The organism is Aedoeadaptatus urinae, from assembly GCF_900155585.1.
GTDB classification, from domain to species: domain Bacteria; phylum Bacillota; class Clostridia; order Tissierellales; family Peptoniphilaceae; genus Aedoeadaptatus; species Aedoeadaptatus urinae.
The window spans coordinates 1-57,671 of sequence record NZ_LT707418.1; the positions used below are offsets into that span (position 1 = coordinate 1).

At 50.3% G+C, this 57,671-nt stretch carries 54 protein-coding genes and 6 tRNA genes (1 of these 60 running past the window's edge); 53 read left to right on the plus strand and 7 right to left on the minus strand.

All coding sequences use genetic code 11. The annotated features are described in order from the left end of the window. Positions 1–12: 12 nt before the first annotated feature. The 20 genes from BQ7397_RS05105 to BQ7397_RS09000 all read left to right on the plus strand — a co-directional run bounded on the left by BQ7397_RS05105 (position 13) and on the right by BQ7397_RS09000 (position 15,099). Positions 13–88 (plus strand) — tRNA-Glu (locus tag BQ7397_RS05105). A gap of 5 nt (positions 89–93) precedes the next feature. Continuing rightward, positions 94–169 (plus strand) — tRNA-Val (locus BQ7397_RS05110). A gap of 4 nt (positions 170–173) precedes the next feature. Continuing rightward, positions 174–250: transfer RNA gene (locus BQ7397_RS05115), tRNA-Asp, on the plus strand. Positions 251–279: 29 nt separating this feature from the next. Beyond that, positions 280–365: transfer RNA gene (locus tag BQ7397_RS05120), tRNA-Tyr, on the plus strand. 3 nt (positions 366–368) lie between these two features. Next, positions 369–443 (plus strand) — tRNA-Gly (locus tag BQ7397_RS05125). 3 nt (positions 444–446) lie between these two features. Further along, positions 447–523: transfer RNA gene (locus BQ7397_RS05130), tRNA-Arg, on the plus strand. 99 nt (positions 524–622) lie between these two features. After that, positions 623–1,522 (plus strand): hypothetical protein, encoded by a 900-nt coding sequence (locus BQ7397_RS05135; RefSeq protein ID WP_077075047.1) that lies wholly within the window; start codon positions 623–625, stop codon positions 1,520–1,522. A gap of 143 nt (positions 1,523–1,665) precedes the next feature. After that, entirely contained in the window at positions 1,666–2,223 is a 558-nt protein-coding gene (locus tag BQ7397_RS05140; protein ID WP_077075048.1) for a TetR/AcrR family transcriptional regulator, read from the plus strand. Continuing rightward, complete coding sequence (locus BQ7397_RS05145) at positions 2,210–3,235, plus strand: DUF2871 family protein (protein ID WP_077075049.1); 1,026 nt, start codon at positions 2,210–2,212, stop codon at positions 3,233–3,235. Before BQ7397_RS05140 ends, BQ7397_RS05145 begins: the two co-directional genes overlap by 14 nt. A gap of 199 nt (positions 3,236–3,434) precedes the next feature. Next, complete coding sequence (ybaK, locus tag BQ7397_RS05150) at positions 3,435–3,908, plus strand: Cys-tRNA(Pro) deacylase (RefSeq protein WP_077075050.1); 474 nt, start codon at positions 3,435–3,437, stop codon at positions 3,906–3,908. A 4-nt stretch (positions 3,909–3,912) separates the two neighbouring features. Beyond that, on the plus strand, positions 3,913–5,589 hold the full coding sequence (locus tag BQ7397_RS05155; RefSeq protein WP_077075051.1) for a phospho-sugar mutase: 1,677 nt from the start codon (positions 3,913–3,915) through the stop codon (positions 5,587–5,589). After that, positions 5,586–6,491, plus strand: a complete 906-nt coding sequence (locus tag BQ7397_RS05160; protein ID WP_077075052.1) for a PfkB family carbohydrate kinase — start codon at positions 5,586–5,588, stop codon at positions 6,489–6,491. The genes BQ7397_RS05155 and BQ7397_RS05160 overlap by 4 nt, the downstream gene beginning before the upstream one ends. A 1-nt stretch (position 6,492) precedes the next feature. Further along, positions 6,493–7,041, plus strand: coding sequence for an isochorismatase family protein (locus tag BQ7397_RS05165; RefSeq protein ID WP_077075053.1), 549 nt, complete (start codon positions 6,493–6,495; stop codon positions 7,039–7,041). Further along, on the plus strand, positions 7,041–8,090 hold the full coding sequence (locus BQ7397_RS05170) for a metallophosphoesterase family protein (RefSeq protein WP_077075054.1): 1,050 nt from the start codon (positions 7,041–7,043) through the stop codon (positions 8,088–8,090). The genes BQ7397_RS05165 and BQ7397_RS05170 overlap by 1 nt, the downstream gene beginning before the upstream one ends. Continuing rightward, on the plus strand, positions 8,080–9,825 hold the full coding sequence (locus BQ7397_RS05175) for an ATP-binding protein (protein WP_077075055.1): 1,746 nt from the start codon (positions 8,080–8,082) through the stop codon (positions 9,823–9,825). The genes BQ7397_RS05170 and BQ7397_RS05175 overlap by 11 nt, the downstream gene beginning before the upstream one ends. Before the next feature lie 19 nt (positions 9,826–9,844). Next, on the plus strand, positions 9,845–10,546 hold the full coding sequence (locus BQ7397_RS05180; RefSeq protein WP_077075056.1) for a metallophosphoesterase: 702 nt from the start codon (positions 9,845–9,847) through the stop codon (positions 10,544–10,546). A 1-nt stretch (position 10,547) separates the two neighbouring features. Next, positions 10,548–11,081 carry a class IV adenylate cyclase gene (locus BQ7397_RS05185; protein WP_077075057.1) on the plus strand — a complete coding sequence of 178 codons (534 nt, stop codon included), beginning with the start codon at positions 10,548–10,550 and terminating at the stop codon, positions 11,079–11,081. A 48-nt stretch (positions 11,082–11,129) separates the two neighbouring features. After that, the gene (gene ppsA, locus BQ7397_RS05190; RefSeq protein ID WP_077075058.1) at positions 11,130–13,520 is read left to right on the plus strand and encodes a phosphoenolpyruvate synthase; all 2,391 of its coding nucleotides are present in this window, start codon (positions 11,130–11,132) and stop codon (positions 13,518–13,520) included. Positions 13,521–13,672: 152 nt separating this feature from the next. Further along, the gene (locus tag BQ7397_RS09355) at positions 13,673–14,257 is read left to right on the plus strand and encodes a helix-turn-helix domain-containing protein (RefSeq protein WP_077074540.1); all 585 of its coding nucleotides are present in this window, start codon (positions 13,673–13,675) and stop codon (positions 14,255–14,257) included. After that, positions 14,167–15,099, plus strand: a complete 933-nt coding sequence (locus BQ7397_RS09000) for an IS3 family transposase (RefSeq protein ID WP_234970557.1) — start codon at positions 14,167–14,169, stop codon at positions 15,097–15,099. Before BQ7397_RS09355 ends, BQ7397_RS09000 begins: the two co-directional genes overlap by 91 nt. Before the next feature lie 99 nt (positions 15,100–15,198). On the opposite strand, the gene BQ7397_RS05205 is transcribed toward BQ7397_RS09000, so the two are convergent. From BQ7397_RS05205 to BQ7397_RS05225, 5 genes are read right to left on the minus strand one after another with little or no spacing between them, the layout of a single operon-like run. Next, the gene (locus tag BQ7397_RS05205) at positions 15,199–15,543 is read right to left on the minus strand and encodes a DUF6483 family protein (RefSeq protein ID WP_077075059.1); all 345 of its coding nucleotides are present in this window, start codon (positions 15,541–15,543) and stop codon (positions 15,199–15,201) included. Then, entirely contained in the window at positions 15,540–16,505 is a 966-nt protein-coding gene (gene hemB / locus BQ7397_RS05210) for a porphobilinogen synthase (protein WP_077075060.1), read from the minus strand. Before hemB ends, BQ7397_RS05205 begins: the two co-directional genes overlap by 4 nt. After that, on the minus strand, positions 16,477–17,964 hold the full coding sequence (gene cobA, locus BQ7397_RS05215; protein WP_077075061.1) for a uroporphyrinogen-III C-methyltransferase: 1,488 nt from the start codon (positions 17,962–17,964) through the stop codon (positions 16,477–16,479). Before cobA ends, hemB begins: the two co-directional genes overlap by 29 nt. Then, positions 17,957–18,838 (minus strand): hydroxymethylbilane synthase, encoded by an 882-nt coding sequence (gene hemC / locus BQ7397_RS05220; RefSeq protein WP_077075062.1) that lies wholly within the window; start codon positions 18,836–18,838, stop codon positions 17,957–17,959. Before hemC ends, cobA begins: the two co-directional genes overlap by 8 nt. After that, positions 18,807–19,424, minus strand: coding sequence for a precorrin-2 dehydrogenase/sirohydrochlorin ferrochelatase family protein (locus BQ7397_RS05225; protein ID WP_077075063.1), 618 nt, complete (start codon positions 19,422–19,424; stop codon positions 18,807–18,809). The genes hemC and BQ7397_RS05225 overlap by 32 nt, the downstream gene beginning before the upstream one ends. 152 nt (positions 19,425–19,576) lie before the next feature. Here BQ7397_RS05225 and BQ7397_RS05230 point away from each other — a divergent pair, with 152 nt between their 5' ends. The 15 genes from BQ7397_RS05230 to BQ7397_RS05300 all read left to right on the plus strand — a co-directional run bounded on the left by BQ7397_RS05230 (position 19,577) and on the right by BQ7397_RS05300 (position 39,062). Next, positions 19,577–21,565: an S-layer homology domain-containing protein gene (locus tag BQ7397_RS05230; protein ID WP_077075064.1), complete on the plus strand. Its 1,989-nt coding sequence runs from the start codon at positions 19,577–19,579 to the stop codon at positions 21,563–21,565. Positions 21,566–21,660: 95 nt separating this feature from the next. Then, a complete protein-coding gene (locus BQ7397_RS05235) occupies positions 21,661–22,350 on the plus strand; it encodes a tRNA threonylcarbamoyladenosine dehydratase (protein WP_077075065.1) in 690 nt (229 codons plus the stop codon). Positions 22,351–22,360: 10 nt separating this feature from the next. Then, a complete protein-coding gene (locus BQ7397_RS05240; RefSeq protein WP_077075066.1) occupies positions 22,361–24,526 on the plus strand; it encodes an ATP-dependent helicase in 2,166 nt (721 codons plus the stop codon). Position 24,527: 1 nt separating this feature from the next. After that, positions 24,528–26,471, plus strand: a complete 1,944-nt coding sequence (gene ligA / locus BQ7397_RS05245; protein WP_077075067.1) for an NAD-dependent DNA ligase LigA — start codon at positions 24,528–24,530, stop codon at positions 26,469–26,471. Further along, on the plus strand, positions 26,468–26,746 hold the full coding sequence (gatC, locus tag BQ7397_RS05250) for an Asp-tRNA(Asn)/Glu-tRNA(Gln) amidotransferase subunit GatC (RefSeq protein ID WP_077075068.1): 279 nt from the start codon (positions 26,468–26,470) through the stop codon (positions 26,744–26,746). Before ligA ends, gatC begins: the two co-directional genes overlap by 4 nt. A gap of 9 nt (positions 26,747–26,755) precedes the next feature. Next, complete coding sequence (gatA, locus tag BQ7397_RS05255) at positions 26,756–28,186, plus strand: Asp-tRNA(Asn)/Glu-tRNA(Gln) amidotransferase subunit GatA (RefSeq protein ID WP_077075069.1); 1,431 nt, start codon at positions 26,756–26,758, stop codon at positions 28,184–28,186. Then, complete coding sequence (gene gatB / locus BQ7397_RS05260) at positions 28,186–29,613, plus strand: Asp-tRNA(Asn)/Glu-tRNA(Gln) amidotransferase subunit GatB (protein WP_077075070.1); 1,428 nt, start codon at positions 28,186–28,188, stop codon at positions 29,611–29,613. Before gatA ends, gatB begins: the two co-directional genes overlap by 1 nt. Before the next feature lie 15 nt (positions 29,614–29,628). Next, positions 29,629–30,240 (plus strand): DedA family protein, encoded by a 612-nt coding sequence (locus BQ7397_RS05265; RefSeq protein WP_077075071.1) that lies wholly within the window; start codon positions 29,629–29,631, stop codon positions 30,238–30,240. Further along, positions 30,237–31,430, plus strand: coding sequence for a DNA/RNA nuclease SfsA (gene sfsA, locus BQ7397_RS09185; RefSeq protein WP_077075072.1), 1,194 nt, complete (start codon positions 30,237–30,239; stop codon positions 31,428–31,430). Before BQ7397_RS05265 ends, sfsA begins: the two co-directional genes overlap by 4 nt. Further along, positions 31,427–32,749 carry a cobyrinic acid a,c-diamide synthase CobB gene (locus BQ7397_RS05275; protein WP_077075073.1) on the plus strand — a complete coding sequence of 441 codons (1,323 nt, stop codon included), beginning with the start codon at positions 31,427–31,429 and terminating at the stop codon, positions 32,747–32,749. Before sfsA ends, BQ7397_RS05275 begins: the two co-directional genes overlap by 4 nt. After that, positions 32,737–34,209 (plus strand): cobyric acid synthase, encoded by a 1,473-nt coding sequence (locus BQ7397_RS05280; protein WP_200801207.1) that lies wholly within the window; start codon positions 32,737–32,739, stop codon positions 34,207–34,209. Before BQ7397_RS05275 ends, BQ7397_RS05280 begins: the two co-directional genes overlap by 13 nt. A gap of 12 nt (positions 34,210–34,221) precedes the next feature. Next, a complete protein-coding gene (locus BQ7397_RS05285; RefSeq protein ID WP_077075075.1) occupies positions 34,222–34,884 on the plus strand; it encodes a response regulator transcription factor in 663 nt (220 codons plus the stop codon). Further along, on the plus strand, positions 34,877–35,842 hold the full coding sequence (locus tag BQ7397_RS05290) for a sensor histidine kinase (RefSeq protein ID WP_200801208.1): 966 nt from the start codon (positions 34,877–34,879) through the stop codon (positions 35,840–35,842). Before BQ7397_RS05285 ends, BQ7397_RS05290 begins: the two co-directional genes overlap by 8 nt. A 73-nt stretch (positions 35,843–35,915) precedes the next feature. Further along, positions 35,916–36,587, plus strand: coding sequence for an ABC transporter ATP-binding protein (locus BQ7397_RS05295; protein WP_077075077.1), 672 nt, complete (start codon positions 35,916–35,918; stop codon positions 36,585–36,587). 3 nt (positions 36,588–36,590) lie between these two features. Next, positions 36,591–39,062 (plus strand): ABC transporter permease, encoded by a 2,472-nt coding sequence (locus BQ7397_RS05300; RefSeq protein ID WP_077075078.1) that lies wholly within the window; start codon positions 36,591–36,593, stop codon positions 39,060–39,062. A 132-nt stretch (positions 39,063–39,194) separates the two neighbouring features. Here the strand turns inward: BQ7397_RS05300 and BQ7397_RS05305 are convergent, their stop codons facing one another. After that, complete coding sequence (locus BQ7397_RS05305; RefSeq protein WP_077075079.1) at positions 39,195–39,713, minus strand: ClbS/DfsB family four-helix bundle protein; 519 nt, start codon at positions 39,711–39,713, stop codon at positions 39,195–39,197. 143 nt (positions 39,714–39,856) lie between these two features. Beyond that, a complete protein-coding gene (gene glmS, locus BQ7397_RS05310) occupies positions 39,857–41,677 on the minus strand; it encodes a glutamine--fructose-6-phosphate transaminase (isomerizing) (RefSeq protein WP_077075080.1) in 1,821 nt (606 codons plus the stop codon). 303 nt (positions 41,678–41,980) lie between these two features. Here glmS and BQ7397_RS09360 point away from each other — a divergent pair, with 303 nt between their 5' ends. The 18 genes from BQ7397_RS09360 to BQ7397_RS05400 all read left to right on the plus strand — a co-directional run. Next, entirely contained in the window at positions 41,981–42,730 is a 750-nt protein-coding gene (locus BQ7397_RS09360) for a peptidylprolyl isomerase (protein ID WP_077075081.1), read from the plus strand. Positions 42,731–42,794: 64 nt separating this feature from the next. After that, positions 42,795–43,379, plus strand: coding sequence for a helix-turn-helix domain-containing protein (locus BQ7397_RS09365; RefSeq protein WP_077074540.1), 585 nt, complete (start codon positions 42,795–42,797; stop codon positions 43,377–43,379). After that, positions 43,289–44,221 carry an IS3 family transposase gene (locus BQ7397_RS09010; protein WP_234970557.1) on the plus strand — a complete coding sequence of 311 codons (933 nt, stop codon included), beginning with the start codon at positions 43,289–43,291 and terminating at the stop codon, positions 44,219–44,221. Before BQ7397_RS09365 ends, BQ7397_RS09010 begins: the two co-directional genes overlap by 91 nt. Positions 44,222–44,443: 222 nt before the next feature. Beyond that, on the plus strand, positions 44,444–45,781 hold the full coding sequence (locus tag BQ7397_RS05330) for a GTP pyrophosphokinase (protein ID WP_077075082.1): 1,338 nt from the start codon (positions 44,444–44,446) through the stop codon (positions 45,779–45,781). An 8-nt stretch (positions 45,782–45,789) separates the two neighbouring features. Beyond that, positions 45,790–46,284: a peptide-methionine (S)-S-oxide reductase MsrA gene (gene msrA, locus BQ7397_RS05335; RefSeq protein ID WP_077075083.1), complete on the plus strand. Its 495-nt coding sequence runs from the start codon at positions 45,790–45,792 to the stop codon at positions 46,282–46,284. 45 nt (positions 46,285–46,329) lie between these two features. Then, the gene (locus BQ7397_RS05340) at positions 46,330–47,769 is read left to right on the plus strand and encodes an aminoacyl-histidine dipeptidase (RefSeq protein WP_159435159.1); all 1,440 of its coding nucleotides are present in this window, start codon (positions 46,330–46,332) and stop codon (positions 47,767–47,769) included. Between the two features lie 2 nt (positions 47,770–47,771). Then, positions 47,772–48,095: a DUF1292 domain-containing protein gene (locus BQ7397_RS05345; protein WP_077075085.1), complete on the plus strand. Its 324-nt coding sequence runs from the start codon at positions 47,772–47,774 to the stop codon at positions 48,093–48,095. A gap of 1 nt (position 48,096) precedes the next feature. Then, on the plus strand, positions 48,097–49,008 hold the full coding sequence (gene mnmL / locus BQ7397_RS05350; RefSeq protein WP_077075086.1) for a tRNA modification radical SAM protein MnmL/YtqA: 912 nt from the start codon (positions 48,097–48,099) through the stop codon (positions 49,006–49,008). 16 nt (positions 49,009–49,024) lie between these two features. Continuing rightward, positions 49,025–49,450: a hypothetical protein gene (locus BQ7397_RS05355; protein WP_077075087.1), complete on the plus strand. Its 426-nt coding sequence runs from the start codon at positions 49,025–49,027 to the stop codon at positions 49,448–49,450. A gap of 96 nt (positions 49,451–49,546) precedes the next feature. Further along, on the plus strand, positions 49,547–50,122 hold the full coding sequence (locus BQ7397_RS05360; protein ID WP_083703430.1) for a DUF6648 family protein: 576 nt from the start codon (positions 49,547–49,549) through the stop codon (positions 50,120–50,122). Between the two features lie 20 nt (positions 50,123–50,142). Beyond that, positions 50,143–51,375: a serine hydroxymethyltransferase gene (locus BQ7397_RS05365; RefSeq protein ID WP_077075088.1), complete on the plus strand. Its 1,233-nt coding sequence runs from the start codon at positions 50,143–50,145 to the stop codon at positions 51,373–51,375. Between the two features lie 51 nt (positions 51,376–51,426). Beyond that, positions 51,427–52,770 carry a DUF512 domain-containing protein gene (locus tag BQ7397_RS05370; RefSeq protein WP_077075089.1) on the plus strand — a complete coding sequence of 448 codons (1,344 nt, stop codon included), beginning with the start codon at positions 51,427–51,429 and terminating at the stop codon, positions 52,768–52,770. Next, positions 52,763–54,070 (plus strand): ribosome biogenesis GTPase Der, encoded by a 1,308-nt coding sequence (gene der, locus BQ7397_RS05375; RefSeq protein ID WP_144019976.1) that lies wholly within the window; start codon positions 52,763–52,765, stop codon positions 54,068–54,070. The genes BQ7397_RS05370 and der overlap by 8 nt, the downstream gene beginning before the upstream one ends. Next, positions 54,067–54,654 (plus strand): glycerol-3-phosphate 1-O-acyltransferase PlsY, encoded by a 588-nt coding sequence (gene plsY / locus BQ7397_RS05380; RefSeq protein ID WP_077075091.1) that lies wholly within the window; start codon positions 54,067–54,069, stop codon positions 54,652–54,654. The genes der and plsY overlap by 4 nt, the downstream gene beginning before the upstream one ends. Position 54,655: 1 nt before the next feature. Further along, the gene (locus tag BQ7397_RS05385) at positions 54,656–55,660 is read left to right on the plus strand and encodes an NAD(P)H-dependent glycerol-3-phosphate dehydrogenase (RefSeq protein ID WP_144019977.1); all 1,005 of its coding nucleotides are present in this window, start codon (positions 54,656–54,658) and stop codon (positions 55,658–55,660) included. Further along, positions 55,657–56,949, plus strand: a complete 1,293-nt coding sequence (locus tag BQ7397_RS05390) for a biotin/lipoyl attachment domain-containing protein (protein WP_077075093.1) — start codon at positions 55,657–55,659, stop codon at positions 56,947–56,949. Before BQ7397_RS05385 ends, BQ7397_RS05390 begins: the two co-directional genes overlap by 4 nt. 15 nt (positions 56,950–56,964) lie before the next feature. Then, a complete protein-coding gene (locus tag BQ7397_RS05395) occupies positions 56,965–57,654 on the plus strand; it encodes a YggS family pyridoxal phosphate-dependent enzyme (RefSeq protein ID WP_077075094.1) in 690 nt (229 codons plus the stop codon). 10 nt (positions 57,655–57,664) lie between these two features. Beyond that, a protein-coding gene (locus BQ7397_RS05400) for a cell division protein SepF (RefSeq protein WP_077075095.1) crosses the window boundary here: on the plus strand, positions 57,665–57,671 show its 5' end (the start). The gene runs 464 nt beyond the window's last position; the window shows 7 of its 471 coding nt (coding positions 1–7); its start codon is at positions 57,665–57,667; its stop codon lies beyond the right edge, outside the window.

Below are 57,671 nucleotides of genomic sequence, written 5' to 3' on the forward strand. Positions count from 1 at the left end.
CCGCTACCACAAGGCCCCGTGGTCAAGCGGTTTAAGACACCGCCCTTTCACGGCGGTTACCCGGGTTCGAATCCCGGCGGGGTCACCATATAAGGGCGCATAGCTCAGTTGGGAGAGCACCTGCCTTACAAGCAGGGGGTCATAGGTTCGAGCCCTATTGCGCCCACCAACCTGGCCTGGTAGTTCAGTTGGTTAGAATGCCAGCCTGTCACGCTGGAGGTCGTCGGTTCGAGTCCGATCCAGGTCGCCATTTTTTCTTAAATGGATACAATTCCATAGGGAGGAGTTCCCGAGTTGGCCAAAGGGGACGGACTGTAAATCCGTTAGCTCAGCTTTCAGTGGTTCGAATCCACTCTCCTCCACCATTTGCGGAAGTGGCTCAGTGGTAGAGCATCGCCTTGCCAAGGCGAGGGTCGCGAGTTCGAATCTCGTCTTCCGCTCCATGTGTACCGCTAGCTCAGCTGGATAGAGCGTCTGGCTACGGACCAGAAGGTCGAGGGTTCGAATCCTTTGCGGTACGCCAAAGCAAGTTTACTTTTTGTAAGCTTGCTTTTTTATTGTGTTCATAGAATAATATATTTGCATTTATGTAAACACTTTTTTCGATGAGCGGGAGGCGATTATGGACTTGTATTTTTGGTTGTGGATGGGTGCCGGCATCTTCTTCCTTCTTCTTATTATTTTTCTGCGAAAAAAATTTCCTTACGTTCCGCCGGAAAACAATGATGAGAGGGCGGGAGGGAATGCTAAAGGACAGAAAACGAGGCCCAATCCTACGGACAGGGATCAGATCATTCGCTCCTTGGCCCTGGTGGACACGGGTGAGGAGTTGGATCAAACGATTCAATCGGCGCAGAATTTGTACAAGGGTATCTATGAAGGAGCAATTAAATACAACATAAGCGAAGAAGTGGCTTTGTTTTTGGCGCAGCTTTCTATTACCAATCCGTTTTTGATTCGGAAGGGCCAATTTGATTCATTGTTTCGATTGGAATTGCTTATGGAAAAAGGCGTCGTACATAATGAGGACGGATCCCAATGGAATTTGTATTTTTTAAAAACGATTTTAAATAGCCTCGCCGATAATCTATTGAAGCAAGTGGCTCCCGGTTTTTATGCTTCCGGCGATTATGAAAAGAGCACGGATTTCGGCGTAAAGTTTGAAACGCTGGAGTCGTTGGTCAGCAGTGCCGAGGTTACGTATAAAGACGGCATAGACGAAGGTGCCAATGCGGAAGCACTGCGCCTTGAAGAGGAAGAAGCGGATAGAGAATTCGACGAGTTTTTTCAATTGTGGGTCGCTCACTATATTATTCGCGAGGAAGAGCGGCTGCGCAAGGAGCGTGGAAGCCGGAGTATTTTCACCCACAAGGATGGCGACGACGATTCTCACGAGCAGGACATCCTCTATGACGAGGACTACGACGGCGAAGGGGATGAAGAAGAGGTTTACGACGATTACGACAGCTACTGGGACGCCTACGATGCCGGCGATGTGGATGATTTAGATTTAGACGTTTAGGTGATACTAAACAGAATTGAATTAATGATGAAGAAACGCTTCGACGAATGTCGGGGCGTTTTTTAATAGATTTTGTAAGTTGACAAGAAAGGCATATAAGCGTATTCTATAGAAAATGACACAGTGTCATAATGGAGGTAATGATGGCAAAGGCAACATTTGAACGTTTGGAAAAAGATAAGAAAGAGCGGCTGCAGTTTGCCCTGCGAGAGTTTTTTGAAGAGACGCCGGTGGATGAAATCAATGTGTCCAATATCGTCAAGGCTTTAGGCATCGCCCGGGGATCCTTTTACCAGTACTTCGAGGACTTGGACGATTGCTATTTCACGGTTTTAAAAGAAGCTACGGGCCACGTCCACCACGTGTTTTTTGATTTATTCGAAAAAAATCACAACGGCCCCGAAGCCACTCTTTGGGCTTATCAGAAATTTTTGCTGGAGGATCTATACGATCACAATTTAAGGAATTTGTATCGGCCGCAGTTTTTGGCCTTTGAAAAAAGCACCCTTTCCCACGGAAAAAGCTTCGTGAAGAAGCATTACGGAAAGAGTGAGGCCCATATGATTTTATATATGATGGCGGTTTTTCACGAACTGATTAAAGACAGCATGGTCGAGGATTACAGCAAGGAAGAATTTAAAGAGGTTTCGACACAATACATCGAGTATTTACTGGAGGGTATAGGCAATGAAAGACTTTGAGCTGTTTTTTGACAGCATGTATTTGATTTTCGTTTTGCTTCTCGGCATCCGAATTCTGCTTTTTAGAAAGCCAAGCAGCGGGCTTGTCGGCGCCATGACATTGCTCTTGGGGATTGGGGACTCCTTTCACTTGATTCCCCGGATCGTGGCCAATGTCATGACCGACGGCTTTGAAGTAAATGCCGGTGGCTTATTTCTCGGGACGCGCATTTCGGCCATAACCATGTCCTTGTTTTATCTTTTGTTTTACTACTACATTCGTCGGGAGACGAAGAAGACGAATCGCGTGCTTGATATCCTGATGCCCGTTCTATTTTTGATTCGCATGATGACGGTGGGCCTCTCCTTTAATCGAGCCGCATCCATGGATCTCATTTCCAATGCGCCCTTCCTTGTCATGGGCTTCATCAATATCGCCCTCTTGTATAAAGAAAGAGGGAATACAAATTTCGGCAAGCTGTTTATCTACGTCTTTTTCAGTTTCCTCTTTTACCTGCCCGTGGTTCTGTTTAAAAACATCTATCCCACAATCGGCATGTTAATGATGCCGAAGACGGTGATGTACGTGCTCATCGTTTGGAAGCTATACGGCAATTTAAAGGGCAATTTCGACAAAAATGATTTGCTTCAATTCGCCTTGGCCTATTTGTTCTTCGGCATTTTCTCCGGAGCCTTTTACCGGGAAATCGGGAAGATTTACCCCGTGGATGTGAAAATGGCTTTTCTCCACGTCCACTTATTCGTACTGGGCTTTGTCCTCTTGACCCTGGCTTTTCTGCTTATTCGAGATCGGGCCTTTGAAAACGGCCGCTTGAAAAAATTGCTTACGATTTATAATGTCGGCATGTTTTTCTCCTTCAGCGCCATGTTCCTCCACGGCATGATCGACGGCTACGCCCCCGGCGAGGTGGCGCGCATCGGCATGGTAGCCATGTCCGGCGTGGGACATATTTTGCTCACCGTCGCCCTCATATGGGCGGTGAAGTCGGGATTGAAGGCGATGGAAGCATAAGGAAGTATCGACACAGGAAAGCTTGTGTCGTTTTTTTATGTCATGATTGATTCAGCGTGAGCGCTACGTTGAAATGATGGGAAAACCTGTGCCGCCTACGGGGTTTAACTGATATAATAGCTATCAGATAGTAGGGATGGTTTTATAGCTAATGACAGTAAATTATAAATTCGGGTATACTATTAAGCGAGGTGTCATTATGAAGAAAACAAATGCTCTGAGGCATTTAGATGCCGACGGCATCGCCTACGAAACCTTCGAGTACGACGGAGATGTGGAGGTAGACGGCGTTAAAATCGCAGAATTAAATCATTTGCCCGTGGATGCCGTGTTTAAAACATTAGTCGCCGAGGGGAAGGACAAGGCGCATTTTGTTTTTGTCATCCCCGTAGCCGATGAATTGGATTTAAAAAAGGCGGCCAAGGTTTGCGGCGAGAAGAAAATGGAAATGCTGCACGTAAAAGATCTCTTGCCTTTGACAGGCTATGTACGGGGCGGCTGTTCGCCGGTGGGCATGAAAAAGCTATTTCCCACCTATATTCACGAAAGCGCCATTTTATATGACGCCATTTACGTGAGTGCCGGTAAAAAAGGCCTGCAAATGCGCGTCGATCCGGAAGAATTATGTCGCCTGATTAAGGGAGAATTTGCAGATTTAACGAAAGAGGGCTGAAGTAATGATTCACGAACGTTTTAATCATTGGAAAGAGCTAAAAAGCCTTTGCGATGAGGATAAAGAGAAGCTCTTTACCATGTCGGAAGAGGAGATGGCGGACAGCTTTTATCAAGAGCTGGCGTTCGGCACGGCGGGTCTGCGCGGCAAGCTCGGTCCGGGCACGAACCGCATGAACGAACAGGTCATCGCCCGCGCCACGCGAGGTCTTGCCGGCGTTATCGAAAAGCGGGGACAAAAAGCCATGGACCGCGGCGTGGCCATCGCTTGGGATGTGAGAGAGCGTAGCGAACGCTTTATGGAGGTAGCGGCGGCCATGCTGGCCTCCTGCGGCATTCAGGTGCATATTTACAATGGCATTCGGCCGACGCCCATGCTGTCCTTTGCCGTGCGGGAGCTTCGAACACAAGCCGGCATCGTCGTGACGGCGAGCCACAATCCGAAGGAGTACAACGGCTACAAGGTGTATTGGAAAGAGGGCTCCCAAATTCAAGACGCCATGGCCGACGAAATTTCCAGAGAAATCGCCAAGTACGATTACGATGTTTGGCCGGAAAAGTCCTTTGAGGCTTATAAAAAAGAGGGATTTATCCACGTCATCGACAGTGAGGTAGAGGAAAAATACTACGCCCTGACATTGGACAAGGCCGTGGAAGACGATATAAAAAAAGATATTTCCATCGTCTATACGCCCTTAAACGGCACGGGGAATCTGCCCGTTCGTCGTATTTTCAGTGAACGGGGCTTTAACAATATTCATTTGGTCGAGGAGCAGACGGAGCCTGACAGCACCTTCGCTTCCGTGGGCTATCCCAATCCCGAGGATCTCCACGCCTTTGAAAAGGCATTGGCCCTCGGCAAAGAGGTGGATGCCGATCTTTTAATCGCCACCGACCCCGACTGCGACCGGGTGGCAATCATTGCAAAGGATGATGACGGCAACTACATTCCCTTTACGGGCAATCAAACCGGCGCCCTGCTGTTGGAATACATCTTATCCCGACGCCGTATAAAGGGTGACTTGCCTCCCGACGGTGCCGTGGTGAAAAGCATCGTCACCGGCGATATCGGCCGCAGAATTTGTAGACATTACGGCGTCGCCATGTTCGACGCCTTGACCGGCTTTAAAAATATTTGCGCCCCGGCCAATCAATGGGACAAAACGGCGGAATACGAATTTTTATTCGGCTACGAAGAAAGCATCGGCTATGTTTACGGCGATCACGTCCGCGACAAGGATGCCGTCGTCACTTCCATGATGGTGGCGGAAATGGCGGCCTATTATTTAAGCATCGGCAAGCGCCTGCCGGAGGTGTTGGAGGACATCTTCCGTACCTACGACTATCAAGGGGAAAAACTTCTTTCCGTCGTGAAGGAGGGGCAGGAAGGCCAAGCTCAGATTCAAAATATTATGAAGGATCTTCGAAAAAATCCCATTCGTTCCATTGAGAGCCTGAAGGTGGAAAAAGTGGTGGATTATTCCAAAGGCGTCGAAGGCATAGGTAAGAGCAATGTGCTGGAGTACCATTTAGACGACGGCAGCCGCTTTTACGTCCGCCCCTCCGGCACGGAGCCGAAGATCAAGCTCTATATTTACAGCAGCGACAAAGACAAAAATAAAGCAAAGGAGAAAATCGATTGGATCGAAGCAGAAGTGATTCGTCGATTTAACGCACAATGATTTTACTGATTGATACAAATCCCATATTAGAGACGCGGTTAAAAGGGGACAGCTTTCCCAAAGGCGCCACGTCCTCCGTGGGGGAAAAACAGACGGCGCCTGTCGGATACGGCGCCCATATGGCCAGACTCGCGAGAAATATCAATGAAAGCGCCAAGCTCATGACATTTCTCGGAGGCAACGCCGGAGAGCGCTATGAAAAGCTCATGACCCTTTCGGGAACCGATGTCGTCGTAAAAACCATTCGCGACGAAACGAAGGAGCGTTTGATTTTAGAAGAAAAAAACAGGACGTCGACTATCGAAACCGCTGAGCCTCGCCTGACACGGGAGGATATGGTAGATTTTTACGATCGCTTTTTAAACGAAGCCACCGCTTCCGATGTGGTGGTTTTGGCAAAGAGCACCCGTAAGGAAGATCCCGAGGCCATGAAGCTGCCCTTGGTTCGCTATGCCCGCAAGCTGTCGAAGCCGGTGATCATGCTCGCCGAAAGAGCAGACGATCCGGAAGAGACGAGAGAGGCGCGGCCCTTCGGTATCGTCGTCGAGCGGGACGTGTTGGCAGAAATGCTCGATAAGCCCTTGAATTTCATGGGAGACATCGTCCAAGGCCTTGACAAGTTCTATGGCGGAGACATTCCCTTGATTCTCGTCACGGGAAGCGAGCGTGGCTCTATTCTTTGCGCCCGGGGAAGCTATTACTTTGCGAAAAACGTGGTAAAAGGCGGGCACTCCGATCCCCATGCCGCCGCCGTGGCATTGGCGGCGGGAATCGTCAGAAAATACGACGCAACCATGCTTTTAAAACTGGCCCAAGCTGCCGCCGTGACCGAAGCGGGGACGGATTTCGGTGAATTAAAAGGCCTAATGAATAAAATAGATGTACAGCAAATGGAGGTATAAGATGGATTTTCGCTTAGATAGAGAGAATGTACTGTTTTTATTTATCGACATTCAGGGCACACTGGCTGCCGCCGTGGAACGCATTGACCGCGTCAACAAATACGCGGGCATACTGGCCGATGCGGCCGAAATAATGCAAATTCCCGCCGTCTTTACCACCCAATATAAAAAAGGCCTCGGCGGATTTGACGAAGCCATTCGAGGGAAAGTAACCGCTGCAGCGGATTTCGATAAAAAGGCCTTCTCCTGTATGTTGGATGAGGATATCGCCGCTTATTTTGACGAAAAGAAGCCGAAGCAAGTGGTGGTATGCGGCATCGAAGCCCATATCTGCGTCTTAATGACCGTGCGGGATCTCATTGCCAAGGGCTATGATGTTTACGTGGCCCACGACGCCGTCAGCTCCAGGAGCGGCGAAAACGCCCTCTACGCCTTCGAGGAAATGCGTCAAATGGGCGCGGCGATTCGTTCCACGGAGTCGATTTTATTCGACCTAAACAGCGTTTCCGGTACCGCGGAGTTTAAAGCGGTTCAACAATTAATTAAGTAATGCGGTTTCTGCACACGGCGGATCTTCACTTGGGGCGAAGCTTTCCCTACGAAAGGGAAGAGGACCGGAAGATCGGTCGAAAGGACCGCCTTCGCACCTTTGAACGCATTTTAAAGCTGGGCATACAGGAAAAAATCGACTATCTTTTCCTCGTCGGCGATATTTTCGAGCAGGACAAGGTAATGCCGGAAGAAGTGGATTACGTCCTGGCCTGCTTGGACCGGGCGCCCTTTAAGACTCTATTGCTTTTGGGTAATCACGATTACAAGCTTTACGATTACCTTTCATCTCGCCTACCTGAAAATGTAATTTTGTTTTCCAATGAAGCCATGGATCGCTATGTCGATGAAGTGAATAACGTCACCTTTTACGGTACCAGCTGGGCCAGGGCGAGCTACAATAAAATCCTGCAGTTCGACGGCGACGACGAGGTAGATTTCCGGCGAGTGCTCTTGCACCACGGCAATTGGAGCGGCGGCGACGGCTATTTTCCCGTGGACGCCAATCTTCTCTATGCCTTCGACTACATCGCCCTGGGCCATGTTCACAAGCCGACCATGTACGAAAACAAGCTGCAAATGTGCGGCATCCCGGAGCCCTTGGATCGAACGGATCGGGGCAAACTCGGCGTCATCTTAGGCGAGCTGGACGAGCTTCTCACGACGCGCTACGTCCCCGTTGCCGGGCGGATTTTAAGACAGAAAAATTATCTGCGAAGGGACGAAGAGGACGACGATGAAATCGTCGCCGATGCCAAGGCTCTGGCCTCTTCCGATCATTCCATCTATAGCTTTTACCTTTCCGGTGCCTACAGCGGCATATTGGACAGGGAGCTTCGAAGGATTTTCGACGAAAAAGGCCTTCTCTATGAAATTTATTGGGAAAAGAATTTGCCGAAGATCATCGAGCAGTTGGAGAAGGAGCACGAAGGGGATCTTCTCGGCGCTTTTTTAGCGCGGGCAAAGGCCTACGACGCTGACGAAGAGACGCGCCTCGCCCTATGCGATTTAGGTTTGCGGGCCCTGTTGGGGGAAGATTATGATTCATAAACTTTACATGCGCGACTTTGGCTGCTTCCACGACACGACGGTAACCTTCGACGAAGGCTATCAATGCCTCAAGGGGCCTAACGAATCGGGGAAGACCACGACGGCGGCCTGCATCCAGGCGATCCTATACGGCTTCTCCAAAGACAGCCCGGCGCGCAAACTCTATTCCTCGGCCTACGACGACTACTTTCCCATGGAAGGCAGAGATTTTTCCGCTGCCATGGAGCTGGACGTGGACGGGAAGCGCTATTTAATCGAGCGAAATTTTATAAAAGAGAAAGAATCCCTTCAGATTTTCGATATGGAAAGTAATCGGCTTTTGCCGGATTCGGAAAAGCTCTATACTTTTTCCGGAATCCCCCAGCCGGGCGCTCTGTTTTGGAATCTGTCTCAGGGCGACTTTCTGCGCTTTTTTGCCATGGACGATTTGCAGTCCACGGGAGCGGGGGCGATTTTTAAGCGCATTCGGGAAATGAAGAATTTTCTGCGAACGAGCAGTACCGCTTTGGACGTGCAGGGCGCCTTCGATTACCTGGCCAAGGAAAAAAAGGCCTTGGGCACGGCGCGGGCGAAAAAATCCCCCATCGGCGACAATCGTGAAAAGCTGAGGGATTTGGAAGAGACCATGGCGGATTACCGGGCCAAGTCCAGAAGCTACGACGAGGCGCAGGCAGACCGTGAGGATTTACTTCGCCGCCTCCGTAGTTTAAAGCAGCGCCAAAAACAGGCGAGGGACAAGGAGGTGCTCTTGCCACGGCTTGCTTCGGCGACGGAAGAGGTGCGTGCCTGGGACCGCGCCTTGGACGACAACGAGAAAAAGATCGATCGCTACGAGCGCCAGAGCGGCAAAGGCCTCTCTCGCGGTCTCTATTATAAGCTGGCCGGGATAGCGGCTGTTATATTGGCCGCCCTCACTGCCTTTTTCATCTATCGCGACCGCATGGATTTGGCGACGGCCTCGGCCGCGGTTTCGGCATTATTTTTTGCCGTCACCCTTATTTTATTCGTCCTGCGACGCCTGACCCTGCGTAGCTTGAAGCGATACCATCAGGCTTTTTTCGAGCGAGATCAATTGCTGGAAAAGAAGAACGCCTGCTTCCAATGGTTCGACGCCTTGACGGAAGAGGACATTACCATGGAAGGCCTGGCCGATGCTATGCTGCGTCGTGGCCGGGAGCTGGAGCAGCTACCCCTTGAAGCGGGATTGGATGAAAAAATCGAAGCCCTGCAAAGACAAATCGGTCAGGTGGACGCGCGCCACGAGGAAAAAGACGCCCTGGACCTGAAAATGAAGCAGACGGCGAAGGATTACGAAGGACAGCGCGCCCGCCGGGAACGGCTGATGAAAAAGCTCGAGCTCGTGGAAATTTGCGAAGGCATGATACGAGAGCTCGACGATGCCGGAAGCGACGATTTTCAACAGAGCCTGCTAAATGACGGCGCGGAGTATATGCGCGCCCTGTCCGACGGCCGCTACGATAAAATCGCTTTTTCAGATAACGGCTTCGTCCTGTCGAAAGCTGACGGCCACTGGCTAAAGGAAACGCAGCTGAGCCGATCCACGGCGGATCTCTTGGTTTTATCTCTGCGCCTCGCCGCCATCGACAAAATGGATCCGTCGATTCCCATGGTCTTTGACGACGGTTTCGTTTATCTGGACGGAGACAGAAGAGAGCGTTTGAAAGAAGTTTTACAAGAATTAAACCGGCAGGTCATCGAATTTACCACGCCGTAAAAATAGAAAGGAGTGCCGATTGATTTGGGCGATTGGCGATTTACATTTAGATCATAAGAAAGAAAAGCCCATGGGCGTTTTCGGAAAGAAATGGGAGAACCATGAGGAGAAGATTTTTTCTTCGTGGGAAAAGCTTGTCGCCGAGGATGACCGCGTGTTGGTCGTCGGCGATATTTCATGGGCGCTGAAATTAGAAGAAGGGGAGATCGACCTGCGTCGATTAGACGAATTGCCCGGTAAAAAATATTTGATCAAGGGCAATCACGACTACTGGTGGTCTTCCATGAACAAGCTCAACGGCTTGAATCTAAAGACCATCGAGTTCTTGCACAACACCGGCGCCGTCGACGGCAAGGTGGCCTATTGCGGCAGCCGTGGTTGGACGGACATAGAAGCCACCAGCTTCGATGAGCAGGACGAAAAAATCTATAAGCGGGAATTAAACCGCCTGCAATTAAGTATCGACGACATGGAAAAAAAGACGAAAGGCGAAACGATTGAAAAAAAGATCGCCCTTTTGCACTATCCGCCCTTTAATGGCAAGGGCGAGCCAAACGACTTTGCCGAGGTCCTGGTTTCTGCGGGCATCGACATTTGCATTTACGGCCACCTTCACAGCTACGGTCACAAATTCATCGTCGAGGGAAATATCAACGGCATCGAGTATTACTGCGTGTCGTCGGATTACATCGATTTCGAGCTGCGAAAGATCGAGGTGTAGGATGGAAAGAGAAATTGAGGTCAAAGTCCTTCACGTGGACTTAGATGAGATGGAAAGAAGGCTCGTCGAATTAGGCGGGGAAAAAATCGGCGAGGAGCAGCAGACCAACTACCTTATCGACTCCGCCACCCATCCCATTGCCGCAGGACTCGGCTATCTGCGCATTCGTCGCATTCAAAGGGACGGAAGCGAAACCATTCAATGCACCTTTAAGGAGAAGAAGTCCGATGAAGGTGTGCGGGCATACGACGAGCACACGGTGATCATCGACGATGCCCGTGAGATGCTCGCCATCTTTGCCCTCCTAGGCTATGGCCTGGTGGAGGAGGCGAAGAAGCACCGCATCAGCTATGCCTTTAAAGGGTGCCGCATCGACTTGGACCGTTGGGATCCGGAAAGCTTTCCCGAGCCCTATATGGAAATCGAAGGGCCGAGCAAAGAAGCCATCGACGAGGTGATCGCCGCCCTTTCCGTCGACAGGGAGCAGGTGAGCACGAAATCCATCGCCGAGCTGAAAAAATCTTGGAATAAATAGTACAACATAATGGTGATTGTGTTATAATAAATCCCGAGGAGGAATTCTATGACAGGTTTTAAGTACATTCGTTTTTTTCATGAAATTCGCAAGGACGACGTGGACATCGTCGGCGGCAAAGGTGCCAATCTTGGCGAAATGACCAATTTCGGTTTGGACGTACCTCCGGGATTCTGTGTCACATCGAAGGGCTACGATGCCTTTATCGAATACGCAGGTCTCGATGAAAAAGTCCGTTTTTTAATGCAAGACTTAGATGTGGACGACGTGGACATGCTCACGGCGGCTTCCAACGACATTCGCAGAAACATCGAGCAGGGCGAAATCGATCCGGCTCTGGAAGAAGAAATTGTATTAGCTTATAAAGAATTCAGTCGCTCCATCGACTTGAGAGATCCCCAAGTGGCTGTGCGCTCGTCGGCTACGGCGGAAGACTTGCCCGATGCATCCTTTGCCGGTCAACAAGATACTTACTTACACATTGCCGGGGAAGAAGAGCTGGTTCACCACGTACGCAAGTGCTGGGCTTCTCTGTGGACGCCTCGCGCCATTTACTACAGAGAAAAACAAAATTACGATCACTTTGCCGTTTCGTTGGCAGTCGTCGTACAAAAAATGGTCAACTCGGAAAAATCCGGCGTTATGTTTACGGCCAACCCCATTACCAATAGCCGCGACGAAATGATGATCAACGCCAGCTACGGCTTAGGCGAAGCCGTAGTCAGCGGCACCGTCACGCCAGACGAATACGTCATCAAGAAAAGCGACAAGTCGATTATCGAAAAAGTCATCGCAGACAAGAAGAAAATCGTCGTACAAAACGATTCGGGTATCGGCACGCACGAGGCCGACGTGGAAGATATTTTAGGCGCCGGCGCCGTCAAGGAAGAATGTCTGACGAAGGAAGAACTGGGCACCTTAATCGACGCGGGTCTCAAAATCGAAAGCCTTTACGGCAGCGTACAAGACATCGAATGGGGCATGGACAGAGACACCAAGGGCCTCTACATTTTACAATCCAGACCCATTACCACATTAGGTGATGTGAAAAGCGCATCGGAGGGCGAGAAAGAGGAAGGCATGAATCAAGCTCCTGAAAAATTAAATCCCCTGGTTCGCGGCTTGGCGGCATCGCCGGGCATCGGACGAGGCAAAGTTAAAAAGATTAAAGATGTCAGCGAAATTAACCTGGTTAAAGAAGGCGACATCCTCGTCACAGGCATGACCAACCCCGACATGGTACCTGCCATGCGTACCGCAGCCGCCGTCGTTACCGACGAAGGTGGCAGAACCTGTCACGCCGCCATCGTCAGCCGGGAATTAGGCATTCCCTGTATCGTCGGCAGCAACACCGCCACATCCGTCTTGGAAGACGGCCAATTCATCACCGTCGATGCCACCCGCGGCGTCGTTTACGAAGGCGATGTATTGAAGGATAAAGAAAAGAAAAAAGACGAAAACGCCGGCGGAGGCGCAGGCATTGGTATTTCTGCCGAAGAGCTTCGCCAAATCGTCGCACCGACGACGGCCACCAAGATCTACATGAACTTAGGCGAACCGGCGTTGATCGAAAAATACAAGAACCTGCCCTTCGACGGCATCGGCCTTATGCGCACGGAATTTATTTTCACCAATAAAATCGGCGCCCACCCCATGTACCTGGCGAAGACCGATCAAGGAGACATCCTTATCGATCAATTGGCCGAAGGCATTGCAGAAGTAGCCGGTGCCATCTACCCGAAACAAGTCGTCGTTCGCATGAGCGACTTCCGTACCAACGAATTCCGCGGCCTCAAGGGCGGCGACGAAGTGGAACCCCACGAAGAAAACCCCATGATCGGATGGCGTGGCGTCAGCCGCTACATTTCGCCGGAATACGAAAAGGGCTTCCGTCTGGAATGCAAGGCCATGCGCAAAGTTCGCGAAGATTTCGGTTTGACCAATGTGGTCGCTATGCTCCCCTTCGTCCGTACGCCGGAAGAGCTGGTCGTCGTAAAAAATATTATGGCTGAAGAAGGCCTGAAGCAATCCAAGAACTTCAAGATCTGGATTATGGCTGAGGTTCCCTCGGTGGTCTTCCAAGCGGAAGAATTCGCCGAATTAGTCGACGGCTTCTCCATCGGATCCAACGACTTGACTCAGCTTACCATGGGTGCCGACCGCGACAGCGGTATCTTGAACCGTATGGGCTATTTCGACGAACGAAACGAAGCCGTGAAGCGCGCCATTAAGATCTTAGTCGATGCCGCCAACAAGAAAGGCATCACCTGCTCCATTTGCGGTCAAGGCCCGAGCCAATACCCCGAATTTGCAGAATTCCTCGTAGAATGCGGAATCACCTCCATGTCCGTGAACCCGGACACGGTGGATTACACCCGTCGCTTAGTCGCCGGCGTGGAACAAAAAATGATTCTTCGCAAATTAAGAGAACAAAACTAAACGTGTAATCAAAAAATCCGTCGGATGCCGGCGGATTTTTTCATGCCATTCTTTTGAAAGATAACAAAAAAAATAGGCGCAAAAAAAGCTCGAGTCCACTGCACTGACCCCCAAAAGTTGGACCAAGAAATCCAACCTTTGGGGGTCTTTTAATGGCAAAATACAGTTATGAATTGAAGAGGAAAATCGTCGAAGAATACTTGTCAGGGAAGACAAGCTATCTCGTCTTAGAAGATAAATATCAGATTGGCGAATCGCAGATCAGACGCTGGGTCAACAATTACAAACATTTTGGCGATGAAGGCTTAATACGCTCTAGAAATAAACGCTCGTACAGTGTAGAGTTTAAGTTAGAAGCCATTACACGTTACGAAACGAGCGAATGTAGTTACCAACAATTGGCCCTTGAACTCGGTTTGACGAATCCGTCCATGATCGCCAAATGGCACAGTCAGTATCGAAAGGAGGGCATTGAGGGGCTGCAATCACATAAGCGAGGGAGACCTGTGACGAAGAAAGACGCCTGCAATCAACCACCGAAGTCTGCAACTAAGAAGGAGCCTCTTGATGCAAGCTCACGTGAGGCATTGGAAAACCGCATCAAAGAATTAGAAGCGGAGAATCGGAGGCTCACCATTCAAAAGATATATCTGGAGGAGCTAAGGAGTTTGGTGAGGGAAGAAAAAATGAGAAAAAGGCGAGGATCGTCGCCAAACTCCGAGAACAATTCCAACTAACAGAGATACTCGCTGCCATCAACTTTCCCAAATCCACCTTTATGTATTGGCAGAAAAAGTGGAGCGAAGAAGACAAAGACCAAGCGTTAAAAGACGAGATCCTCGCCATTCGGCGCGAACACAAAGACTACGGCTACCGCCGGATCCATCTGGAGCTGAAGAACCGGGGCCAAGTGGTAAACAAAAAGAAAGTTCAACGACTGGTTCAAGACATGGGCCTTCAAGTCCACGCCTACGGTAGGAAATACAAGAAGTACAACTCCTACAAAGGCGTCGTCGGCAAAATTAAGAAGAATCGAATCAATCGACGCTTCAACACCTGTATCCCCTACCAAAAAATTACCACCGACACCACAGAATTCAAATACTACATCGAAGATCAAACCGGGAAACTTCAAACAAAGAAACTCTATCTCGATCCATATATGGACATGTACAATCTGGAAATCATCAGCTACGTCCTCTCCGACCAACCCAACGGCGTCACCATGCTACGAGGCTTAGAAGAAGCCATCGAACGAACCAACGGTTGCCCCTACCGGCGCACCTTCCACTCCGATCGTGGTTGGGGCTACCAAATGACCGCCTATCAAGCCATGCTGAAAAAGCATCACATCTTCCAGAGCATGTCGAGAAAAGGCAACTGCTACGACAACGCACCCATGGAAAACTTCTTTAGTGTGCTGAAAAGAGAAATCTACGACGGTTACGTCTACCGAAGCCGGCAAGAACTCGTGCGGGCGATCGAACGTTTTATCCGCTACTACAACAACGATCGAATCAAAGAAAAGTTGGGTGGCTTGAGTCCGAAGCAATACCGTGAACGAATGAAATCCGCATAGAACGAATGTTATGTAAAACAAAATCGAGCAAGCGAAATGCTTACTCGATTAAGTCCAACTTTATGGGGTCACTCTACACCCTCGAGCTTTTTCAATGCATTAAAGATCCACGTGAAAGAGCTTGGCGTAGTCCCGGAGGCCCGTTTCGATTTCCTTCAGGGAAAAATCCCCTCGCCGCAATTCCTTTTCGTCGATTCGCAGCAGGGATTCGTAGAAGAGAATGCCCGTGGCGAGATCCGCCTCGCCTTCGTCGAAGGCGTCGAAGAGGGCGTCCTCCGCCTCGCCGTACTTTCCTTCCCGGGCAAGGGAATAAAGGGTTTGGGAAAGGGCTGAAGTCTTAGTCGCTTCCTTTTTTTCGTCACTGAAGCCCATGGGATAGGCGAGGCCCAAAAGAAACTGAATCAGCTCCTTGATTTGCTGCATGAGAAAGTCGTTTTTAATCACTCTATGCCTCCCATTTTCTTCGCCAGCTCCTTGGCGTGGTAAGTAATAATCAGCTTGGCGCCGGCGCGCTTCATGGCGATCATGTTTTCGTAAATAATGTCTTCCTTCAAGACGCCGTCGCGAATGGCGTTTTTGATCATGGCGTATTCGCCGCTTACATTGTAGGTGACGAAGTTCGTGTTAAAGGCATCCGATGCCCGTGCCAGTACATCTAAATAGGCGAGGCCGGGCTTTACGATAATGAAATCCGCGTCCTCATCTAAATCCTGGGCGATTTCACGAAGGGCCTCGTCGCCGTTGTGGAAATCCATTTGATAAGATTTTCTATCGCCAAAGGCGGGGCAGCTGTCGGCGGCGTCGCGGAAGGGTCCGTAATAACTCGAGGCGAATTTCGCGGCGTAAGACATAATGGGCAGATCCTTAAAGCTGTTTGCGTCCAAGACCTCGCGAATCTTCGCCACGCGAAAATCCATCATATCCGAGGGTGCAATCACATCGCTTCCCGCTTTGGCGTGGGAGAGGGCGATCTTCGCCATGTACTCGATGGTGGCGTCGTTGTCCACCATGCCCTTATCATCTAAAATGCCGCAGTGGCCGTGGTCCGTGTATTCGCACATACAGACGTCGGTGATGACGACGAGTTTATCGGTTAAAGATTTAATCTTACGGCAGGCTTCCTGCACGATGCCGTTTTCGTCGTAAGCGCCGCTGCCTACGTGGTCCTTGTGATTGACGACGCCGAATAAAATGACGGCGGGGATGTGAAGGGCGACGAGCTCATTGATTTCCTCTTCCAGGCGATCCACGGAGAAGTGGTAAATGCCGGGCATGGAGGGGATCTCCCGCTTAATGTTTCCGCCCTCCACGACGAAGAGGGGGTAGATGAAATCGGAAACGGAGAGGGTGGTCTCCTCGGTCATTTTTCTAAGCAATTTATTGTTTCGAATTCTGCGCATGCGCATGCTGTGACAGCTCCTTTAATATAGTTTCCAGGAGAGACTCGCGTGTGGCTTTTTCTCCCGAATAAATATTTTCCTCTTTTATTCCCAGTTTGACAAGGCTTTGTTTCGTCGTCTCGCCGATGGCGAAGACCACCGGTCCGAAAGCCGAGAGCCCGTAGGCTGCGTAAAAATTTTTCGCCGCTGAAGGGGAGAGAAAGACCGATGCGTCGGAAATTTCGAGCAAGGGCTTTGGACCTGAGAGGGCCACGGTATGATAGATGATGCGATCCGTGGTGCAGGCGATTTCTTTCAGCACGTCGCCTAGATAGGGATCGCTGGCCGCGGCGTGAGGGTAGTAGATGCGATCCGTCTTCTTTACCCGTGTCCTTAAAAACTCCGCCAAATGTCGGCCGTCGTAAATATCGGGCCAGCCGTCGGCGCGCAGGCCGTAGAGGGTCAGAGCCTCGGCGGTTTTTTCTCCTACGACGTAGATAGACACGCCGGCGAGCTTTCGAATATCGTGGGCTTTTAAAAATGCGTCGAAGAAATAGTCCACGGCATTTTTCGACGTAAAGACCAAAGTGTCGAAGGAAAAATCCAATAGATCATTTTGAAGCAGGTCTTCATTGGCGGCTACGGTATGGATCATGGGCCGAAGAAAGACCTGAGTGCCTAATGATCTCAGCGGCTCCGCCATGGCCTCGGGATGCTCGTCGGTTAAAATAATCTTTCGCCCGGTGAGGGGCAGATGGTTTAAGGGCAACAGCTCTTCGTGTAGATCCACCACGTCGCCGACGACGATGAGGCCCGGGCTCGTCAGCTCGGGCGGGAGGCCGTCGGCGGCAACTTTTTCCAGACCCGTATAAAAGGAAAAACTTTCGCCGTCGTCGGAGAGCTTTAGCACGGCCATGGGCGTGGCGGGATTTTTTCCGCCGCTGATGAGGTCTTCGGCGATGGCTGCGGCATTTTTTAGCCCCATGTAAAAGACCAGTGTCCCGGGCACTTTGCCGTAGACCGTAAAGTCGTCCTTGCCTTTGGCGCCGTGGCCCGTAATAAAGGACACGCTTTGAGCCACGTGTCTATGAGTCACGGGGATGCCCGCCATGGCGGGGACGGTGACCCCCGAGGTGATTCCCGAGATCACGCGAAAGGGAATGTTCCGTTCAGATAAATACAGCGCCTCTTCGCCGCCGCGGCCGAAGACGTAGGGATCGCCGCCCTTCAATCGAATCACCTGTTTGCCCGAGTTGTAGCCCTTTTCCAAGAGCGCGTGAATTTCATCTTGGGACAAGGTGTGATTGCTCGCCGCCTTTCCCGCGTAAATTTTCTCCGCCTTCGGGGCGAAATCTAAAATCGAAGGATCCATGAGCCGGTCGTAGACGATAAAATCGGCGCGGGACAAGGCCTTGTAGAGGGCGAGGGTGATGTTGTCGCGGCCGCCGATGCCGGCTCCGGCGAGGATGACGGGATATTTATTCATGGTCCTTCACCTTTCTCGCCAGCTCCAATACGTCTTCAGCGGCCCTTTCCGCCGTGGTGGCGACGGTGACATAGACCAAGGGATCCTCCACGGTTTCGGCGAAGCAGCCGTGGAGGATGATGTCTTTTCCGTTTTCTTCCATGTGAATACCAATAGGGGACTCACAGGAGGCGTTCAACGCCCGTTGATAGGCCCGCTCCACCTTCATGCGAAGGGCGGCATGGGAATCGGAAGCTTCGGCAAAAATTGCCAAAAGATCACGGCGATCTTCGGCAAGCTCGATTCCCAACAGGCCTTGGGAGGGCGAGGGAATAAAGCGGGTCGGATCCAAGGGGGCCGTCACCTTGTGTGCCAGGCCCGACCGGGCGAGACCGGCGTAGGCGAGAAGGGTGCCGTCGGCCAAGCCATCTTCCACCTTTTGAATACGCGTCTCTACATTGCCGCGAATGGGCACGATTTTAATTTCGGGATAAAAATGCTTCAGCTGAGCGATGCGTCGGTTGCTTCCCGTGGCCACCACCATATGGGCCATATCCGATTCCTTAAAATCCAGCGCCTTTCCTACGAAGACGTCTACATCGGAAGGCGCTGCCGGTGGCGGGGCGAGGGTAAAGCCTTCGAGGATCTTCGACGGCATATCCTTTAAGGAGTGCACCGCCAAATCTACCGTCCCTTCTCGCAGCGCACGTTCCAATTCGCCGACGAAGACGCCGTTTTTGCCGATCTTGTGAATGGGCAAAGTTTTGCAGCGATCCCCTTTTGTGGAAATAGTCACCAGCTCAGCATCCAAGCCCGCCTCCTTTAATATGCCCACCACTTCCGTGGCTTGAATCTGCGCCAGTTTACTCGCTCTCGTTCCCACCCTCAGGGTCATGCTCTGCCTCCCAATGTGCCTTGCTGATTTTTTCTTCATGCCACAAATCTTCCATAATTCGAGAAATGTGTTCGCTCTTTCGTTCCAATAAAATTTTTCGAATCCTGTTCATCTCTACCAGCTTCGCCTCGTCGTATTTTTCGAGAAAAGTCTCCATATCTTCCTTTACGTGCTTCGATATGGTGGGATTTTCCGCAGAAATACTGACGACGAGAGGCCCGCGGCTTACCACCGATGCCATATGAACGTCCGACGCTTTGGGATCCGAGGTCGAAAGAACAGGCACGGAAGATAGCTTTGCCCGCCGCACCAAGGAGGCATTTAATGCCTCGTCTTCCGTAGCGACGATTAAAAAATCGTAGGCGAAGAAGCGAAAGTCGGCATCGACGGTTTTCTCTTTTAAAAAAATTCGATCGGGATGTGCCTCCGCCATCTCAGTCAGGCTCTCGTCAAAGACGGGGGCGAGGCAGTAGAAGCTGAACGAGGAAGGGAGGAGTCCCTTAATCTTTGTCGCCGCCGCCTTCCCGCCGCCGACGACGAGCACTTTTTTATCTTGTGTGTCAATCATGAGAGGAAAATATCGCATAGGCCCTCCTATATTTCGCAATTACTTTTACCATTATACCAAAGAGATGGGATAAAACCTTAGGACTTGAAACGAAATCGTAACAGCGACGGGCTTTCATCATGTTATAATAAGGGCAGGTAGGATTTTAATTTGAATTCTAGGAGGAAAAAATGAAAAAAAACACAACAAAAACACTGGCCGCCTTGGCCTTAGCAGGCGCACTGTTAACATCGCCTTTGACGGCAATGGCCGCCAGCTTCAAAGACATCGATGCCAATCACTGGGCCTATAGCCACATTTCCAAATTAAGCGATTTACGCATTATTAAAGGTTATGACGACGGTACCTATAAGCCGACACTTTCCGTCACCTATTTGGAAATTTTAGAGTTACTAAAAGGCGTTCAAGCCCCCTCGACTACAGAAATGACCCAAGCGATTTCGACCTACGGCTACATCGCCAATTCATATAAGGTTCCGGCATGGGCAAAGCCGGCCGTATGTATCGCCCTTCAAAACAATGTCATTACGGAAGCCAATTTGAAGGCCGCTTACAAGCTCAATTACATCAAGGATGTAAGAAAAGACGCTAAATACCCGAGTCGTGAAGTGGCCATGGTTTATTACGCAAAAGCCCTGGGCATTCAACCGAAAACGGACATCTCCAATATTAAGGTAACCGACATCGATTCCATCGGCAAGACATCCAAGGAGCTTATCGGCGACGTAAACGTGAAAGGCCTCTTAGCCTCCATGATCGATACGGGAATCTTCAACGAATTCGGTGTCGGAAAGGAATTTAAACCCAACGTCCCCCTGCAAAGAGATCAAATGGCAAAGATTACGGACCTGAGCTACGAATACAAGCAAGGGAAGACATTCGAAGGCGATGTTACTGCCAGCACGGTAAATAATAATTTTGCCACCTTCAGTATCAAAGATAAAGCGGGTAACACCCTTCAATTCGTCACCAATCAAAACACGACCATTACCTTAAACGGAAAAGCGGCCAAGGCCGAAGACATCACCGTCGGCAGCAGCGTGAAAGTAAAAGCACAAGCCCAAGCCACCGTCGGTGCGCCTTACCAAGCCATCACCGTCGAAGTCATCGGCAACGATTCCGAAGGAACGGGTCTTATCGAAGGCTTTAAAAACGACGAAATCCAAATTTCCTACTCGACGAAAAAAGACGTGGTCGTCGACAGCAGCTTCAAAGGGGACAAAACCGGAAGCTATAAAGTCGATAAGAACACGGTTCTTACCAGTTTAGGTAAGAAGGTCGACATGAGAGCTCTCAGCACGAGAGATATGATTGTCTTCAAAGCCCGCAACGGCGTGTTAAGAGAAGCCACGGTCTTCCCCTATCACGGCATCGTGAGCGGTGAATTCGTCAATTACGAATACAATCGCTTCGGAACTTCCCGCATCGTCCTAAAATTAGAAAACAACAAGGAACAGGAATTTATCGTCAAGGAAGAAAAAACCGCTAAAGACTTGTTTGAACTTACAAATAAGCTGAGCAAGGGCTATCCCATAACTTTAACAACCAGATACAAGGAAGTAATCAGCGGTAAAGAAGCGGAAGGCAAATTGTCCGGGTTCTACCAAGGTATCGATCTTGACACCTTTGGTGCCGGCACCTTGAAGGTTAAGACGGAAAGCGGCGAAACGAAGGGCGTGCTCTTAAATAACTCCATTACATTTAAAGCATTGGATGGAACAAAGAAGACCATTAGCCCATATGACGTTGCAAGAGAGTTAAATAACAAGGAAGCCTTCATCGAACTTGAATTAGTCGGCGGCAAAGCTAAGTCCATCACCGTAACAGCTGTCTTGACAAAGAAAGATCTCGAGGCAAAGGTGGAAGACTTTAATAAAGTCGGCTATTACTATGGTAATGGCCCCATCATTGGTTCGGCGAACGATTTGAGGGATAGATACACCGAATATGAATTTCAATTAGATAAGGCAATTAGCCATTTTGACAATCATAAAATGGTCGGTCTCGTGGAAAATGCTCAATTCGACAAGATGGATCGTTCCAAAGGAAAGTTAAAATTGATCTACAATTTGTATGAGAACGGATCTTCCGCTATTGTCGCAGATATTCGCGTATCTGACGGCTACTACACGATTCCTCTCTTCAGAGCATTCAAGTAAAACTCATTCAAGCATGACAAAAGGCCCTATGGTTTGTCCCCATAGGGTCTTTTTTGATATAATAAATTGTTAGTATGGGATAGGAGGTGCTTGGAATGGATCCGTTTTTGCGAACCCGTTGGCTCGTCGGCACGGAGGCCGTCAATCGGCTGCAACAGATGCGCGTCGCCGTCTTCGGCGTAGGAGGCGTCGGCGGCTATTGCATCGAGGCATTGGCGCGAGCAGGTGTCGGCGCTTTGGACATCGTGGATTACGACCGGGTGGATGTGACGAACATCAATCGACAAATCATTGCCACGACGGAAACCGTGGGCGCGTTGAAGGTGGATGTGATGAAAGAACGCCTGGCATCCATCGTGCCCGAGACGGAGCTGCGTACCTATCCCATGATGTTTAACGAAGCCACTGCCGATGAAATAAACTTCGCCGATTACGATTACGTCGTGGACGCCGTGGATCAGGTGACGGCGAAGCTGTTGATTATCGAAAAGGCGCAGGCAGCCGGGGTGCCCGTTATATCGGCCATGGGCGCCGGCAATAAATTGCATCCGGAAGCGCTGACGCTGGCCATGCTTTCAGAAACCAAGGTCTGTCCCTTGGCACGGGTTATGCGCCGAGAAGTAAGAAAGCGGGGGCTCTGCGATTTTCCCGTGGTCTATTCCACGGAGGAGCCAAAAAAAGTCGAGGGGATTGACGAGCGTTCGCCGGCGAGTATATCCTTCGTGCCGTCGACGGCGGGTTTGATCGCGGCATCGAAGGTCATCAGAGATTTAGTCCGAGAGTAGAAAGAGGGTCGTGTTGTTAGAAAATTATAATGATCGTCAGAAAGAAGCTATACTCCACACGGAGGGCCCCCTTTTGGTCCTCGCCGGTGCCGGCAGCGGCAAGACCCGCGTGGTCACGGGGAAAATCGCTTACTTAATCGAGAAGAAAAACGTCTCTCCCTACCGCATCCTCGCCATTACCTTTACCAACAAGGCGGCGAAGGAAATGAAGGATCGGGTGGCGAGTCAATTGGGGCGAAGCATCGATGGCATGTGGATCAGCACCTTCCACGCTATGTGCGTGCGCATCCTTCGTGGCGACATTCACTTCCTTGGCTACGACAAAAACTTTGCCATTTACGACAGCGCCGATCAAAAGACGCTGATCAAAGAATGCATGAAGGAATTGAATCTGAGCAAGGACATGTACAATCCCTACGGTCTTCTGAGCCAAATTTCCACGTGGAAAAACGAGGGCACGGACGTTGATGCCGCCATGAAGGAAAATTTCGGCGATTTTCACAAGCGGCAAGCGGCGGAGGCCTACCGCCTTTACGAAAAGAAGAAGCGTGAAAACAACGCCCTGGATTTCGACGATCTCTTGGTGAAGACCGTGGAATTGTTTCAGCTGAAGAAGGACGTCCTCGCCTTCTATCAACAGAAATTCGATTATATTTTCGTGGACGAGTATCAGGACACGAACCATATTCAATACTTATTGGTCAAAATGCTGTCGGGCAATGCGAAAAATCTCACCGTCGTCGGCGACAACGATCAATCCATCTATCGCTGGCGAGGGGCGGACATCGGTAATATTCTTTCCTTCGAAAAAGATTTTCCCGGCGCGAAGACCATTTTACTGGAGCAAAATTACCGCTCCACCACGCCGATTTTGGATTGCGCCAACGCCCTCATCGCCAACAATCCCACGCTGAAGGAAAAGAATTTGTGGACGGCCAAGGAGGGCGGCGATCCCGTGGTCTATCGGGAGTTTTACCACAACACGGAAGAGGAAATGGCCGTGGTCCAAAAAATGGAGCACCTGAATTACAGGGGCACGGCCTACGGGGACATGGCGATTTTGTATCGCACCAACGCCCAGTCCCGGGGCTTTGAAGAGGCCTTGATGCGAGAAGGCATTCCCTATCGCGTTGTCGGCGGGCTGCGCTTCTACGATCGCCGCGAGATTAAGGACGTCATCGCCTACCTATCGGCGGTGGATAATCCGAAGGACGACGTCAACATGAGCCGTATCGTCAATGTGCCGAAAAGGGGTATAGGTGATACGACCATCGACAAGCTGCGGGCCTTCGCAGGGGAAAATGGCATGAGCCTCTTTGCCCTAATGGAAAATCTTGAGGACTATCCCGAGCTGAAGATCCGCGCCCATAAAAACATACGAGAATTTGTGAATTTAATTCACTTGCTGCAAAACAAGGCAGCCGAAATCGGTTTGGCGGCATTGGTTGAAGCCATTTTGTTCGAAAGCGGCTATGCCGACGAGCTGAAGCGGGAGGATACGGTGGAATCCCGCACTCGTTTGGAAAACGTGGAAGAATTTATTTCCGCGGCGGCGGAATTCGAGGAGGCCAATCCCGATCAGGGCCTCACGGATTTTCTCGGCAACCTCAGCTTGATCTCCGACAAAGATGAACTGGACGACGAATCTCATGCCGTGAAGCTCATGACCATTCACGGCGCCAAGGGCCTGGAATTTCCCGTGGTCTTTGTCGTCGGGCTGGAAGAGCGACTCTTTCCTACCTCCAGAAGCTACGACGACGAAGAGAGCATGGAGGAAGAGCGCCGGCTCATGTACGTGGCGGTGACTCGGGCGGAAGAAAAGCTTTTTCTCTCATCGGCCAAGTCGCGCACCCTTTACGGCAAGCGCAACGGCGCCGTCAGGAGCCGCTTCGTGGAAGAGATTGTGGATAAAATCTCCGTTCACGAAGAGGAAAGCAGAAAAATAGATTTAAAGAGCCGCCACGAGATTTACACCGGGGCGGCCATGGAGAGCAAGCACACCAGGAAAGTGGCAGAAGATTTACCCGAATTACATCTGGGAGATACCATCGTCCACAAGAAATGGGGCGAGGGGATGATCGTTCAGTTAAAAGGGGACGAAGGCGTCATTTCCTTTGAGGGAAAAGGGCTTAAGACGTTGAATTTAAAGGTGGCGCCGATTCGAAAGAAGGAATAAGATGGAGAAGATGCGAGAGATCATCGACCAATTAAATACCTGGGCCCACGCCTACTACACCCTGGACGCGCCTCTGGTGGAGGACAAAACCTACGACGCCCTCTACGACAAGCTCGTCGCCATGGAAAAGGAGACGGGGATCGTGGCGCCCGATTCGCCCACTCGCCGCGTCGGCGGCGATCTGTTGGAAGGCTTCGAAAAGTTCACCCACGAGAAGCCTCTCTACTCCCTGGACAAGGCACAGAGCTACGAGCGGCTCAAGGCCTGGTGCGTTCGCATGCACGAGGCCGGCGCCGACGACAAGGGCTATATGGCGGAGCTGAAATTCGACGGCCTCACCATCTCCCTAACCTACGACGACGGCAAGCTCACCCGCGCCGTCACTCGTGGCAACGGCACCGTGGGCGAGGTGATCACGGAGCAGGCGGTGACCATATCCACCGTGCCCTTGAGTATTCCCTTTACCGGGCATTTGGTGGTTCAGGGCGAAGGGCTCATGCCCTATGCCAGTCTCAAGAAATACAACGAGACGGCGGCGGAGCCCTTAAAGAATCCGAGAAACGGTGCCGCCGGCGCTCTGCGCAATCTGGATCCCAAGGAAACCAGGCGTCGCAGGCTCACGGCGTATTTATACAATCTTACCGACGCCGAGGGCATGAGCTTCGACACCGACGAGGAAGTGAAGGCCTTTTTAAAGGAGCAGGGCTTTCTCGTTCACCCCATGACCCGATGCTGCAAAGACTTTCAGGCCATACTCGAATACATCGAAGAAGTGGAAAACATCCGCGACGATTTGGACGTCATGATCGACGGCGTCGTGTTGAAAATCAACGACGTCACCAAGCGGGACGTGCTGGGTTACACGGTGAAATTTCCCCGCTGGGCCATCGCCTATAAATTCGAGGCGAAGGAAGTGGTTACAAAGCTTCTCGATGTGGAATGGAATGTGGGGCGCACGGGCAAAGTGACGCCTACGGCCATACTGGAGCCCGTAGACATCGACGGGGTCACCATTCAGCGGGCCACCCTGAATAATTACGACGACATCCTGCGAAAAGGAGTGCGCCTCGGAGGAAAGGTGTTGTTACGTCGAAGTAACGACGTGATTCCGGAAATTTTAGAGGGAATCGGCGAAGAAGGTGATAGAATAGAGATGATCACCCATTGCCCCGCCTGCGCCACGGAGCTGGTGCAAAAGGGCGTGCACAGCTTTTGCCCGAACACCATAGGCTGCGAGCCCCAATTGGTGGCGCGGATCGATCACTTCGCCTCTCGCGATGCAATGGACATTACGGGCCTCAGCGAAAAGACGGCGGAACGATTAATCGCCGCGGGTCTACTGCACGAGATTCCGGATATTTACGGATTGAAGCGGGAAGATTTAATGACCCTCGAGGGATTCGGCGAAAAGAAGGCGGACAATCTCTTAAACGCCATCGACGCTTCGAAAAAAATCAGCTTCAAGCAATTTATTTACGCCTTGGGCATCGGCCAGGTGGGCATCAAAACCGCCGGCGATTTGGCGGATCACTTCGCCGATTTCGACGCCCTTTCCAAGGCGGAAGAATCGGAGCTCATTACCATCGAGGACATCGGCCCGGAAACGGCCCAAGAGATTCATCTCTTCTTTACGGATCCCGTCATCGGCGGCTACGTCCACGACCTAATGGATGCGGGCATCGAGTTGATCTACGAGACGAGAAAAAAATCCGGCGTTCTCGACGGTATGACCGTAGTTCTCACGGGCACCTTGTCCCGGCCTCGAAGCGAAGTAAAATCGTTGCTGGAAGCCGAGGGGGCGAAGGTCACGGGCTCCGTCTCGAAAAATACGGATCTGGTTCTCGCCGGAGAGGCGGCGGGGTCGAAAGCGGAAAAAGCGGAAAAATTAGGCGTACCCGTCTTATCGGAAGAAGCCTTTAATAGAAAGTGGGGAGACCTCCTATGAAAAAAGACCAAATAAGACATATTGCAGAAATTTCCAAGCTATACTTTACAGACGAGGAATTGGACGGCATGGTCAAGGAATTTTCCGATACCATGGATCTCATCGACACGATTAAACAGACGGACATTCATTGCGTGCCGACTTTTCATACGAATACCTTACCCAATCGCCTTCGCGACGACGAAATTCGTCCTTCCTTGGACAGGGAAGATGCCACGGGCAATGCCGTCGCCGTGAAATACGGTTACTTTGAAATCATTAAATTTGTGGAATAAGGAGGTCTTATGAATCTGACCCATTTAAGCGGCCTGGAAACCAGACGACTGTTTCTCGACGGTGAAATTACCTGTACGGAGCTGGTCGAAGCCTATTTAGAAAATATTAAGCGGGACGACGAGGATTTAAATGTTTTCATCACCCTCACTGAGGATATCGCCCTGAAAAAGGCGAAGGAATTGGACGAAAAGCGCGAAAAAGGCGAGCCCTTAGGAAAGCTGGCGGGCATCGTCGTCTCCTTAAAGGACAATATCGCCATGAAAGACGTGCGTATGACCTGTGCATCAAAAATGCTCGCCGATTTCGTTTCGCCCTACGACGCCGTAGTCACGACGAAGCTAAAGGCGGAGGATGCCATTCTCATCGGCAAGGTTAATCTGGACGAATTTGCCATGGGCTCATCCACGAAGACCTCTTACTTCGGCACGACGAAAAATCCCGTGGACAGAACCCGGGTTGCCGGCGGCTCCTCCGGCGGCAGCGCCGCTTCCGTTGCGGCAAATTTCTGTGCCATTAGTCTGGGCACCGACACCGGCGGATCCGTACGTCAACCGGCCTCCTTCTGTGGCGTCGTGGGCATGAAGCCCTCTCACGGAAGTATTTCACGCTACGGTGTCGCCGCCATGGCCAATACCTTTGACCAAGTCGGCGTCCTGGCTCATACCGTAGACGACGTACAATACGTCCTGGAAATCCTCGAAGGCTCCGATCAACGGGACGCTACCTGTATCGGCAACGACTCCCTTTCCGCCGAAGCCGTGAAAGGCGCCAAGCCCTTAAGCGAGCTGAAGGTTGCCATCCCCGACACCTTTAAGACCTTCGACGTGGAGGATTCCGTACGGGAAGCCTTCCAACGCACCGTGGACTTCATGAAGGAAAAGGGCGCACAAGTAGAATACGTCCACATCGCCAGCCTGGATCTGGCCATTGCCGTCTACCATATTTTGGTCAACGGCGAAATCGCGCCGAATATGAGCCGCTTCGACGGTATTTTGTACGGCTTTATTGCCGACGATTACGACAATATCGACGATCTCTACATCAAGACCCGCAGCGAAGGTTTCGGCGATGAAGTAAAGCGCCGCATCATGATCGGCTCCTATATTATGAGCATGGATCACTCCAAGGAATACTTCGAACAATCTCTGGAAATGCGTCACTGCATGATGGAAGAATTCAATCAGGTTTATCAAAACCACGACGTGATTCTCTGTCCCACCTCGCCGACAGTGGCTGTGCCTATCGACAGGGCGATGTCCCCGGTTCAAATCTATATGCTGGATTTATTTACGGTCCCCGTGAACCTTATCGGCACCGGCGGCATCAGCGTGCCGGCTAAGGACAAGGACGGGCTTCCCGTGGGCATTCAAATTATTCCGAAGAAGAGCAATGACCATCAAGCCCTTGCCACGGCGAAAGAATTGGAGGGAAATATCTAATGGGTTACAAGACAATCGTGGGATTAGAAATCCACGTCGAACTATCCACCAAGACCAAGGCCTTCTGCGGCTGCGAAAACGCCTACGGCAGAGAGCCCAACACCTGCACCTGTCCGGTTTGTTTAGGTCTTCCCGGCGCTACTCCCGTCTTAAACAAAGGCGCCGTGGAGCGTGCCATTGAAATCGCCACGGCCTTTCATATGGAAATCAATCACAAATCCACTTTCTCCAGAAAGAATTACTTCTATCCCGACTTAACCAAGGGCTATCAAATTACTCAAACCGACGAAGCCGTTGCCAATCACGGCTATATCGAAATCGAAACTGATGAGGGCCCTAAGAAGATCGGCATTCACCAAATTCAATTAGAAGAAGACACGGGCAAGAGCCTGCATACGGAAAAAGGTACGACCCTCATGGACTACAATCGCTGCGGCGTGCCCTTGGTGGAAGTGGTCTCCGACCCGGACATGGCTTCGGGGCTGGAAGCGCGCCTCTTCTTGGAAAAGCTGAGAAACACTCTGCGCTATTTGGAAGTCAGCGACGTGAAGATGGAAGAGGGCTCCCTGCGCTGCGACGTCAATGTCAATATTAAGAACACGGAAACAGGCGAACGCAGTGCCATTTCCGAGGTCAAGAACCTGAACTCTTTCCGCGCCGTGGAAAAGGCCATCGACTACGAAGTGGCCCGTCAAATCGAGCTTATGGAAAAGGGCGAAACGGAACTGCGCGCCACCCGTCGTTGGGACGATGCACAAAACAAAACCGTGGTTATGAGGGTAAAGTATACGGCCAGCGACTACCGCTTTGCGCCGGAAGGAGACCTGGGTCCCCTGTTCATCGACGACGAATGGATCGAAAAGGTGCGCAAGGGCATGGCGGAACTTCCCGATGTGAAGATCGCCCGCTTTATCGAAACCTACGGCCTGAAAGAATACGACGCGAAGGTTATTTGCGGTTCGAAAAAAGTTGCCAACTACTTTGAAGAGGTGGCCAAACACTTTACGGACTACGACATGCTTTCCAATTGGTTTATGACGGAATTTCTGCGCCGCATCGAAGTCACCGACGACGGGGACATGGAGGTGCCCTTCGAAGGAGAAGACTTCGCCTATCTCTTGGAGCAGGTGAAATCCGGAAAGATCAACAACAACGCCGGGAAGAAAGTTTTCCGCAAAATGTGTGAAGAAGGCAAGAAGCCCAAGGCCATTATCGAAGAAGAGGGCCTGGTTCAAATCGGTGACGCATCGGAAATCGAAGCCATGGTCAAGGAAGTCTTGGCTGAAAATCCCGAGTCCGTGGAACAATTTAAGGCGGGCAAGGACCGCGTCGTCGGCTTCCTCGTAGGCCAAGTTATGAAGAAAAGTCGCGGCAAGGCCAATCCTCAAATGGCCAATGAAATGCTCGTGAAATTTCTTAAGCAATAAAAAGGGGAATGTTCAGTGGAAAGTGTGATCACCTCGGCCATAACCGATTACGGTTACCTGGCCGTCTTCGCATTGATCTTTATAGAAAATGTATTTCCGCCCATTCCATCGGAAGTGATTTTGCTCCTCGGCGGCTTTTTCGTCGGGCGAGGCAACCTCTCTTTTCTTCCCACGACCTTGGCGGCCACGGCGGGCTCTCTTTTCGGGGCCTACATTCTCTACGGCATCGGCCGCATGGTGCCTACGGTAAAAATTTACGACTCCGCCGAGAACGGCTGGATGGGAAGGCTGGGCTTTAAGAAAAAGGAAATTATGGGCGTAGTCAACACGTTCGAGCACAAAGGAAAAATCCTCGTCCTCGTCGGCCGTTGCGTGCCCGTCATTCGCAGTCTGATCTCCATCCCCGCCGGTATGGTGTCCATGCGAATCTCCGTATTTTCTCTGCTCACGGCGGCGGGTTCCTTCGTGTGGAACTGCGTGCTCACCTTTCTCGGCTACAAGACCGGGGAAAATTGGCACGTGATCCTCACCTATTTGGATTACTACAAATACGTCATCGTGGCTCTGCTGGCCGTGCTGGCCGTAGCTTATTTGATTTGGCATTTTAAACAAAGGGACGCAGAATGAAATATAAACGCATGGAAGAAGCGGTTTTTCTTAACAGGGAAAATCGCTTTATTGCTATGGTAGAAAAAGACAATAAAAGTATACGGGTTCACGTGCCCAACACGGGACGCTGTCGGGAACTTTTTATCCCCGGGGCAAAAGTGCTCTTAGAGGGAGCGGATCCCGCAAGGAAACGCAAGACGCCTTACAGCTTGGTTACGGTGTATAAAGGGGACCTTCTCATAAATATCGACTCCCAGGCGCCCAATCATTTGGCAGCGGAATATTTCGACGGCGAGCCTTACTTAAAGGGCTTCGGAAAAATTCTTTCCTACGAGCGGGAAGTCACCGAGGGCGACAGCCGCTTCGACTTTTACCTCAAAGGCTCGGAAGGCGAAGGTTTTTTGGAAGTGAAGGGCGTCACCTTGGAAGCAGAGGGCCTGGCGAAATTTCCCGACGCGCCTACTGTGCGCGGGGCGAAGCACATTCGCGAGCTGGGCGACATGGCTGCGGAGGGAAAATGCTGCGGCGTGTTATTCGTCGTGCAGATGAAAGGCATTTGGGGTTTTACGCCAAACGAGGAGACGGATCCCGAATTCACTCGGGCACTGAGAGAAGCGGAAGAGAAGGGGCTCCATATTTTCGTCGTGGATACCATCGTCGACGGAGCGGAAATGGAAATGGATAAAGCCGTGCCCTATTTCAGAAAAGCGCCTCTCGCCCTTGTGAAGACCGGGGAAGAGCTGCCTGTCGTCGTCAACCTGATCGATTCGGCGCGGGCCGCATTAAAGATTGACGGCGTGGATCAATGGCAGGGCATGGATCCAACACCGGAAGAGCTTTTGGAAAATATCAAACGCGGCTGCTACTTCTTTAAAGACGATACCGTCGCAGGCATGGCCGTCTTAAGGGAAGGAGCGGATCCCACTTACGACGTCATCGACGGCAATTGGCTTACGGAGGGCGACTACCTGACGATTCATCAATTCGTCGTCGCCGAAAATAAAAGAGGCGAGGGCATAAGCAGGCGCATGATGGAGCGGATTTTCGCCTACGCAAGGTCAAAAGGCATCCCCGCCATTCGCATCGATACCCACGCCGATAATTTTCGCATGAAGGGTTTAATCGAGTCCACGGGCTTTACCTACTGCGGCGTGATTACCGTGGCCGACGGCACCGAGCGTGTGGCTTATGAGCAGGTGATTTTATGAAGCGACTTCTTTTATCCGCCGGGCACTCCGGCGCGGGCAAAACAACCATCACCATGGGGATCATCGGCGCCCTGATTCGCCGAGGCATGACGGTGGCATCGGCGAAGATCGGGCCCGATTACATCGATCCCATGTATCACCGGGCCCTGCGGGCTTACGGTGTGAATCTGGATCGCCATCTTATGGACGACGATTACATTTTCCACCTAATGGCTCGCCTGGAGAAAAAGGACGTCATCGTCATGGAAGGGGCCATGGGCTACTACGACGGCATGTCCACAACGACGGCATGTTCGGCAGCGGAGATGGCCAACTTCACTAAGACGCCGACGATTTTCATCGCATCGGGGCGGGGCAAGGGCGCGAGTCTCGGTGCGGAGCTTCAGGGCTTTTTAAATTATAAAGAAAACACCATTGCAGGCGTTATATTAAATCACACGAAGCCTGCCATGGCGTCCTACTACGAAAAAATCATCAAAGAAGCCACGGGGCTTTCCCTCTACGGCTGCATTCCCGATTTGGATCGGGACTTGCCGGAGCGCCATCTGGGTCTGCATCGACCGGAGGAGATAAAAAACTTCCGCACCTTTGCAGAAAATTGGGCGGACGTCGTGGAAAATTACGTGGATTTAGATAAGCTCCTCGCGGCGTGTGAAACGGAATCCGTGAGCAGTGAAATGACCATGCTTCCAACTAGGGAAAAAATTCCCGTGGCCATTGCGAAGGACGAGGCCTTTTTCTTTTATTACGAAGACGTCCTCGACGATCTCGCCGAGAGAGGCGTGGAATGGATTCCCTTCTCGCCCCTCACGGATCCTCTGCCGAAGGGGATCTGCGGCGTCTACCTGGGCGGCGGCTATCCGGAGCTTCACAAAGAAGCTTTGGCGAAAAATACGGCCCTTGCTCGTGATTTAAAATCTTTCGTCGAAAGCGGCGGCCTTCTTATTGCCGAGGGCGGCGGCTTTATGAGCCTTCTCGAAAAAATCGACGGCAGCGAAGCCTTCGGGCTCTTTCCCGGCGAATCGAAAATGACGGAGCGCCTGCAACACTTCGGCTATCAGGTGATAAATGCGGAAGAGGACGGCTTGTTATTAAAGGCCGGCGAGGCCCCACACGTCCACGAATTTCACTACAGCGCCGCCGATGAAGAGGGGAAGGACCTTCTCATCCAAAAGCCGGGAGGCAGGGGAAAGAGGCGCACGGCGTATCACAGGAAAAATATTTACGCCGGCTATCCTCAACTCCATCTAAGCGGCAACGAGAGAATCAGAGATAATTTTCTTGAGGCATTAAAGGAGGCGACAATGTGGCAGGGTTAATGGTATTGGGAACGGCATCCAACGCGGGCAAAAGCGCCATGGTGGCAGCGCTCCTTCGCATTTACGCCAACAGAGGCTACCGTGTGGCGCCCTTTAAGGCGCAGAACATGGCTCTGAACAGCGGCATCACCGACGACGGCTCGGAAATCGGGCGGGCGCAAATCGTGCAGGCGGAAGCGGCGCGGATTCCCGCCGACGTGCGCATGAACCCTATTCTCTTAAAGCCGACATCGCCGGGTGTGAGCCAGGTTATCGTAAATGGCCGCGTCTACAAAAATCTCGAGACCCGAGCCTATTACGCCGAAAAGAAAAAGCTCTTTCCGAAAGCCCTGGCGGCCTACGAATCCCTGGCCGATGAGTTCGACTTTGTCTTGTGTGAAGGAGCGGGAAGCGCCTCGGAGATCAATTTAAAAAGCGTGGACATGGTAAACATGGGCTTCGCCAAGGCGGCGGACATTCCTGCCATACTCATTGCCGACATCGATCGCGGCGGCATGTTCGCCTCCGTCGTGGGCACTTGGGAGCTCTTCGACGAGGACGAGCGAAGAAGGCTCAAGGGAATCGTCGTGAACCGCTTCCGCGGCGACGTGTCCATATTGGTGCCGGGGCTTAAAATTTTGGAAGAGCGCACCGGCGTCCCCGTCCTCGGCGTCGTGCCCTACGCCGATGTGCGCCTGGAGGCGGAAGACTCCCTTGCCATGGAATTTCACGAGACGAATGACGCCGCCGTGGACATCGCCGTCATTCGTCTGCCCCACATATCCAATGTCACCGATGTAGCGCCATTTCAAATGATGGCCGACGTTTCCGTCCGCACCATCGCCAGAGTGGAAGATTTCGGCGAGCCGGATCTCTTGATCATCCCCGGAACGAAAAACACCATGGCCGATTTAAAATGGCTGAAAGAAACGGGAATATATTCCCGCGTCCTGCGTCACGCGGAAAGCGGCGGCGCCGTCTTTTCCATTTGCGGCGGCTTTCAAATGATGGGAGACACCCTTTCCGATCCGGATTTCGTTGAAAGCGGCGGCACCATGGAGGGGCTCAAGCTCTTTCCCATGGACACCGTCTTTTCAAAAGAGAAGAAACAATGCCGTGTGGAAACGGCGATTACCTCTTCCGAGAGCCTGCTGAAAAATCTGAACGGAACAAAAGTATCGGGCTATGAAATCCATATGGGACAAAGCGAGATAAGAGAGGGCGCAGACATGAAGCCTTTGACGGAGTCCGGCGGCGTCGCAAAAAACGGCCGCCTCTACGGAACCTACATTCACGGCTTCTTCGATGCTCCCCACATCGCCGAAGGGATCGTGGCAGCGCTGAAGAAAGAAAAAGACCTGCCGGCGAAAGAAACCATGGACTACGCCGCTTTTAAAGACAGCCAAATCGAAAAGCTGGCATCCGTGGTGGAAGAGGCCTTGGATATGAAGAAGCTGGACGAAATCTTGGGCTTGTTGTAAAAGGAGGGACCATTGAAGATACTGATGATCGAAGACGACGAGACCATCGTCTACGGCGTGAAAACTTATCTGGCTCGGTACGACATGGATGTGGTGGCGGCGAGTCGATTGGGCGATGTGGGCGAAGAGCAAATTTGCTCCGCCGATCTGCTCATTCTCGATGTAAATCTTCCCGACGGATCGGGCTTCGATTTTTTAAATTGGGTCCGTTCCTTTTCTAAACTGCCCATTCTCATGTTGACGGTAAAAGGCGACGAAGACTATGTCGTGAAGGGCTTGTCTCAAGGGGCCGATGAATACGTGGCGAAGCCATTTTCCCTTCCCGTACTGAAGGCGCGAATTGACAATCTTTTTAAGCGTCGCGTGCCGGAAGAAGAGTTGTTGGAATTTAAAGAGCTGATCTTAGACAGGCAATCGAAGATGGCGATCTTGCGGGGCGATGCCGTGGACTTAAATAGACAGGAATTTGATCTGCTGGCCATGCTATTGGCACATCGGGGCAGACAATTGTTGCGAAGCCAATTAATCGACGAGGTGTGGGGCTTTGGCGACGAAGTTAACGATAATACGCTCACCGTCGCCATGAAGCGCCTTCGCAAGAAACTGGGACCTTACGGCCATTTTATAAAAACCGTGCGAGGCATGGGCTATTTTTGGGAGGATGGCGATGAATAAGAGACAGACCCTATTGATCCTATCGCTAAATCTCGTCCTTTCCATGGTTGTGATCGCTTTCTTTCCCCGCTTCGATTGGTTGACCGTCGCGCTGTTTATTATGATTAACGGAGGGCTTTACTTTGCCATCGATCGCTTTGAAGGGAAGAGTTCCATGGAAATGGAAGAGAAGATCGACGACATGATCCGCCTCCTACATAGTTCGGATCCGGAGTCTCGAGTCGATGAGGCCGAAGAAGACGATTTTTCTAAGCTGAGAGATGAAATCGTGAAGATGACATCAGAAAATAAGCGCATCGCTCAAGAGGCTGAGAACCGTCGCGTTCAACTAACGGAGTATACGGAAGATATCGCCCATCAAATCAAGACGCCAATTACAGGCACCTTGCTTATGCTGGATCTCATCGACGATGCATCGGACAAAGAGGCACTTGAACGTATGGGCCGATCCATGGAGCGCCTCTTGGGCCTTTCCGATGCGCTACTTAAATTGGCGGCGGTGGACAGTGATGTGGTGGCGATGAAAAAGGAAGCGGTCGACGGTATGGAGCTGGCGACATCCGTGGCGGAAGGATTGGAAAGTGCCTTCGGGAGAGAAAAGATCCCTTGCACTATTTATGGCGAATCAGTGGCTCTCTATTGCGATAAGAAATGGACCTACGAAGCCCTGTTTAATCTGGCGAAGAACGGCATGGAAGCGTCCAAAGAAAGAGGCATAGCCATGACTTTTATAAAAACCAATGTCTACAAATCCATTGTCGTCGAAGATTTCGGCGAAGGCATGGATCGGGACACTTTGAAACAAGCATTTCGGCGCTTTTATAAAAAAGATCCCAACACATCCGGCTTTGGAATCGGCCTCCCCATGGCAAGGGCGATTATGAAAAGACAAGGCGGCGATCTCCTCTATACAAAAGGCAAGGAATCAAATCGATTCGAGTTGCGCTTTTACGAATAAACGAGGCATCGGTACTCAGTCACCGACCGGTCACTTTCACTTGATATCGTAGGCTCAGAAAAGGAGGAACACTATGCCTATTGTAAAAACAGTGAATCTTACGAAGACCTACGGTCGGACGGTGGAAGTACACGCACTGGACGGCGTTAATTTTCAATTGGAAAAAGGAGACTTGGTGGCAATCATCGGCGACAGCGGATCGGGAAAGTCCACCTTACTCCACCTTTTGGCTGGTATCGACAGACCCACCGGCGGCGAAATTTATATTCAAGATAAAAACATTACCACCCTTAGTAACGAGGAAATGACCATTTTCCGCCGACGAAACATCGGGGTCATCTACCAATTTTTCAATTTGATCCCCAATATAACGGCACGGAAAAATATCTTACTTCCCCTACTTCTGGACGGAAGAAAGGAAGACGAGGCTTATTTTAAAGAGATTATTTCGATTCTCGGGATCGAAGATAAATTGGATCGCTATCCGAAACAACTTTCCGGCGGCGAGCAGCAGCGGGTGGCCATCGCCCGAAGCTTAATCACGAGGCCCGCCCTGATTTTAGCGGACGAGCCCACGGGGAACTTGGATCGGCGAAATTCCGAAGAAATCACTGCCCTTTTCCGATTGGTCAACGAGCGCACCGGCTCCACCATGGTCGTCGTGACCCACGATGAAAATGTGGCCAACAGCTGCCAAAAAGTTTTTCGCATGATCGATGGAAAACTCTTCCCTTCGGAGGTGTAGACGATGAAAATCATTGGTGAATTAGCTGCCTCCGTGGTCAACGCCGGAAAAAAAGACGCCTTGGCGGTAAAAACAAGCATACTGCTTGCCGTGATTTTACTGGGGACCATTCTGTTTATCACTACCTCTTTAAGAAAAGCGGAAGTTGATTTTGCCGTCGCCGATCAAGGTGATTACCACGCGTCCATTGCCGAGGTCGACGCCTCTTTTTACGATGATTTAAAAAAGAATCCGGCCATCGAGAAAATTGCCTTTGATCGCATTGTAAAAACGGACCGAAACGCCGTGATTTACGAACGGGAAGATTGTTTCTCTCAATTAAAAAGCTTTGAACCCGTCGAGGGCAGGCGGCCGGAAAGAGACGACGAATTGTTAGTGCCTGATTCATTTTTGAAGCAAAATCGAGATCTGCATCTGAACAGCACATTGGAGGCGGAAGGGAAGACTTATCGGATCGTAGGCGTTTACGAGAACCCCGAATTATCGTTTGATGAGTATTATTTGATCGGTCGCGTGTCAGATGTGTCGAAAGACGCACTTTATGACGGTTCGAGTGTCGTAGAGGCCTATATATGGTACAAAAACCCACGGGATACCTACACTCTGACGCGGGAGATTTTACAGAAGCGAAGCATCGATCCGAAAGTGGCGGAAAGTCAGGGGCGATTGGGTTACAACATCCCTCTCTTGAATTATAAATTGATCTATCCCAATGGAATTATTCCGCCGAAAAATGTGCTATCTCGTGCACTGGAAATGTATATTCCCATGAGTCTGTTGGTACTCTTATTTGCCTTTATTATTTACGGCGCTTTTAACGTGTGGAACAGTCGGGATCAGCGGGAGATCGCCCTGTTAAAAAGCGTGGGCATGACGGAGAAACAAGTAAAGGAAATGATCCGCAGGCGCGCTTTTCTTTTGGCGAGGGGACCGATTCTGCTGGGCACGGCTCTGTCCTATGGCGTGGCCAACGGACTCTTGTATTTAATGTGGCGCAACAATGCCAAGAGCATCCATGCTGTGGCCGACATATTAAGCGAGCGAATTAAGGCGCCGGATTTTCAAGCGGTGAGCCTTTCGCCCTATGGGATTTTGGCTATTTTAGTTTTATCTGCGGCGACGGTTTATCTATCCGCCATGGTGCCGGCGAAGCGCTGCGGGAAATTAAATATTATTGAGGGACTAAACGACCTGTCGGAAAAAGACGGGCGACGGGGTCCGTCGAAAGTAAAGGGAAAAATCGAAAGGACCTTGGCCAAAGATTATTACGTTTCTTACAAGAGAACCTACCGCACGATCCTTTTGTCTACGGCCCTTTCGGCCGTGATTCTCACCGTGGTCATGGTGTCCGGCGCCTATAGCGGGCTCACTGAGGCCTACGACAAATTTCGCAGCCCCTATTCCTTTTCCTCGGTTATTTACACCCCGGGATCGATGGATCCCCAAATGATCGAGGACCTAGAGGCTCTAAAAGGCGCGGATGAATGGCATGTATATCGCAAGCAAGACTTTAAGTGCTTTGTCGGAGACAACGGAGCGTTCTTTTCAGATCCTATGAAACAGGCGTTAAAAGATGGCAAGAAGTCAAAAGAATTGTATGCCAGGCTTTATGGACTTACCGACGAGGATTACGAGAAACTTTTAGAAGCGAATGGATACGATAACGATACGGCGTATTTGCTCTTAAATAGAACCGCCGCCGACGACGGAAGTCCCTATGCCTTTCGAAATTACATTTCCGTCACCGATGGAAGCGGGGCCGTAAAGCTGCGCTACGCCGCGGAGGGCAAGGTGATGGCCATCGGCATCGGCGGCGTGATCGACGAGATGCCCTTCGCCATCGAGCCCATGACGGCTCGAGAAGTCTCCCTATTTACGCGACAGTCCACCATGGAGGCGTTTTTTCAAAAGGAAGGACACGATCCGGCAGATCCGGTCAACTACTACAATATAAAAATGCGAGCGGACAAAAACGTGGACAAAGTATCCGAAGATTTCGAGAAAGTCATCGCATCTTATATTCCGAAGACCGACCACTCCACCTTGACTCAAGCCATGAGTCGGGCTTTGGATAATGAGGCGGAGAGGAATGTGCGCGTACTGAACGGAGGCATTCAAGGGATTCTCATTCTCATCGCCTTGACCAATGCTTACAATAGTTTTATCGGCAACTTGCGGGCCAGAAAGAGAGAGTTTGAACTGCTTATGACGGCGGGCATGACGGAAAGGCAAATGAAATCCATGGTTTACAGAGAAGGCGGCATGCTCTTTTTGCGGCTACTTGTCCTTTACGGCATCTTGCTTCCCGTGGTCATCTTAGGACGATCGGCGAGGAGCAAATTCGCCCTTGCTTTCGCCGCGAAAAATCTTTTCTTCACGACGAACTATCTGCCCATTGCTTTGGTATTCGTCGTCATGGGCATCGGGATCAGCCTTTCCATAAGAAAGGGCTTGGAGCAAGTATTCGTTGAATAAACGGAAATAGGAATTGAAGTAAAATTTACGACAGAATAACATATAAATGCTCTAAAAAATCCATTGGGGAAGTAATTCCTCAATGGATTTTTATCTCTTGCAAATGAAATTTAAGCAGAAAAAATTTACATTTTACAATACCAATTTTTTCCACTTTCGAATCTTCGTTCTAAATGTCCCAAAAGGCGCAACAGTATTTACATGAATAAATTTGTAAACTTCCCACGTCGCCGTTTTTGTCGCCTCATCAGCCCATTTTCGCATGTGAGGCTTAAATAGTTCCTCTTCATTCAGTTCATCAATCATCAGATAAATGGCGTCGACATTCTCTGTGAGCATATTTTTTAATTCTTTTAAGGAATTAGAAGCATACGTATCTGTAAACCACTGATACAATTCTCCCAGCTGATTCCATCGAAACGAATTTGACGGGGTTTTAACGTCCTGACCCTTTTTTTCCTCTTCTTCCCATTTTAAAAGGAGCGTTGTCCAGCCTACTTGATAGGCTAAGTTTTCAGCGGGTGTACGATCCACTTCATCCACTCTTGTATCCTTTAAATCCTCAGGAATGGTTTCAAACTCTGCGATGTATTTTTCAAAGGTCTTCTTTATTTCATTTTTTAATTCGTCCTTGTTTTCGTAAGATCGCATATATACCTCCGCGCAATCGTAAAATTAAGATAGTACCATTTTAAAACATCGCTTTTTGGTAACTCAAGGAAATTCAGAAAAATTCCACATCTATGCATACATGAAAAAATCGGCACAAGAGAACTTATGCCGATTCGTTATTTTTATTCGACGGTAACGGATTTCGCCAGGTTTCTCGGCTTGTCCACGTCGTTGCCCAAAAGGACGCTCACTTTGTAGGCGAGGATTTGTTGGGGCAAGACGGCGAGAATGGGGGCGTAGAGATCGGAAATGGCGGGGATGCGAATGAGATCGTCGGCCACTTCGTCGATGTGGGCGCTGACGTCGTCGGTAATGACGATGTTGTAAGCGCCTCTGGCCTTCACTTCTTTAATATTGGAAATGCTTTTTTCCACGAGAAGGGATTGGGTGATGATGGTGACGATGGGAAGTCCCTCTTCCACGAGGGCGATGCTGCCGTGTTTTAATTCGCCGGCGGGCATGGATTGGGCGTGGATGTAGGAGATTTCCTTGAGCTTTAAGGCGCCTTCTTTCGCGCTCAGGTAGTCGATGCCGCGGCCCAAGTAGAAAATGGCCGGGTGAGAAGCGAGGCGTTTGGCAATGGGATCCAAATCATCCACATGTTCTAAAATGGATTCGATTTTTTCCGGAACGTCGGAGAGCTCTTCGATGGCAACCTTCACCGCTTCTTCGTCGTAGGTGCCCAGCTTGTAGCCGAAGTCCAGGGCCAAGAGATAAAGGCTCAAGAGCTGAGTGGAGTAGGCCTTGGTGCTGGCAACGGAAATTTCGGGGCCGGCGTCGCAGTAAATGACTTTGTCGCTTTCCCGGTCGATGGAAGATCCCAACACATTGGTAATGGCGAGAACCTTCGCGCCCCGTTGTTTTGCCTCACGAAGCACGGCCAGGGTGTCGCCGGTTTCGCCGGATTGGCTCACGACGATGAGCAGGCTGTTTTCGTTTAAGAAGGGCATATTATAGCGGAATTCCGATGCGATTTCCGCCGTAATTTCCTTTTGCATGGCCTCTTCCAAGGCGCGCTTGCCCACTTGGGAAGCGTGGAAGGCCGTGCCGCAGGCGGTCATGTAAACGTGGTCGAAGTTTTCGATTTCTTCTTTCGTAAAGGATTGATCGCCGAAGCTGACGAAGCCATCTTTCACTTTGCGAAGCAGGCAGTCGCGAATGACCTTCGGTTGTTCGAAGATTTCTTTCATCATGTAGTGTTCGAAGCCTTCTTTGCCGGCGCTTTCCATGCTCCATTCCACGGTCTGTACATCTTTTTCGATGGCTTTGCCGCCGTTATAGATGGTGTAGTCGCCGTTTTCAATGACCACGAGATCGTCGTTGTCCAAATAAATCACATCGCGGGTGTAGGCCAAGAGGGCGGGGATGTCCGATGCGGCAAAGACGCCGTCTTCTGCAATGCCTAAAATCAAGGGGGATTCCCTGCGGGTGACGATTAAGGTTTCCGGATCCTCGGAAGAGAGGACGGCCAGGCTGAATGTGCCGCGGAGTTCTTTCGTCGCATCTTCCACGGCCGCCTTCAAGTCGCCGTGAAGCTTCGATGCGATTAAGTTTGCCACCACTTCCGTATCCGTTTCGGAATAGAAGGTGTAGCCCTCTTCCATGAGTCGATTTTTAATTTCCTGGAAATTTTCGATAATGCCGTTGTGTACCACGGCCACCTTTGAATCGCTGGAAACGTGGGGGTGGGCATTTATTTCACTGGGAACGCCGTGAGTCGCCCAGCGAGTGTGGCCGATGCCGTTGTGGCCTGCCAGGGGATGGGCGCGGAGCTTTTCTTCCAAAGCATCCAAGCGGCCGGCTGCTTTTGTAACTTTTAATACGCCGTCTTCGATGATGGCGATGCCGGCACTGTCGTAGCCGCGATATTCTAATTTTTCAAGTCCCTGAAGAATCCGTTCTTCAGCATTTACTTTGCCGTTAAAGGCGACAATTCCACACATAATATCCTCCTAATCTCGGGAGCTGCCGTATTGATTTTGTGCACAGATTGCTCTGGGTTTTGTACAATACTTAGGTTGCAGACCTATGAAGCATCCGCCGAAAATTTCGATCACTTCATTCCTCGTCCACCTTGAAGGTGCTGGCGCTCATATTCTTCTCCCGCACTAAATTACTAGCGTACATAACTATTATACCATAGCCTTCGGGATTAAGAGAATAGACTCATCTTGACGGACGTATATAGGATTGTTATGATAAAGAGCAGAGAAAGGCAAATATGCCGCAAATACTAGGAGGTAATCATGACTGAAGAAAATAAAGTACTGGCGTCCATTGGACAAATGGACATTCATCAATCCGATGTGGATGCTTATTTAAAGAGCATGAATCCGCAAATGGCCATTCAATTCCAAGGCGAAGAAGGCAAAAAGCATATTTTAGACGAATTGGTTCGTCAAGAGCTTTTGCTTTTGGATGCCCAAGACAGAAAATTGGACGAAGAGGAAGAATTTAAAAAGGTCTTCGCCGATACGAAGAAGTCCCTTTTGAAATCCTACAACTTCTCCAAAACCATTGAAGGCGTGGAAGTGTCTGAAGAAGACATGAAAAAGTATTACGAAGAAAACAAGGATTATTTCAAAAAGCCGGAATCCGTACACGCCGCTCACATTTTAATCGACGACGAAGAAAAGGCCGCCGACCTCGCCAAGCAAGCACGTGAAGGCGCCGACTTTGCCGATCTGGCCAAGGAACACTCTTCCTGCCCCTCCAATCAAAACGGCGGCGACTTGGGTACCTTCGGTCGCGGTCAAATGGTACCGGAGTTCGAGGAAGAAGTTTTCGCCATGGAAGACGGAGAAATTTCCGATCCCGTGAAGACCCAATTCGGTTACCACATTATTAAACGCTTTGAAGGCAGTCCGGAAGAAGCGAAAAGTTTCGACGACGTTCGCGGCGAAATTCAAATGGAACTAACTCGTCAAAAACAACAACAATGCTATTTGGACAAGGTAGCCGAGCTGGAAAAGAAATACAAGGTAGAATACAAATAAAGAAGTGGCTTTGCACTGACCCCCAAAAGTTGGACCAAGAAATCCAACCTTTGGGGGTCTTTTAATGGCAAAATACAGTTATGAATTGAAGAGGAAAATCGTCGAAGAATACTTGTCAGGGAAGACAAGCTATCTCGTCTTAGAAGATAAATATCAGATTGGCGAATCGCAGATCAGACGCTGGGTCAACAATTACAAACATTTTGGCGATGAAGGCTTAATACGCTCTAGAAATAAACGCTCGTACAGTGTAGAGTTTAAGTTAGAAGCCATTACACGTTACGAAACGAGCGAATGTAGTTACCAACAATTGGCCCTTGAACTCGGTTTGACGAATCCGTCCATGATCGCCAAATGGCACAGTCAGTATCGAAAGGAGGGCATTGAGGGGCTGCAATCACATAAGCGAGGGAGACCTGTGACGAAGAAAGACGCCTGCAATCAACCACCGAAGTCTGCAACTAAGAAGGAGCCTCTTGATGCAAGCTCACGTGAGGCATTGGAAAACCGCATCAAAGAATTAGAAGCGGAGAATCGGAGGCTCACCATTCAAAAGATATATCTGGAGGAGCTAAGGAGTTTGGTGAGGGAAGAAAAAATGAGAAAAAGGCGAGGATCGTCGCCAAACTCCGAGAACAATTCCAACTAACAGAGATACTCGCTGCCATCAACTTTCCCAAATCCACCTTTATGTATTGGCAGAAAAAGTGGAGCGAAGAAGACAAAGACCAAGCGTTAAAAGACGAGATCCTCGCCATTCGGCGCGAACACAAAGACTACGGCTACCGCCGGATCCATCTGGAGCTGAAGAACCGGGGCCAAGTGGTAAACAAAAAGAAAGTTCAACGACTGGTTCAAGACATGGGCCTTCAAGTCCACGCCTACGGTAGGAAATACAAGAAGTACAACTCCTACAAAGGCGTCGTCGGCAAAATTAAGAAGAATCGAATCAATCGACGCTTCAACACCTGTATCCCCTACCAAAAAATTACCACCGACACCACAGAATTCAAATACTACATCGAAGATCAAACCGGGAAACTTCAAACAAAGAAACTCTATCTCGATCCATATATGGACATGTACAATCTGGAAATCATCAGCTACGTCCTCTCCGACCAACCCAACGGCGTCACCATGCTACGAGGCTTAGAAGAAGCCATCGAACGAACCAACGGTTGCCCCTACCGGCGCACCTTCCACTCCGATCGTGGTTGGGGCTACCAAATGACCGCCTATCAAGCCATGCTGAAAAAGCATCACATCTTCCAGAGCATGTCGAGAAAAGGCAACTGCTACGACAACGCACCCATGGAAAACTTCTTTAGTGTGCTGAAAAGAGAAATCTACGACGGTTACGTCTACCGAAGCCGGCAAGAACTCGTGCGGGCGATCGAACGTTTTATCCGCTACTACAACAACGATCGAATCAAAGAAAAGTTGGGTGGCTTGAGTCCGAAGCAATACCGTGAACGAATGAAATCCGCATAGAACGAATGTTATGTAAAACAAAATCGAGCAAGCGAAATGCTTACTCGATTAAGTCCAACTTTATGGGGTCACTCTACTTCGGCCGCTTTTTTATTGCCTTTGAAAAGAAAAACATATTTTCAAACCTTTAATTCACAGGCGATGCCGAGGGCAAAGAGCGAAGCCTGAATCGTTTTCCGACTTTGTTCTGTGTTATACTAGAGGTTAAGTCAGGGGGAAGATATGGAACTGGATTTATTTAATTTTATCGACCGCTCCATCGAGCTGTTGAACAATAAATACGATCACATAGCGGAGCTTGAGAACGAGCTCGAAAACTTTTTCGAAATGGAATTTATGGAAAACGACCGTTTTCTCGCGGTCAATTCCCGAATTAAATCGCCAAACTCTCTGCGGGAAAAAATTATTCGCAACAGCCTTTACATGCGTTACGACGATCCGTCGAAAATGCTTCGGAACATGCAGGACATTATCGGCCTTCGAATCGAATGTCGCTTTACCGATGACGAGGCGGCTATCTACCGCGCCATTAAGGATTTGTTTTACATTCCCGTGGAAGACGGCTACTATCGCTCGCCGACTCACAAGGGCATTTTCCTCGATATGGAAACGGCCCAGCCCATGATACAGAAAAACGGATTCGGCATTTATAAAATCGACGGCATTATTAAAGACGGCGACGAAAACATAAATTTCGAACTGCAGATCAAGTCCCTGGTCAATGTCTTCTGGGGCGAAATCGACCACAAGGTCCTGTACAAGAACTACAACTACATGCTCACGGAAGAATTTTTCCGGGACATTATGCACTCCATCAAGGACAATCTGTCCATGATCGACAGGCAGTTGAGGATTCTTTATGAGCACGTTAACGACATGGACTCCTCGGCGGCCTACAGCAATCACAAACAGGTGAAGAGCCTGTTGTCGAAAATCATTCACGACATTTTCGTCGGAAACATTCGAAAAGAGCTGGGCTTCGTCGTGGACTTTAACGAAACCTCGGACATTATCGTGGATTACCTGGATTACAAATGCCAGGAGCTCTTGGATTATAACGAAGGGGAAAACTTCATTCGCCTTTTGAACCGCATCAATCACATCGACCAGCGAGGCTTCAAAGTGTCCGAGAGCGTGGTCTTCGATCGCAAGCCGAGCTTTACCACGGACTTTACCGAACGGGTGGGCCGGGCGGTTTACGCCGTCATGCCGCGGGAGTTCGGATGGAATTTGTTTTTTAAGATCATTGCCGTCATCGAGCAGTCTGAACCCCGAATCGACTTCGAAGAGTTTTTCCGCTATCTGGAAAGTCTCTTGGTAAACATGGTATCGAGAGAAGTAGATTCCAGAGGTTTTTCCGAGGAGGAATACCAAGTCCTCGTGGATTTCGTCTTGGACTGCTACGCCACCATGGTGGAAAAAGATCCTTCCATGAACCATATGATCAGCAAGTACTACGGATTGAGCAATCACTCCATATCTCAAGTCTTTCGAAATATCGACTCCTTCGAGGATTTTCAGGAAAACAAATCGCGCATCGAGCGTTTGCTAAACAGTTAGGAGGGAGCATGGCGGAAATTATTTTGGCCGGCGGCTGTTTTTGGGGCGTGGAAGAATATTTTCGTCGAACGAAAGGCATTACGTCGACTTTGGTGGGCTATGTCAATTCCGATATCCCGAATCCCACCTACGAAGACCTGTGCTACGGCAAGAGCAAGGCGGCGGAAGGTGTCATCATCGAATTCGATGACGACGTTATTTCCAGGCAGGAAATCGTCGATTTGTTTTATAAAATCATCGACCCCTACAGCTATTTTCGCCAGGGAAACGACGTGGGGCGGCAGTACCGCACCGGCCTCTACTATCGACCGGGCGACGAGGCGCTGAAGGCCTTTTACGAAGAGGATAGACAGAGGCGGCAAAAGGATTCTGCGCGTAAGATTTGGGTAGAGGTGGAGGCTCTTCAAAACTTCACCGAGGCGGAGGAATACCATCAAAAGTACTTGGTGAAAAACCCCGGCGGTTATTGCCACATTCCTTTGCCTAAGAAAAGCGAAAACTAATGACGGAACGGTGCATTTCGTGTAATATAAAGGAGAGGTGATATTGTGATAAAAGGTTTAACCGGCGACTTCCCGGTATTGAAGTACTTTGCTGAAATTACGGACATTCCCAGATGCAGCAAAGAAGAAGAAAGAATCAGCAATTACTTGGTAGCATGGGCAAAAGAACGGAACCTCGAGGTCATTCAAGACAAAGAGAACAACGTCATCATTAAGAAGCCCGCGTCCAAGGGCTACGAAAATGAGCCCACCGTCATTTTACAAGGCCACATGGACATGGTCTGTGAAGCGGTGAAAGGCCACGAACACAATTTCTGTTGTGACCCCATTGAAGCGGTCGTGGAAGGCGATCGGATCATTGCCAAGAACACCACATTAGGCGCCGACGACGGCATTGCCGTGGCCATGATGCTGGCGATTTTAGACGGCGATTACGAACATCCCGCTTTGGAATGCTTGATCACCACGGACGAAGAGACCGGCATGACCGGAGCTCACACCCTCGACGGGAAGCTCCTCGAAGGCCGTACCTTGATCAACATCGACTCGGAAGAAGAAGGCATTATTACCGTGGGCTGTGCCGGCGGTTTGGTGTCCAATATTGTTTTTGAAAAATCCTTCAAAGCACCGGAAAAAGACGTCTTCCTTCAACTGGACTTCGGCGGATTCCGCGGCGGCCACTCCGGCGCGGACATCGACGACGAACGGGGCAACCCCATTCTTTTACTGGCGCGGATGTTAAGAGAAGTGTCCTTCGAACACGATTTCGAATTGGTTGACTTCTCCGGCGGATCCAAGCCCAACGCCATCCCCAGAGATGCCGAAGCCATTATCGGCGTCGACTCCAAAGATGTGGACGCTGTAAAAGAAGCCTTAAATCGCTCGGCCGACACGATTCTTAAGGAATTCGTCGCCACGGACCCCAACGGCAAGCTGAGTATTGTCGATGCCAAGGCCGACAAGGTCCTCACCCCGGAAGTAGCCGACGGCATCATTAACTACCTGTTATTGGCACCCAACGGCGTCAACACCTTCAGCAAAAAAATCGAAGGCTTGGTTGAATCTTCCACCAATGTGGGCGTCGGCGCAAGCAACGACGAAAAGGTGGTTTTCACCATGCAAATCCGCAGCGATGTGGAAAGCAAGATTCATTTTATCGCTTTGAAAAACCGCATGGCCGGCGAAGTCAACGGCGGTAAATACGAAGAACAATCTTCCTACGCCGCATGGGAATATGCGGAAGAATCGCCGCTACGCGACAAAGCCGTCAAACTATGGAAAGAAATCACCGGAGAAGAAGCCACGGTAGAAATGATTCACGCCGGTTTGGAATGCGGCATTTTGCAAGATGCCATCGGTCATATGGATATGATTTCCATTGGCCCCGACATGGAAGGCGTGCATGCACCGGGAGAAAATCTATCCATTTCTTCCACGAAGCGAGTCTTCGACTACCTGATTAAACTGTTAAACACGAAAGGATAAATATGAGCCACGATCACAATCACGAACACGATCACGAACATGAACACGAGGAGATGGACGTCATCACCCTGACTTTAGAAGACGACAGCGAAATGGACTGTGCCGTCATCGGCGTCTTTCCCTACGAAGAAAAAGACTACATCGCCTTATTGCCCTTAAAGGACGACGAGGTCGATGAAGACGCTTCCGTTTTACTTTACGAATACACGGAGCTTGAAGAAGGCGAATTGGAATTGGTCTTTATAGAAGACGAAGACTTTTTCAACGAAGTGGCCGACGAATTCGAACGCCTCTATGCGGAAGAAGTAGAAGACCAAGGAGTCTAAAATTACGGAACAATTACCTTATCGAAGCTTCAGCGTTTATGCCAATCAAACCTTCGGCATGAAAGTGTACAAGGTGCCCATTCACCTGAAGGGAAGCTGTCCCAATCGCGACGGCACAGCAGGCGTGGGCGGCTGCATTTTCTGCGGCGAAGAAGGGGGAAGCTTCGAATGGATTCACGGAAGCATCGGCGAACAATTTAAAGAAAATAAAGAGCGCATGAAGGCCCGGTACAATGCCCGGGGCTTCATCGCCTATTTTCAAAATTTTACCGGCACCTACCTTCCCTTGGAAGAATTTAAAGAAAATTTAAAGGCGGTGGCCACGGAAGACATCCTCGGCGTTTCGATTTCCACTCGGCCCGATTGTGTCGACGACAGTTATTTAGAAGCGGCGAAAGAAATCTTTCCCGACAAAGTCATTACCTTTGAATTGGGTCTGCAATCGGCGAATGAAAAGACCCTGGCCCTGATCAATCGTGGGCATGGTGTCGACGTTTTTATCGATGCCGCCAAGCGCATTAAGAAAAAAGACCTTCGCCTTTGTGTTCATATGATTTTGGACCTCCCCTGGGACAGTCGCGAAGACGTGATCCGAGGTGCGAAGCTTTTGGCTGATGTGGGCGTCGACGAGGTGAAGATCCACAATCTTTACGTGGCGAAGCTCACCAAGCTCGCCGACATGTATGAATCCGGCGAATTCGTTCCCCTTCCCATGGAAGAATTTATGGAGCGGGTGATTCTGTTTTTGGAACACTGCCCGCCGGAGATGGTGGTTGGCCGCCTCTTAGGCCGTGCGCCTGAAGACGACGTGCTCTTCGCCAATTGGAACAGAAGCTGGTATTATATTCGGGACGAAATTATTCGTCGAATGAATGAGGAGAATCGGCCGCAAGGTCACTTCTATAGAAAATAGAGAAAGGATGATCACAATGATTCATTACATTTTAGGAGCAAAAGGCGCAGGAAAGACGAAATGGTTAATCGACCACGCCAACGAAGATCACGAAGGCGGCAACGGCAATATCGCTTTTGTCGAAGTCGACGACGATCACATTTTCAGCTTAGATTACAATGTGCGCTTAATTAATGCCACGGAATACGACTTGACGACCCTGGATGAATTCTACGGCTTCTTATGCGGTATGTTCGCCATGGACTACGACTTGCAAAAAGTTTATGTCGACGGCATGTACAAAGTCGTAGATCTTTCCATCGACGACTTGGTTGATTTGGCGAAACGTTTGGAAGCCCTGGGCATGGAAAACCGCGAAATTTACATCAATGTAAACTACGTTGAAGCTGACTTCCCGGCAGAATTAAAAGAGTACGCACTGGAAGTATCTTTAGAAGGCTAAGGATTTGACAGGGGATCGGAATGAAAGCAAATAAAACAATTATTCGAATCATCGCAGTGGTTTTATGCGTTGCCATGGTGTTGCCGGTAATAATCAATGCAATCTTTTGACGACGGCTTAAAGATGGAACCCATTTGCGACGAATGGTTCCGGCACTTTATGGAAAGGCGTAGCGCGCTGATCCGCGCTTACGAGCGAGGGGATTTAAATAAAAAGGAATTTCTGCAGTCGAATTTAAAAGACATGCACAATAGTAATGTGCGCCCTTTTTTACTTATCGACCGCTTGGAAAAAGGCATCTTTAACTACCAGTATTACAATGCCCTTGCTAAAAGCTATCGCATGGAGGCGCGCCGCTTGAAGGGGCGCCAAAAATGCAATCGCGAGTACAGCCGCTGCCTTTCAATGGCCGAAAAATATTACGGGAAAAAAGACGATACGATACTTGAGATTTTGAATTTCGTCGATTGTAAAAATGTGTACGCCTATTTCGTGCACTGCGACGGAAAAAAACTTCAGGACCGCCTGTTTGAAATCGTCTTTATCGAATACCCGGAGTATATTTTGCATTCCACATCCCGAGAGATTTACCGGTATTTGCTCGACCGCAATATTTTCAAGGAAGAAAAGATGCGGTCTAAAATCGAGATGTACATTAACGACAGGTACTGAGCCAAAGAAGGAGGCAAGGTTTGGAATACAATCATCTGAAACAATCGGATCCGGCGATTTTTGAGCTGATCCAAAAAGAAATCCATCGTCAGCAAAGTCACATCGAGCTGATCGCATCGGAAAATTTTGTCTCCCGCAGCGTCATGGAAGCCATGGGATCGCCTTTAACCAATAAATATGCCGAAGGCCTTCCCGGCGCACGCTATTACGGCGGCTGTGAAGTGGTGGATGAAGTGGAGCAATTGGCCATCGATCGCTTTAAGGCCCTTTACGGTGCCGATCATGCCAATGTTCAGCCCCACAGCGGCGCCAATGCCAATATGGCCGTGTACCTGGGCCTGTTGAAGCCGGGCGAAAGAATGCTGGGCATGAATTTGAGCCAAGGCGGTCACTTGTCCCACGGTAGCCCGGTGAATATTTCCGGTAAATATTTCGACGTGGTGGCTTACGGCGTGGACAAGGAAACCGGCCGGATCGACTATGACGCCTTTGAAGATGCAGTAAAGAAGTACGAGCCCAAGCTGGTCATTGCCGGCGCTTCGGCTTATCCGAGAAAAATCGACTTTAAGTGCATGGCTGAGGTCGTGAAGGCGAGCGGCGCCTACTTTATGGTCGATATGGCTCACATTGCAGGACTTGTGGCCACAGGCTATCACGAAAATCCCGTGCCCTATGCCGACGTGGTGACCACCACGACACACAAAACCCTGCGCGGTCCCAGAGGCGGTGCCATTCTCTGTACGGAAGAGCTGCACAAAACCATCGACAAGGCCGTGTTCCCCGGACTGCAAGGCGGCCCACTTGAACACGTGATTGCGGCAAAAGCCGTATCCTTCCACGAAGCGGCTCAGCCCGACTTTAAGGTATATTGCAAGCAGATCATCGACAATGCCAAGGCCATGGAAAAAGTCTTTTTGGAACAAGGCGTGGATTTGGTATCCGGCGGCACGGACAATCACTTGCTGCTCTTGGATCTTCGCTCCCTAAAGATCACCGGGAAAGAAGCGGAAAAGCTTTTAAACGACAGCGGCCTCGCCGTCAATAAAAACATGATTCCCTACGATCCCGAAAAGCCCATGGTAACCAGCGGCATTCGCATCGGTACCCCGGCGATTACCACCCTGGGCGCCAAAGAAGAAGACGCGGCCTATGTGGCACAAATTATGGTGGACCTGCTGAAAAAAACCATTTCGGAAGACGAAGCAAAAAACAGGGTAAGGATTTTTTGCGAAAAATTCCCCCTTTACAAATAACGGGAGAAGGACTCGAAAGAGTCCTTTTCTAATATGACGAGAGGAGGCGCCATGAACCCATATGAAATCGACATCGTTCATAAAGCATTAAACACGATTCGTTCCGTGGATCCCGGGTCCATCGGCGAAGAGCTGGAAATCGAAGCCGGCGACCGACTCATCGCCATTAATGACAGGGAAGTGCGGGATGTCATCGACTATCGCTACGAATCGGCCAACGAGTACATCACCTTGACCATAGAGAAACAGGACGGAGAGCTGATCCTTTACGATATCGAAAAGGACGTGGAAGAATCCGTGGGATTAAATTTTGTAACGCCTTTGTTGGACAAGCAAAAGACCTGCTCCAATCGCTGTCTGTTTTGCTTTATCGATCAAATGCCGCCGAATATGCGGGACAGTTTATACATTAAAGATGACGACTCCCGGCTTTCATTCCTTCAGGGCAATTACATTACCCTGACCAATATAAAAAAAGAAGACTTCGATCGCATGATCGCCTATGGCTTGAGCCCCATTAATGTGTCGGTTCACGCCACCAATCCCGAGCTGCGGGTGAAGCTTTTGAAAAATCCTTCGGCGGGAAAGATCATGGAAGACATGAAGCGCCTGGCACGTGCGGGGATCGTCATGAACGCGCAGATCGTCCTCTTGCCCAATGTAAACGACGGCGAGGAATTGAAGCGAACCCTGCGGGATTTGGCATCTCTTATGCCGCAGGTGGCCTCCGTGGCCATGGTGCCCGTGGGCCTATCCAAGTATCGAGATCATTTGCCGAAGCTTGCGCCCTATACTAAGGAAGAGGCGCGAGAGGTCATCGCCATTGCCGAGGCCTTCGGAAAAGAGATGCTGGAAAAATGTGGCCGCCACTGGGTCTATGCCTCCGACGAATTTTATCTCATCGCCGAAAAGGATCTGCCGGAAGCGGAATTTTACGACGGCTATCCCCAGTACGAAAACGGCGTGGGGCTTATGCGCTCTTTCTTTGAGGAATTTAAGGAAGCTCTGGATGAAGCTGAGGGCGACTACCATTCGAAGATCACCTTGGCCACCGGAGAGTATGCGGCGCCCTTGTTTCGGTCCATGGCGGAGATGATAGGCGAAAAGTTTCCCGGCATTCATCTCGACGTGGTCACCGTAAAAAACGACTTTTTCGGTGACACGGTGAAAGTGGCGGGGCTCTTGACGGCGGAGGATGTGATCCGTCAATTGAAAGGTAAAATCCACGATGCTATAATGTTACCTATGTCTATGTTCCGAAGCGACCGTCCCATTACATTGGACGATGTGACGGTGGACGCTTTGGAAGAAGAATTAGGTGCGAAAATTATTACCGTAAGCAACAATGGCGGTGAATTTTTACAAAAATGTTTGGAGGTGCGTCCTGTTGAATAGACCGGTCGTCTGTATTATAGGTCGTCCCAATGTAGGGAAGAGTACCTTATTTAATGTGCTGACCCGCTCGAAAATATCCATTACAGAGGATACGCCGGGCGTGACGCGGGACAGAATCTATGCGAAGGCCACGTGGCTGGATCACGAATTTACTTTAATCGACACGGGCGGGCTGGATCCTTCCAGTGGCGAGACCTTTATGCCCGAAATCATGGCTCAGGCGGAAGTGGCCGTGGAAAACGCGCAGATTATTTTATTTGTCGTTGACGGTAAGGAAGGCTTGACCAATGTGGACCGCGAGGTAGCGGCCTATATTCGCAAGAGCGGAAAGGAAGCCCTGCTCGTCGTAAACAAAATGGATGCCAAGGAATCAAAAGATCATCTCTACGATTTCTATGAGCTGGGCCTGGGCGAGCCCTACGTCATCAGTGCCGAGCAGTCCCGAGGCATCGGCGACTTACTCGATGCCACGGTAGCCTCCTTTCCCAAAGGAGAAGAAGACGATTTTCGCGACGAAATCAAAGTGGCCTTTATCGGCAAGCCCAATGCCGGCAAATCTTCCTTGGTGAATCGCATTTTAGGGGAAGAGCGATCCATCGTCACGAACATTCCTGGCACGACCCGGGACTCCATTCACTCGTTTTTTGAATATGAAGATACGGATTACGTCCTAATCGATACGGCGGGACTGAGAAAGCGCAAGAAGATCAACGAAAAAGTGGAACGCTACTCCGTGGTGCGCACCTTACGAAGCATCGAGCTCGCCGACGTGTGCGTGCTTTTAATCGATGCCACGGAAGGCGTCAGCGAACAGGATTCCAAAATCGCCGGCTATGCCCACGACAATAAGAAGGCCATGATCATCGCCGTGAACAAGTGGGATGCTATCGAAAAAGAAACACGGACCATGAAGCAATTTGAAGAGGCCATTCGCAGGGAGCTGCCCTTCTTAAATTACGCGCCCATGATTTTCATTTCCGCACTAACGGGCTCTCGGGTGGACAAACTGTTGAATATGATTCACGTGGTCAACAATAATTACTCCCTTCGGATTCAGACAGGGGTTTTAAACGACATTATGAACCGCGCCGTGTTAATGAATCAGCCCCCTTCCGACAAGGGCAAGCGGGGAAAACTTTACTACGCGAGCCAAGTGTCGGCGAGACCGCCGAAAATCGTCTTGTCCGTAAACGACAAAGAGCTGTTCCACTTTACCTATCTGCGGTATTTGGAAAACCAAATTCGCGCCTCTTATCGCTTTGACGGCGTGCCCATTATCATGGAGTTGAAAAATCGATGAAAACTTTCCTCGTTCTCTTAGGCTGCTACCTCGTGGGCTCCGTTTCCGGCGCCTATATTTTGAGTCGCATCTTTCGCCACAAAGACATTCGCGACGAGGGAAGCGGCAATGCGGGAACCACCAATGCCATACGGGTCATGGGGAAAAAGCTGGGTTACGCCACCTTCGCCATCGACGTGGTCAAAGGCGCAGTGGCCATGGCTTTTCTCGCGCCCATGCTGGACGAATCCATGCGGTTCTTTGCCGGCCTCTTTGTCGTCCTCGGTCACGACTTTCCCTTTTACCTCGGGTTTCGCGGCGGCAAAGGCATAGCCACAACCTTCGGTTCCTGGGGCGTCGTCGAGCCTGTCAGTACGGCGATCGGTGCCCTATGTGGATTCGTCGCGGCAAAGACGACGAAGTATGTCAGCGTCGGCTCCTTGACTTTTTTAAGCATAAGCTCCGTGGCCATGCTCGTTTTATATGGCAGGGACCCGAGCAATGGGTTGGCCGTTCTTTTGGTTTGGCTTTTAGGTTTTGTTCGACATAAAGATAATCTGATTCGCCTGAAAGAAGGCAGAGAAAATAGAATCGGAGGGAGATAAGTTGAAGATCGGAATCATCGGTTGCGGCAGTTGGGGAAGCGCCATTGCCAATCTTCTGGCCACCATCGGCCACGAAGTCCATATGTATACTCAAAGCGAAGAGCAGTATGAGCGGATTCGAAGCGTCGGGGACAATCCCGGCTATTTGGAAGATTTCAAATTCCATCCGTCCATAGAAATCCATCTTTCCATTGAAGAGGCCATCGACGGGGCCGACGGCATCGTCCTCGCCGTGCCCACGGCGGCGATTCGCTCCTGTCTGGAAGACATTGCCCGCGTAGGGACCGAGGCACGGATCATCAATCTGGCCAAGGGCTTGGAACAAGGCAGTCACTTGCGCCTGTCACAAGTGGCGAAAGAAGTGTTGCCCCATGCACCCTATATCGTTTTATCCGGGCCATCCCATGCGGAAGAGGTGGCGAAGCTTATGCCTACCACCGTATTGGTCTGTGCGGAAGATAAAGAAGACGCCTTGTGGGCGCAAGATTTATTTACCCACGACAGTTTCCGCGTCTATGTTCAAGACGATATGATCGGCGTGGAAATGGGCGGAGCTCTTAAAAACATTATCGCCCTCGGCGCCGGTCTATCCGACGGATTGGGCTACGGTGACAATGCCAAGGCGGCCCTGATGACCCGGGGACTCACGGAAATTCAGCGTCTGGGTATCGCCCTCGGCGCAAAGCCCGTTACCTTTCAAGGCCTTTCCGGCATCGGCGATTTAATCGTCACCTGCACCAGCGTTCACAGCAGAAATTGGCGCTTCGGAAATATGATCGGCAAGGGTACGGCGCCGGAAGATGCCATCGAGAAGGTGGGCATGGTGGTGGAAGGGTATAAGACCACCAAGGCCTGCTACGAATTGGCAGAGGAGCTAGGCATCGAAATGCCCATTACGGAAAAACTTTACGACGTCTTGTACCGCTCGGCGGATCCGAGACAGGCAGTGCTGGATTTAATGCAGCGCCCGAATAAACACGAAAACGAGAAGATCTTTCTACTATGACACAAGGCTCGAATGTTCGAAACAAAATTCGACGTCGACAGAATCGAAAGAGGAAGCGCAGACGGCTGCTGCTTCTGATTCCTTTGCTGTTGATCCTGCTGGGCGGCGTCTATTCCGTTTACGACCGCCTGGTTTTTGCGCCCAAAACCGCAAAGCCCACGGAAATTCAATTTCGCGACGTGGCCGAGGGTGAGGGCTATCTGCTCTTTGACGAAGAGACGGTCTTTACCAAGGCCGGCGGCACCGCCGTGTACAATGTGCGTGAAGGCAAGAAGGTGCCCAAGGGTTTTCGCGTGGCGGATATTAATGTCATGAACGACAATTCCAAGGTAAAGGATCAGCTTATACGGATCCAGGCGGCCATCGATTTTAAAAACGACCGCACCTCGGAAAAATCCAAAGATACGGTGGACGAAGAATATGAAAACGTCATTCGAAACATTCAGCGCTTTATTCGAGATGAAGATTACGAGAAGCTCGTCTCGTCGATCAATACCTTGGATTTAAGTACGAAACACACGGTCAATGTGTCGGAACTGAATGAGCTGTTAAAGCTTTCCATTCCCGCATTGGAAGAGCAGAAAGACGTGTTGACGGAAAGGATCGCCTCCACCAGCGCCGATTACACGGCGCCGACCTCCGGAATCATCAGTTATACATTTGACGATTTAAAAAAAGACCTGTCTCTGGAAAATGATGATGAAACCTTCACCCGCTCTTACTTAAAAGCCGTGGACGTGGCGCCGCTTACTCGGGGTAAAAACCACGTGAAAGAAGGTCAGGCCTTTTTCCGCTCCATATGCGACACGCGATACAAAATCGCCCTACCCATTGACGACGAGCGCCTGGTCAAAGACCAAATCAAACAAAACGTCACTGTGCGCATCGGAAAAGTTTATACTCAGGCGCAGGTGGAAAAAGTGCTTCGCGACGAAAAGGGCGCCGTGGTAATATTAAACTTGCAAGACAAATTGCAGGAAGTTTACACGCCCAGGCGACAAAAGATTACAATAATTAAAAGTCAATCCAGGGCGTTAAAAATTCCCACGACGGCCATCGTCAAGGGAAAGCACGGCGAGGACGGCGTCTATGTAGACGAGATACGCCGCTTTGTCTCCTTTGTGCCCGTGCGGGTCCTTTCCGTTCGCGGTAAGGACGCCTATATCAGCATGGGCGGCGAGGACGCCACGATTAAAAATAAACAAGGCAAGTATGTGACCACGGTTCAGCCCAACGACGACGTCATCGTCGAGCCGAAAAAAGTGGAAAAGAACAAGATAGTCTATTGATCCGAGGAGGTGCGTATGTCGACGATCGGCGACGAATTGTCCCGCGTGCGAGAGGAAATTGAAGAAGCCAGGCGCCACAGTTTGACGGGAGAGCCCGTTCAACTTATCGCCGTAACGAAAACTCACGGCGTCGATAGCATCGAAGAAGCCCTTCGACACGGGGTGACGGATATAGGCGAAAACAAAGTCCAGGAGCTTACGAAAAAAATTGATGTCCTGAAAGACCGTGTTCGTTATCATATGATTGGAAACTTGCAGTCAAATAAGGTAAAATATATCTACAAAGATGTCGTTTTAATCCATTCACTGGACAGATCGTCCTTGGCGAAGGAAATTCAAAAACGAGGATGCGAATCGGATCACGTGGTCCATTGTTTATTGGAAGTAAATATAGCCGATGAGGCGTCGAAAGGCGGCCTGGCCTACGATCAGGTTCTGCCATTTCTTGAATCCGTCATCGACTACTCCCACTTGAAAGTCGACGGGTTGATGACCGTCGCCCCCAATGTGCAGGACGAAGCTTACTTAAGGCAACTCTTTAGAAAGATGATGGCTTTAAAAGAAGATATCGCCGGCCGCCACTACGAGGGCGTAGACATGACCCATATGTCCATGGGAATGAGTCAAGACTTTCACATCGCCATTGAAGAAGGCGCAAATATGGTACGCGTAGGCAGTCGCATTTTCGGTGCACGACAATATTAAGGAGGATAACATGGCAG

Coding starts and splice junctions, on each gene's coding strand:
- BQ7397_RS05135 (WP_077075047.1), top strand. CDS start 623: ATGGACTTGTATTTTTGGTTGTGGATGGGTGCCGGCATCTTCTTCCTT.
- BQ7397_RS05140 (WP_077075048.1), top strand. CDS start 1,666: ATGGCAAAGGCAACATTTGAACGTTTGGAAAAAGATAAGAAAGAGCGG.
- BQ7397_RS05145 (WP_077075049.1), top strand. CDS start 2,210: ATGAAAGACTTTGAGCTGTTTTTTGACAGCATGTATTTGATTTTCGTT.
- ybaK (WP_077075050.1), top strand. CDS start 3,435: ATGAAGAAAACAAATGCTCTGAGGCATTTAGATGCCGACGGCATCGCC.
- BQ7397_RS05155 (WP_077075051.1), top strand. CDS start 3,913: ATGATTCACGAACGTTTTAATCATTGGAAAGAGCTAAAAAGCCTTTGC.
- BQ7397_RS05160 (WP_077075052.1), top strand. CDS start 5,586: ATGATTTTACTGATTGATACAAATCCCATATTAGAGACGCGGTTAAAA.
- BQ7397_RS05165 (WP_077075053.1), top strand. CDS start 6,493: ATGGATTTTCGCTTAGATAGAGAGAATGTACTGTTTTTATTTATCGAC.
- BQ7397_RS05170 (WP_077075054.1), top strand. CDS start 7,041: ATGCGGTTTCTGCACACGGCGGATCTTCACTTGGGGCGAAGCTTTCCC.
- BQ7397_RS05175 (WP_077075055.1), top strand. CDS start 8,080: ATGATTCATAAACTTTACATGCGCGACTTTGGCTGCTTCCACGACACG.
- BQ7397_RS05185 (WP_077075057.1), top strand. CDS start 10,548: ATGGAAAGAGAAATTGAGGTCAAAGTCCTTCACGTGGACTTAGATGAG.
- ppsA (WP_077075058.1), top strand. CDS start 11,130: ATGACAGGTTTTAAGTACATTCGTTTTTTTCATGAAATTCGCAAGGAC.
- BQ7397_RS09355 (WP_077074540.1), top strand. CDS start 13,673: ATGGCAAAATACAGTTATGAATTGAAGAGGAAAATCGTCGAAGAATAC.
- hemB (WP_077075060.1), bottom strand. CDS start 16,505: ATGCGCATGCGCAGAATTCGAAACAATAAATTGCTTAGAAAAATGACC.
- cobA (WP_077075061.1), bottom strand. CDS start 17,964: ATGAATAAATATCCCGTCATCCTCGCCGGAGCCGGCATCGGCGGCCGC.
- hemC (WP_077075062.1), bottom strand. CDS start 18,838: ATGACCCTGAGGGTGGGAACGAGAGCGAGTAAACTGGCGCAGATTCAA.
- BQ7397_RS05225 (WP_077075063.1), bottom strand. CDS start 19,424: ATGCGATATTTTCCTCTCATGATTGACACACAAGATAAAAAAGTGCTC.
- BQ7397_RS05230 (WP_077075064.1), top strand. CDS start 19,577: ATGAAAAAAAACACAACAAAAACACTGGCCGCCTTGGCCTTAGCAGGC.
- BQ7397_RS05235 (WP_077075065.1), top strand. CDS start 21,661: ATGGATCCGTTTTTGCGAACCCGTTGGCTCGTCGGCACGGAGGCCGTC.
- ligA (WP_077075067.1), top strand. CDS start 24,528: ATGGAGAAGATGCGAGAGATCATCGACCAATTAAATACCTGGGCCCAC.
- gatC (WP_077075068.1), top strand. CDS start 26,468: ATGAAAAAAGACCAAATAAGACATATTGCAGAAATTTCCAAGCTATAC.
- gatA (WP_077075069.1), top strand. CDS start 26,756: ATGAATCTGACCCATTTAAGCGGCCTGGAAACCAGACGACTGTTTCTC.
- gatB (WP_077075070.1), top strand. CDS start 28,186: ATGGGTTACAAGACAATCGTGGGATTAGAAATCCACGTCGAACTATCC.
- sfsA (WP_077075072.1), top strand. CDS start 30,237: ATGAAATATAAACGCATGGAAGAAGCGGTTTTTCTTAACAGGGAAAAT.
- BQ7397_RS05275 (WP_077075073.1), top strand. CDS start 31,427: ATGAAGCGACTTCTTTTATCCGCCGGGCACTCCGGCGCGGGCAAAACA.
- BQ7397_RS05290 (WP_200801208.1), top strand. CDS start 34,877: ATGAATAAGAGACAGACCCTATTGATCCTATCGCTAAATCTCGTCCTT.
- BQ7397_RS05295 (WP_077075077.1), top strand. CDS start 35,916: ATGCCTATTGTAAAAACAGTGAATCTTACGAAGACCTACGGTCGGACG.
- BQ7397_RS05300 (WP_077075078.1), top strand. CDS start 36,591: ATGAAAATCATTGGTGAATTAGCTGCCTCCGTGGTCAACGCCGGAAAA.
- BQ7397_RS05305 (WP_077075079.1), bottom strand. CDS start 39,713: ATGCGATCTTACGAAAACAAGGACGAATTAAAAAATGAAATAAAGAAG.
- glmS (WP_077075080.1), bottom strand. CDS start 41,677: ATGTGTGGAATTGTCGCCTTTAACGGCAAAGTAAATGCTGAAGAACGG.
- BQ7397_RS09360 (WP_077075081.1), top strand. CDS start 41,981: ATGACTGAAGAAAATAAAGTACTGGCGTCCATTGGACAAATGGACATT.
- BQ7397_RS09365 (WP_077074540.1), top strand. CDS start 42,795: ATGGCAAAATACAGTTATGAATTGAAGAGGAAAATCGTCGAAGAATAC.
- BQ7397_RS05330 (WP_077075082.1), top strand. CDS start 44,444: ATGGAACTGGATTTATTTAATTTTATCGACCGCTCCATCGAGCTGTTG.
- msrA (WP_077075083.1), top strand. CDS start 45,790: ATGGCGGAAATTATTTTGGCCGGCGGCTGTTTTTGGGGCGTGGAAGAA.
- BQ7397_RS05345 (WP_077075085.1), top strand. CDS start 47,772: ATGAGCCACGATCACAATCACGAACACGATCACGAACATGAACACGAG.
- BQ7397_RS05355 (WP_077075087.1), top strand. CDS start 49,025: ATGATTCATTACATTTTAGGAGCAAAAGGCGCAGGAAAGACGAAATGG.
- BQ7397_RS05360 (WP_083703430.1), top strand. CDS start 49,547: ATGCAATCTTTTGACGACGGCTTAAAGATGGAACCCATTTGCGACGAA.
- BQ7397_RS05370 (WP_077075089.1), top strand. CDS start 51,427: ATGAACCCATATGAAATCGACATCGTTCATAAAGCATTAAACACGATT.
- plsY (WP_077075091.1), top strand. CDS start 54,067: ATGAAAACTTTCCTCGTTCTCTTAGGCTGCTACCTCGTGGGCTCCGTT.
- BQ7397_RS05390 (WP_077075093.1), top strand. CDS start 55,657: ATGACACAAGGCTCGAATGTTCGAAACAAAATTCGACGTCGACAGAAT.
- BQ7397_RS05395 (WP_077075094.1), top strand. CDS start 56,965: ATGTCGACGATCGGCGACGAATTGTCCCGCGTGCGAGAGGAAATTGAA.